Raw genomic sequence first — 54148 nt, 5'->3', positions numbered from 1 at the left:
CGCAAGTGGGCCCACCATGCGCGCGCGGGCGCTCCCGTGGTGCTGCGCGGTTCGGTGGGCCGCTTCGGGGAGAACGAAGCACTGCGGTTCGGTGACGACGAACTGGCCCGCCTGGTTCGTGCCGACCTCGCCGAGCTGACCGGCGTCACGGCCGAACCGGTGGCGACGCTGGTGACCCGCTGGGGCGGCGGGCTCCCGCAGTACGGCCCGGGGCACCTCGAACGCGTCGCTCGCGTCGAACGAGCCGTCGCCACGGTTCCGGGCCTGGCGGTCGCGGGCGCGGCACTGCACGGCGTGGGCGTCCCGGCCTGCATCGCGACCGCGGAGGCGGCCGCTCTCCGGCTGGTGGGACGATAGGGGCATGGCGCGCCTGAACTACCAAGAACTCAACGACACCATCCGCTACACCGCGTGGTCGGTGTTCCGGGTCGAGCCCGGCAGGCTCCCCGAGGACCGCGGCCCCGCCGGCAGGGAGACCGAGGAGTACCTGGACGCGCTGGAGGGCAAGGGCGTCGTCGTGCGCGGGGTGTACGACGTGGCCGGCCTGCGGGCCGACGCCGACTACCTGATCTGGTGGCACGCCGAGGAGGTCGAGCAGGTCCAGGCCGCCTACACCGGCTTCCGCCGCACCCCGCTCGGCCGCGTGTCCACGCCCGTGTGGAGCCAGTTCGCGCTGCACCGGCCCGCGGAGTTCAACAAGAGCCACGTGCCCGCCTTCCTCGCCGGTGAAGAGCCGCGCAAGTACGTGTGCGTGTACCCGTTCGTGCGTTCCTACGAGTGGTACCTGCTGCCGGACGACGAGCGCCGCAAGATGCTCGCCGACCACGGCAAGGAGGCCCGCGACTACCCGGACGTGCGGGCGAACACCGTGGCGTCGTTCGCGCTCGGCGACTACGAGTGGATCCTCGCGTTCGAGGCCGACGAGCTGCACCGGATCGTGGACCTGATGCGTCACCTGCGCGGCACCGAGGCGCGCAGGCACGTCCGCGAGGAGATCCCGTTCTACACCGGCACCCGGGTTCCGCCCGCCGAGCTGGTGCTGAACCTCCCGTGACGTGTGCGCAGCTCACGGCTCGTGAGTGCGCACACGAGTTAGAACTCGCGTGCGCACTCACGAGCGGGCAGGCGCTTACGAGTCGGCAGGCACCAGGTGCAGCGCGACCGAGTTGATGCAGTACCGCTGGTCGGTGGGCGTGTCATAGCCCTCACCCTCGAACACGTGCCCGAGGTGGCTGTGGCAGGCGGCGCACAGCACCTCGACCCGCACCATGCCCATCGTGCGGTCCTCGCGCAGCACCACCGCGTCGGAGTCCGCCGGATCGTAGAACGACGGCCAGCCGCAGTGGCTCTCGAACTTCGTGTCGCTGCGGAACAGTTCGGCACCGCAGGCCCGGCACTCGTACACGCCGGTGGTCCTGGTGTCGGTGTACTCGCCGGTGAAGGGGCGTTCCGTGCCCGCCTCACGGAGCACCGCGTACTCCTCGGGGGCGAGCTGTTCCCGCCATTCCTGCTCGGACTTCACGACGCGGGGGGTCGTTCCGGCCTGGGAATCCATGTCTCCAGGCTACCTCGCCAGCCAGGCCAGCACGTTGCCGAGCGTGTCCCAGGCCGTCACCAGAACGCCGATGAGGATCAGGCAGACCACGGCAGCCGCCACCCACCAGCGCAGCCCGCCCGCGCGGTTGCTGGACTCCGCGAACTCGCCCACCCTGCGGATCGACGCCTCGACGGTGAAGCCCGGCTCGCAGCGCTGCATGCGATCCAGGTGCGCGGCGAACTCCTGGGCCTCCGGATCGTGGGGGTCCAGCCCGACGAGGTCCTCGTCGAAGCGAGGGTTGTGTGGCGCGCCCGCGTTGTCGGCCATACCTCAACGGTAAGGCATGCGGCGCTCGGATGGGCCGCGCCGTACTGAGCCGGTCAGTGCCGGTCAGTGCGGTCAGCCGGGCAGCTTCGTGTCGGAGTCGATGAGGAGCTGACCGTCGGAGTCGATCACGCGGAGGGTGACCTGCTGGGAACCCACGGTGGCACGGATGTCGACCGAGCCGTCCTCGTTGTTCGCGTGCTTGTAGGCGACCGCGTTCTCCGCGTAGACGGGCTGCCGCGACTGCCAGTAGCTCGCGAACTCGTCCTGGGAGCCGTAGACCGACTTGGCGGCGTCCGTCAGCATGTTCCAGCCCTCGGGCGTGCCCGCGGCCGCGTAGAAGTCGATGACCCGGTTACCCGCGGGGCCCCACTGCACCGTGTCTCCGGAGCTTTCCGTCTGGCCTGGTTCACCGGCCGCCGAGGAGCTGGGCGGGTTCTGTGACGCCGAGATCGACGGCGAGTCGTCGCCCGCGGCGCCAGGGTCCGGGTCGTCGCCGCCCGAGTTGAGCGCGATCACCACTACCGCCGCGACGATGAGCACCACCGCGCCGATCGCGCCGAACACGAGCGGCTTGCGTCTCCCGGACGTGCCGCTGCCGCCGCCACCGTTGCCGCTGTTGCCGCCGCTGCCGACACTGCCGTTCGCCGCCGGAGGCGGGGTCGGCGGGAAGTTGGTGGTCGGTGTGCGTGGCGGGGGCTCGCTGCGCCGCCACGGAGCCACGGCTGCGGGCTGGGGGCCGCCGTGGGCCAGCGGGGGAGACACCCGGGTGGCGGCGGGTCCCTGCCCGTTGCCGTCACCGGCCGCGAGGGCGGCGAGCCGGTCGCGGGCCTCGCTCATCGTCGGCCGCTCGTCCGGGTCCACCCGCAGCAGGCTCATCAGCAGCGCGGTCGCCGATCCGGCCCGGGTCGGCGGGTTCACCTTGCCACTCGCCGCGGCGTAGAGCAGCGCGAGCTGGTTCGTGCTGTCGCCGTAGGGCGGCACGCCCTCGATCGCGTGGTACAGGGTGGCACCCAGGGCGAAGACGTCGGAGCTCGGTGCGGGGTCCGCACCCCTGGCGAGCTCGGGGGCCAGGTAGGCGGGGGTGCCGCCGATGAGGCCGGTCTGGGTGAGAGTGAGGTCACCGGTGGCGCGGGAGATCCCGAAGTCGGTGATCTTCGTGGTGCCGTTGTCGTCGATGAGGATGTTGCCGGGCTTGATGTCGCGGTGCACGATGCCCGCCCGGTGCGCGGCGACGAGCGCGGCCGCCGCCTGCTCGCCGATCCGCGCGATCTCGGGCACGGCGAGCGTGCCCCGTTCAGCGAGGATCGCCGAGAGGCTTCGCGAGGGCAGGTACTCCATGACCAGACACGGGTCGCCGGCGTGCTCGGCGATGTCGAACACGACGATCGCGTTGGGGTGCTGGAAACGCGCCGCGTTCTTCGCCTCGCGCATCGCCCGCTGGCGGACGTTGTCGCGCTCGGACTCGGACAGTCCCGGTTGCGCCAGGATCTGTTTCACCGCGACGGAACGTTCCAGACGTTCGTCGATGGCTCGCCAGACGATGCCCATCGCGCCACTGCCGATGTGCTCGACGAGGCGATAGTGCCCTGCGATCAACTGGCCGGTGTCGATGACGGCTACTCCTCGGCTGCTACCCGCGATCGTGGATTGACTCGGCGCGAACGACAGGCTCGCGCAACCCGGTCGAGTGTAGCGGTCCGCGCCGGGCGTTCCGCGCGAACCGCCGTGAGCAACCCGGCCACGCCGAGTATGGCGAAGCCCGCGTAGCAGACCAGCAGCGCGGGCGGGGTCGTGCCGGTGAGCGCGTCGCCGAGCAGCACGATGGCGACGGTCCCGGGCAGGCTGCCGAGGGCCGTTCCGGCGAGGTAGGGACGCAGCCGGACGGAGGAGATGCCGCAGCAGTAACTCAGTGGCGCGAACGGGATCACCGGGATGAGCCGCAGGGACAGCACGGCGGGCAGGCCGCCACTGGTGAGCCGTTCGTCGACCACGCGTACCGGCGTGCGGTGCAGGTGCCGGGCGACCACGTCGCGGCCGAGTGCGCGCGCCACCAGGAAACCCAGTGCCGCCGAGAGCACGGTGGCGGTGAGCGCGACGGCGATTCCGGCGGCCTCGCCGAGCAGCAGCCCGGCTGCCAGGTTGAACACCGTGCGCGGGATCGGCGCCGCGGTGAGCACGGAATAGGCGAGCAGGAACAGCAGTGGCGCGGCCGCGCCGGCGTCATCCGCCCAGGACCGCAGCGCGACGGGCGCGGGCAGCGGCAGGGTCAGCGCGGCGGCCGTGCACGTGGTGAGCAGGACCAGCCCGATGATCAGCTTCGTCCGTACCGCCACGTCGTCACCGTAGAGCACGGCCGGTCCGGCTACGGTGGGTGCGTGGCGAAGCGTGGCGAAGCGATCGAGTACCAGGTGGGACGGCGCACGGTACGGGTGTCCAATCCGGACAAGGTGTACTTCCCGGAGCGCGGGATCACCAAACGACAGGTGGTCGAGTACTACCTCGCTGTGGCCGATCCCCTGCTGCGGGTGATCGGCGAGCGCCCGACCACGCTGAAACGGTTCGTTGACGGCGTGACCGGTGAGGCCTTCTACGCCAAGCGGGTGCCCAAGGGCGCGCCCGAGTGGGTCGAGCGCGTGCGGATCACGTTCCCGTCGGGCCGGACCGCCGAGGAGGTGTGCCCCACCGAGCCGGCGGTGCTGGCCTGGGCCGCCAACCTGGGCACGTTCGACTTCCACCCGTGGCCGGTCCGGCGCGCTGATGTGGATCACCCCGACGAACTGCGGATCGACGTGGACCCGCCGGACACCGCGGGGTTCGCCGACGCCACCCGGGTGGCCGAGACCGTGCGCGAGGTGCTCTCCGACGCCGGCCTGGTGGGCTATCCGAAGACCTCCGGCGGGCGCGGGGTGCACGTGCTCGTCCGGATCCGCCCGGAGTGGGACTTCGTCGACGTGCGGCACGCGGTGATCGCGCTGGGCCGCGAGGTCGAGCGGCGTGCTCCCGGCCGGGCGACGATCGCGTGGTGGAAGGAGGAACGCGCCGGGCGGGTCTTCATCGACTACAACCAGGCGGCGCGGGACCGCACGGTCGCCTCGTCGTGGTCGGTGCGCGGTACGCCGCGGGCGACCGTGTCCATGCCGGTGACCTGGGAACGGCTGCGCGACGTCGACCCGGACGACTTCGACGTGCTGACCGTGCCCGGCCTGCTCGCCGAGCACGGTGACCCGCACGAGGCGCTGGACTCGCGCGCGTTCGGCATCGAGACGCTGCTGGAGTGGTACGCGCGGGACGAACGCGATCACGGCCTCGGTGAGATGCCCTACCCGCCCGACTACCCGAAGATGGCGGGGGAGCCGAAGCGGGTGCAGCCCAGCAGGGCCCGGGAGCAGCCGTGACCGGACCGCCCGGACGGCTCAGCCGACCCGCTCGAACACCGCGGCGAGCCCCTGGCCGCCGCCGATGCACATGGTCTCCAGCCCGTACCGGGCGTCGCGGCGCCGCATCTCACGCGCCAGGGTGGTGAGGATGCGCGCCCCGGTCGCGCCGACCGGGTGGCCCAGCGAGATGCCCGAGCCGTTCACGTTCAGCCGGTCGAAGTCGTCGTCGCTGAGCTTCCATTCGCGGGTGCAGGCCAGCACCTGCGCCGCGAACGCCTCGTTGAGCTCGATCAGGTCCATGTCCTTCAGCGCCAAGCCGGCCCGCGCCAGCGCCTTCGCGGTCGCCGGGACCGGCCCGATGCCCATCGTCCGTGGCGGTACTCCCGCCACGGACCAGGACACCAGCCGCACCAGCGGGCGCAGGCCCAGCTGCTCCGCCTTCTCCCGGCTGGCAACCACGCACACGGCGGCGCCGTCGTTCTGCCCGCTGGCGTTGCCCGCCGTCACCGTGGCCGCGGGGTCCTGCCTGCCGAGTACGGGCCGCAGGCCGGACAGCGACTCCAGCGTGGCGTCGGCGCGCGGATGCTCGTCCCGGTCCACCACGGTGTCCGGCTTGCCCCGTTTGCCGGGCACGGTGACCGGCACGATCTCCTCGGCGAACCGGCCGTCCTCGATGGCCGCCACTGCGCGCCGGTGCGACCGCAGCGCGAGCTCGTCCTGCTCTTCCCGGGCGATGCCGTACTCCTCGCGCAGGTTCTCCGCCGTCTCGAGCATGCCGCCCGGCACGGGGTAGTGGACGCCGCCCGCCGTGACCCGGCCTCGCGCGAGCCGGTCCTTCAGCTCGACACCGCCCTGCGCGCCCCAGCGGATGTCGTCGGTGTAGAACTCGACGCTGCTCATACTCTCGGCCCCACCGGCGAGCACCAGTTCGTGCACGCCGGTCTGCACGCGCATCGCCGCGTCCAGGACCGCCTGCAGGCCCGAGCCGCACCGCCGGTCGAGCTGCAGGCCCGGAACCTCCACCGGCAGCCCGGCGTCCAGTGCCGCGACGCGGCCGATGGCGGGGGCCTCGCCGTTCGGATAGCACTGGCCGAGCAGCACGTCCTCGACCTCGGCGGGCGGGATGCCGGTGCGGTCGAGCACCGCCCGGATCACGGTGGACGCGAGCTCGCTCGCGGGCACGCGGGTGAACACGCCGCCGTAGCGGCCCACCGCGGTGCGGACGGGCTCGCAGACGAACACCTCGGTGGTCACGGGCTCTCCCTTCCTGCTCGCGTGCCGTCCGGAACGCGGCCCGCGTACGTGAAGCCGCCGTCGTCGGCGGGCGTGCCGAGGTCGCCGCTGGCCAGCCAGCCGTCGGCCGTCCCCGGCACGGCGTGCGGCTCGCCGAGGTAGGCGTCCACCACGCCGGCGCCGCGGAACTGCAACTCGCCGCGCTCGCCCTCCGACACGGGCCGCTCCGTCACCGGGTCCACCACCCGCACCTCCAGCCGCGGCGAGACCGGGTGGCCGCCCGCCGACCAGCGCAGCGGCGCGGCCACCTCGGGTGGCCACAGCGCGGCAGGCGCGAGCACCGCCGGCGAGCGGTAACCGCAGGTGACGACAGTGCCGAGCTCCTTCTCGGCCCACGCCGCCGCCTCGGCCGCACCGCCCGGCACGTCGACGACCACCAGCCGCCGCCACGACGAAAGGTCCCGCCGCGTACCGGGCCGGGACCCGGCGAGCCGCAGGGCCGCCTCGTCGTCGGCGACGACATGGGTGACGTCGAACCGGGCGACATCGGTGAGCACGGTGTCCCCGGTGTCCGCGCCACCGGGCACCGGTTGCAGCAGGCAGGTGCCGCCACCGGCGATGGCCGCCGCCGCGGTGGCGAATCCCAGTGGCTCGGACAGCGGCCGGGTGCACGCCACGACATCGTCGGCGCGGATGCCGAGCGTTCCCGCGCAGGCCAGCGCGTGCCGGACAACCGCCGATTCGCGGAAGGCCACCGGGGCGGAGCCGGCGGCCGGGAACGCCACCGCGAGCTCGTCGCCCCCCGTCTTCGGCATCGGCATGCCGGCCGCCGCGGCGCTGGGCAGCCAGGCGCCGCCGCCGATGTCGTGCCCGGACGGGTCGATGGGCGGGTCCTCGTGTGGCCCTGCGACGACCGCCACCGCCGGTACCGGTGCCGCGGCCCCCGTGATCGCCTCGCGCAGTACGCCGGTGAGACCGGTGTCGCTGGGCAGCGCCACCACCTTCGGCCGGGCGCGTTCGACAACGGCGGCGGCGAAGGTGGAGTCGTGCGCCGGGGCGAGCCCGATCGCGTGGGCGCCGAGGGATGCGGTGGCGATGTGCCAGGTCAGCACGTCCGACCAGGCGGGCAGCCACAGGGCCACGGCGTCGCCGCGACCCACTCCCGCGGTGGCGAGGTCGGCCCGGAGTTGCAGGGTGCGCCGCCACAGCTCGGCACGGCTGACGTGGACGGGCTTGTCGGGGTGGGCATCGACCGCGATCGTGGCGTGCGGGTCGCGTCTGGTCAGCCCGGCGAGCAGCGACAGCAGGTTCATCCGGCCGTCAGCGAAGCATCTGCCCGTTGTCCGCGTCAAGTGGGCCGCGGGCGGGGGTGTCACTCGGGGCAGAGCGTCCCGTCGCGCGGCACCTTCCCTTCGACGAGGAACCCGCGCACCGCGTCGGTCACGCATCGCGACCGGAGCGCTCCGTGCCCCGCGCCCTGCCAGGCGACGCGGACCGCGGTGGGCATCCGCTCGACGGCGCGTGCGGTGCCCTTCTCCGGAGTGACCGGGTCGGCGGCGGTGCTGAGCACCAGCATCGGCGGCGTGCCGGGGGAGCCGGGGCCGGGCAGCGGTTCACTGCGGCCGGGCCAGGGGGAGCACCAGGCCAGCTCCTGCGCGAGAAGTGCGCCGAAGACCGGGTGATCGGCCGCCAGCTCCTCGGCGGTCTGCTCCAGCTGGTCGGCGGGCAGCCGGGTCACGGTGTCGTTGCACCGGGTCGCAAGGCTGCCGTCCAGCCGGGGCGGGAGGAGCCGGTTCTCGGCGATGAGCGGCTCGACGAAGGCGTACAGCTGATCGGCGTCGCCCGCCCTTGCGGCGGCGATGGCCCTGGCCAGCTCCGGCCAGCGGTCCCGCTGTGCGAGCCCGGCGAGCACGGCGCGCAGGGCCAGTCCCGGGCCCAGCCGGGGACCGGTGGCCGTGGCGAGCGGGCGTTCGCGCAGCTGGCCGGCGAGCCCGGTGACGGCCGCGGCGGCGTCCGCGCCGAGCGGGCATTCGCCGCTCGCGCAGTCCCGCCCGAACTCGGCCAGTGTCTTCTCGGCACCCTCCGCCACGCCGCCAAGTACGGTGGCCATGTCTCTGGCGGGATCGGGCGCGCCGTCGAAGACCATCCGGCCGACCCGGCCGGGATACCGGTTCGCGTAGACGCCAAGCACTTTCGAGCCCTCGCCGTGCCCGAGCGCGTTGAGGTGCGCGACGCGGAGCTGCCTGCGCAGTTCGTCGAGGTCGCCGGCCGTCCGCCAGCTGTCCAGCGCGGTCTGCTCGTCCTCGAGGTTGATCGCGCACTGCTGCCCGGCCGTGCGCGCCGCGTCCAGCACCGGTGTCAGGTCGGTGTCGTGCGGGTCGTGGCCGAGCAGCGTGGCGCGGACGTCGCCGGGGATGCAGCGGGCGGCATCGGACCGGCCCGTGCCACGGCGGTCTATCCCGATGAGGGAGAAGGTGTCGAGCAGCTCGGCGGGCAGGCTTTCGGCGAGGCGCGCGGCGTAGAGGGTGCCGGGCTCGCCGTCGACGTCGTTGACGACCGCGAGCGGGACCGGGCCGTTGCCGACCTTCAGCACCGCGATGCGCTTGATGCCGCGCTGGGGCAGGTCCGGCGCGTCCAGTGAGGTGGTGATCTTGGCGCAGGAGAAGCGCAGCGAGGCGGCGACAGCTGGCTCGCCGAGGCGCTCCCGGGTCTCCCGGTCGCAGTCGGACCAGTCGATACCGGTGCCCGGCGACTCGTCGAGTCCGGGCAGCGGAGCCGGTGCCGTGCCGGTGGTTTCGGGTTGCCGGGGCGGGGCGCCGTCGTTCTCCACCACCGGCGGCCGGGTGGACGGCCCGGCGGTGCAGCCGGCGAGCAACGCCGGTACCAGTGCGGCCAGGACGAGCCCGCGGGCCCGGCGTCGGTGGCTGCTTCCACGGCGCGGCACTGGTTCGGTCCTCGTCTCACGTTCGGGGTCGTACGCCGAGACCTTCGCACGGGCGCGGTGAGAGTGACGTGAGGGGTGGCCGAGCGCCCGCGCCTCACGAGGCGTCGGTGCGCTTCACCTCGCCGTGGAAGACCGCGTCCAGGTCGTATCGGACGGGCTCGTCGAGCTGGGCGTACCCGCAGGAAAGGGGTTCCCGGTCCGGCCGCCAGCGGACGAACTGCGCGGTGTGCCGGAAGCGCGCGGGGCGGCCGCCCTCGGTGTGCTCGTAGCCCACCTCGACGACCCGCTCCGGCCGCAGCGGCACCCACGGCTGCTCGGTGGGACGCCACCTGTTGACACCGCCGGGCAGCCGCTGGCCCTCGGACACCGCGTCACCCAGCCACGGGTGCTCGCCTTCGGTGATCAGCTCGGCCAGCTCGGCGGCCAGCTCCCGGCGCCGCTGCGCCGGGAACGCCCCCACCACGCCGACGTGGTGCAGCACCCGCGCCTCGTCGTAGAGGCCCAGCATGAGCGAGCCGACGGCCGTGCCCGGCTCCGTGTCGGCGTGCCAGCGCAGCCCGGCGACCACGCAGTCGGCCGTGCGGGAGTGCTTGTACTTGAACAGCACCCGCTTGCCGGGGGAGTAGGGCGCGTCCAGCGGCTTGCCGATCACGCCGTCGAGCCCGGCGCCCTCGAACAGCTCGAACCAGTGCCGCGCCGTCGCGGCGTCGGTGGTCGCCGGGGTGAGCCGGATCGTGCTCCCCGCCAGTTCGGCGAGGGCCTCCCGCCGGGTGCTCGTCGGATCGTCCACGAACGACCGGTCGCCGAGTGCCAGCAGGTCGAAGGCCACGAACCTGGCCGGGGTCTGCTCGGCGAGCAGGTTGATCCGGCTGGCCGCCGGGTGGATGCGCTCCGTCAGCGCGTCGAAGTCGAGACGGCCGCGCAGCCCGACGACCAGCTCGCCGTCCAGCACGACCCGCTCCGGCAGCGTCCCGGCCAGCTCCGCGAGCACCTCGGGAAAGTACCTGTTCAGCGGCTTGCCCGAACGCGACTGCAGGGTGATCTCGTCGCCGTCGCGGAAGACGAGGCAGCGAAAACCGTCCCACTTGGGCTCGAACAGCAGCTCCGGGACGCGCGCGGTGTCCGGGATCTTCTTGGCCGGCCGGGCGAGCATGGGCTTGACCGGCGGCGTCAGGGGCAGTGCCATGACGCTCATTGTGCCTGGTCATCGCACCCGCCGGCGTTGCGCCGCGCCCAGCTCCAGCCGGATGGCGGTCGGCAGGACCTCGCGCTCCAGCGACTCCCTGGCCCTGGCCAGCACATCCGCGTCGAGTTGCTGCCATATCCGGAGGAGATCGGCGCCCTCGCGCAGCCACAGCTCGATCCGCAGCGCCGGGCTGTCCGGGTCGCCGACCGCGCGGACGCGCGCCCTGCCGACCCCTTCGACGGACTCGGCGTCGGCCCGCACCGCGCTCGCGATAGCCCCTGCCGTCACGGTGAGCTCCCGCCCCACCGACGTGTCGAGGCGGATGTCCGGCCTGCCTTCCGGGCGCAGGCAACGGAGGAGGAACCACAGCCCGCCCGCGAACAGCAGCACTCCGGCGGCGACGGCCACGCTTCTGGCGAGCACCGGCTGCGCGCTCAGCCAGTCGACCGCGAGCGGGTCCACGACCGGCCTGCCCGCGCGGTACGTGCCCAGCCAGCCGAACCCGACGACGAGCGCGAGCACGCCCGCGGCCAGGCCGAGCAGGCCGATCCCGAACGCCAGCGACCGCTCCGCCCCGTACGGGCGGGAGAGCGCCCTCGCCGAAACGGTTCTGTCGCTCATCGGCGGTCCTTGGGAGAGTCGACGACAACGGATACCTTCGGGTGGCGTACCAGTGGCACGTCACCGAGCAATGTGGACACCGATTCGGTCAGCCGTGGCCGCAGCCCTTCCTCGTCCTCCAGCGCGCTCCGGGCCCGTACCCGGACCTTCTTCGCGTTCGCGGTCACCGTGGCACCGGAGACGTTGTCCTGCGCGCGTACGTGCTGTCCGACGGCACGGGCCAGCGAGCGGGGTGACATCGTGACGCTCACCTCGGTGGCCGGGTCGTGCAGCCGGACCGCGCGGCGGCGCGCGGCGGCGGCGACCAGCATGAGCACCAGCCCGGTGAGCGCGGTGAGCGCGGCCGTCAGGCGCACCACGGGCGCGTCCCAGCGCAGGCCGGCGAGCGCGTCGAGCCAGCGCGGCCACGGCAGCAGCAGCGGCGCGCCGTCCGGGCGCCACCACTGCCACGCGGTCTCCAGCGCCAGCAGACCACCCGCGGCGGCCACGGCAAGCGCGAGCAGTGTCGAGAGTAGACGGACCAGTATCCGCAACTGTGGCTCCTGAATCTCCGGGCCCGCCTGCGCGGACGCTGCCGCGCCGGCGGGCCGCTCCTTCTCAGCGCACCCGGGGCCGCGTCTCGGGCAGCAAAGCGGACACGGTCACCGCGCACCCACGTACGTGGTAGGACGTGAGGTGCTGCACCTCACCGGTCACCTGCTCCCGCACCCGGGCCACGACCTCGGGAACGGGGACGGGGTAGTGCAGGGCGAGGTCCAGCCTGAGGTCCACGTCGGCGCCGTGCCCGGACACGCGTACCCCCGCGCCCCGGCCGGGTCCACGCCGCACCGTGGCCGTGCCCGGCACCCGGCCTGCCGCGTGCTCGGCGACCTTGCGCACGACCGTGTGGGCGATCTCGAGGGTGCCCCGGTCCTCGGGTTCGGTCACCGGTCCTTGCCCCGGCCGAAGACATCGCCGAGATCGAGCTCGCCGTCGAGTACCCGGCCCGCGACCAGGCCGATCACGCCGACCGCGAAGGTGATGAGGAAGGCCCCGAAGCCCTGGGAGGCGGCGAGGCCGAGTACGAGACCGGCCAGAACCCCGGTCTGGGTGGCATTCATGGATTGCGCTCCTTGTGCTGTGTCCTCGGTGTCCCCGGTGCTCATCTGCCTGACCTCCGGTACGCGGGGCGGCCGCTCAGCTCACCCGCGGCGGACGCCGTCGCCGGCGCCGCCAGTTCCTGATCCGGGCCACGGCACCGGCGAGGCCGCCCCGGCGCGCCACGAAGACCACCGGCGCGTCGAACCGGTCGGGTTCCCCGGGCGGCTGCTCCGCAGGCCGCTCCCGGCCCGCGCGGTCGAACCGGGCCAGTCCGGCGGCGAACTCGTCCGGGTCGCCCCCCACATCGGGGTGGTGCCGCCGGACGTAGGCCCGGAACTCGGCCCGCCTGCGCCGCTCGGCCTCCCGGTCCGGCTCCGGCGCCGTTCCCGTCACCTGGTGGCCCTCGCGGTGACGGGGACGACATCGGTGACCTCGATGTCGACCGGCACCTCGCCCGCGATCGCGCGCACCCTGGCTCGCAGCTCCCCGGTCACCCGAGGCAGGCTCCTGTCCAGCCGCAGCACCACACCGAGGGCGATCGGCTCGCCCGGAGCCCCCACCCGCACACCGCGTACCCTGCGACCGGGCAGGTGCGTGGCGAGAGTGCCGAGCCCGCCCTCGTCCAGCCGGATCACGGCGGCGTGCGCGCTCACCTCACGCGCGATCGCGTCCGCAAGCTCCTCGTCCGTCATCGCCTCACTCCACGCGGGAGGTGGGCTCCACGGCCTCGTCCTCTTCCGGCAGGTGGATGTCGTTCACCGCGATGTTCACCTCGATCACGTCGAGCCCGGTGATCTGCTCGACGGTGGAGATCACGTTGCGGCGCACGGCCCTGGCGACGTCGACGATCCGCGCGCCGTACTCGACGACGAGGTCGAGATCGACGGCGGCCTGCTTCTCGCCGACCTCGACGGAGACCCCCGAGGTCGTCACGGTGCCGGAGCCCGGGATGCGCTCACGGATCGCGCCGAACGCGCGGGAGACGCCACCGCCGATCGCGTGCACACCGGACACCTCGCGGGCGGCGATACCGGCCACCTTCTGCACGACCGAGGAGGCGATCGTCGTCTTGCCCGCGGTGCCCTCCTCGTTGAGTGCCGCGGTCGCCGCCGCGCGGGCGGCGGGCACGGTCTCGGTGTCGGTCCTGGCCGCACTGTTCTGCGCCATGCACTGCTCCTTTCCAAGTGGTGAAGGGAGATCGAAGTCCCAACTCCGGCTACGATGCCGTTTCGCCACGCGGTCTTCCGGTGGCTCGCCCGATCGGGCTATGACTCATACACGTCCGCGATGTGCACGTTGACCGCGAGCGCCGTCGTGCCGAGCTGCGCGGCCAGCGCGGCCTGCAGCCGCGACCGCAGCAGCTCCGCCGCCGCATCCGCGCCACCGCGGTACTCGACCGTGACGACAACGTCCAGCACAGCCCTGTTCCCGGCTCCGGTGCCGCCGGTGCCATCGGTGTCCAGCGCGACCGCGGAGACGTGCAGCCCGCCGATCTCCGCGCCGAGCTCGGCCCCGAGCCTGCGGGCCAGCAGGACCACCGCGCCTTCCCCGATCCTGAGGAGACCGCCGTCCTGCCGGATGTCGAGCGGGCGGGAGAGCAGCGTGCCCCGCACGCCGTGCACCGACCGCAGCACCCGCTCGATCAGCCCGGCCGGCGTGGGGACCGGGGCACGCGCCGTCGCACGCACCCATTCCCACTGGGGATCGTCGAGGGGGTCCCCGCCGGCACTCATGACCGCTCCTTGAGTCTCGCGAGCAACGCAACCCTGGCCCGGTGCAGCCGGGAACGCAAGGCCGGGACGCTGACCTCCAGCACCTCGGCGACCTCCTCGTAGCTGAGCCCCTCCAGCTCGCGCAGCACCAGGGGAACCCGCTGCGAGACGTCGAGCCCGGCGATGGCCCACAGCACCGCCTCGACCTGTTCGGTGCGCAGCACCTGCCCCTCGGGATCGGCCCGGAAGTCGGCGAACACGCCCGCGCCGATCAGCGGTGATCCGTCGCCAGACCCGGGCGTGAGGGCGGCGTCGAGGGACACGGTCGGCCTGCGCCTGCGCACGTAGGCGAGCGCGGCATTGGTGACCACGCGGTACAGCCAGGTGGAGACGGCCGAGTCGCCGCGGAACTCCGGCAGCCCCCGCCATGCGGAGATCCAGGCCTCCTGGACCACGTCCTCGGCCTCGGCGGCGGTGCCGGTGATGCGCAGCGCCACCCGGTACATCCGCGGGGTGTGCCTGCGCACCAGGTGGTCGAAGGCCCCGGCCTCGCCGCGGAGCGAGCGGGCGAGCAGCGTCGGGTCGGAGGCGCTCATCCGTCCGTTTCGCGGTGCCGCCTGCGGTACCGGAACATCGTGAACCCGTCCTCGTGCAGCAGCGAGACCAGCCGCAGCCCGCGGGGCACGTCGGTTGCGCGGCCCGCGACGATGCGGTCGGCGCCCGCACCGGCCAGCAGCGGTGCGATCGTGAGGCAGAGCTGATCGACCAGGTCCTCCGCCACCAGCGTGGCGAACAGGTGCGGGCCGCCCTCGCAGTTGACGCGGCGGAGCCCCATCTCGCCCAGCGCGCCCAGCGCGGCGCGCAGGTCGACGCTGTGCTCACCCGCGGTGAGCACCTCCGCCCCCGCGGCGGCGAGGTCGGCGCGCCGGTGCGCCGGTGCGCTCTCCGTGGTGAGCACGATCGGCGGCACGACCGTGTCGGCGACGATCGGGTCGTCGGGGGTGATCGTGCAGCGGCCGCTCACCACGGCGATGGGCGGCACGTCGGAGAGGCCGAGCCGCCGCCTGCGCTCGACCCGCAGCTCACCCGCCCTGGCGCCCCGGTACTTCTCGGCCTTCACCGTGCCCGCGCCGACCAGCACCACGTCGGCGAGGTCGCGGCCCAGCGCGAAGATGCGCTTGTCCGCCGGGTGGGAGAGCCCCGCCGAGCGATCGCCGACCGAGACCGCGCCGTCGGCGGAGGACACGAAGTTGGCCTGCACCCACGGCCCGGACAGCCCGGCGGGGTAGCCGTAGATCTCTTCCAGGTCGGCGTCGGTGAGCGGGCCGGACGAGTCGTCCGGCGGTAAGGGCCACAGGCGATGCACGGGCTCATCCCAACATGGCCCTTCTCCGGTGGCCATTCGGGTGCGCGGGCGGCGGGGTGGGCTGCGTCTCGATTCGACCCGGACCCGGCCGGTGCGCCGCACCGCGGTGGCTACGCTGACCGGCATGCCCGCTGCGCAGCTGGCCGCGCGCCGGCCCGAGATCGAGGCGGACGAGCTGATCACGACGCTGGTTCCGCCGCCGCGTTTCGACGCCGTCCGGTTCTCGACCTACGTGCCCAACCCGGAGGAGCCCAGTCAGGCCGAGGCGGTCGCGGCGTGCTCCGCCTTCGCGGAACGGGTCCGTGAAGGGCGGAAACCGCGTTCGGGCTGGCGGGCGCTGTTCGGCAGGGGCGAGGCCGGCGAGCCGGAGAGCCCGGGCCTCTACCTCGACGGCGGTTTCGGCGTGGGCAAGACCCACCTGCTCGCCTCCATCTGGCACGAGGTGCCGGAGCCCAAGGCGTACGGCACGTTCGTCGAGCTCACGCACGTCGTTGGCGTGCTGGGCTTCGCCGAGGCGGTGCGCAGGCTCTCCGGGCACCGGCTGCTCGCGATCGACGAGTTCGAGCTGGACGACCCCGGCGACACGATGCTCGTCACCCGGCTGCTGCGGGAGCTCACGTCGGCGGGCGTGTTCGTCGCGGCGACGTCGAACACGCTGCCCGGCAGGCTCGGCGAGGGCCGCTTCGCCGCCGAGGACTTCCTGCGGGAGATCCAGTCGCTCTCCGCGCGGTTCGCCGTGGTGCGCGTGGACGGTCCCGACTACCGGCACCGGGGACTGCCGGAGGCACCCGAGCCGGTGAGCGACGAGCAGGTCACCGCGTCGGCCCAGGCCCGTCCGGGCGCCACGCTGGACGACTTCGACGCCCTGTGCGAGCACCTGGCGCAGCTGCATCCGTCGCGCTACGGCAGGCTCGTCGACGGCGTGTCGGTGGTGCACCTGCGCGGTGTGCGTCCCGCGCCCGACCAGACGGTGGCGCTGCGGCTCGTCGCTCTCGCCGACCGCCTGTACGACCGCGCCGTGCCGGTGGTGGCGTCCGGCCGGTCGCTCGGCGAGCTGTTCACCGAGGAGATGCTGGCGGGGGGCTACCGGAAGAAGTACCTACGCGCGGTCAGCAGGCTCACCGCGCTCGCCCGCGACGCCGCCGCCCTGCCCGCCGCCACCGGGTAGGAACCTGCCGGCGAGCGCGGCGAGGCCGATGGTCGCCGCCACTGCGAACGCCGCACCACCGGCGACGTCGGTGGCGTAGTGGTACTCCAGCCCGACCATCCCGGTCCCGGCGAGCACGACGAGCACGGCGCTCGCGGCCACCACGGCACGGGTGCGCGGGCCCGCGGCGGTGAGCAGGGCGAGCACGGTGAGCACCGTGACGAGGCTGACCGTGTGCCCGCTGGGATAGGCGAGATGGTCGTCGTAGTAGCGGCCGGTCAGCGGCTTGAGCACCCAGGTGTTGAGCGGCACGGTCAGCGCGGGCGCGGCGAGCGCGAGCACCGCCGCCCGGCGGCGCCCCCGTAGCAGTGACGTGACCACGATCGCGGCGGTCGCCGCGAGCACGACAGCGGGATGTGTCGGCAGCACCAGTACCCGGAGCAGACCCTCCCGCCCGGAGAACGCCGCGTCGATCGCGTCGGCGGCCGCCCGATCCACGGTGCCCGGCAGCCGCTCGCCGGAGTGAATCAGGCCCAGTAGCAGCGCGACGAACGCCGTGGTGGCGGCGGTGAACCCGCCGAGCCGGGGGGTCAGGGGAGCGTCGGGCACGGGCTCATGCTGCATCGCGGCGAAACCATGATCTTCGGCCGGGTGTCACCCTAAGGTGTCACCATGGGGTCGTTCCGTGAGCTGCCGGTGTTCGCGGGTACGTCGCATCCTCCCCGGCACGGTGCCGTGGCGCGCGTGCGGGTCGAGTACGACGCCGGGGAGAGCCACCCGGACGAGACGAGGCCGTTCGAACGATCCGGGGCGACGACGTATCGGGTCGTGCCGTTCCTACGGCTCCTCGGCGAGCACGGGGCGCGCACGCTCGTGGTCGGCAGGCTGCGCATCGCGGCGGCCGGCGCCGGGCTGCCCGCCCTCACGCTGGTGCTGTGCGCGGCCTGGTCCGAGCGCCACGCGTGGACACAGGTCCCGGAGATCGGGCCGCGGGCGGAGGAGTTGCTCGCCGCATCCCTGGCCGAGCCCGCGCACCCGGTTTCCGGCGACGAGCGCAGCGTGGTGGCGGTACTGGCCAAGGCTGCCGCGGAATCCTCACACAACGAGGTCAGCCGCGTCCGCGGGCTGTGCTACGAGCTGGAGCGGCGGTTCGCGGACCAGCTGGCGAGCCGCCGGCGCGAGGCGATGCGCCCCCTGCTCGCCGAGATCGTCGAGCTCTCGATCGCGCTGAACCGAGCCCGGGACCAGGCCCGCGCGGCACGGCGCGACGGGCTGTGGCTGTGGCTGGGGGACGAGGAGGCCTACCGGCGTAGCCGCGCGGAGAGCGCGCCAGGCCCTGAGGCACCGGTGCCCGCGCGGATGCATCACCTCGCGCTCCGCCACGTCGACTCGCTGGACGTGCTGCTGGACGAGGAGGTCGCGCGGCTGCAGCGGTTGCTGCAGAGCATGTCGACGATCGCGGTTGCCCAGGACGCCGAGGCGCAGCAGAACTTCAACGTCGCCGCGGCCGCGACCGCCGCCGGACTCGGGCTGCCCGCGCTGATCCTGTCGTTCTACGGCGCGCAGGCCTTCCTGCCCCTGGACACGCTCGACCGCGCGTGGCGCGCCCTGTTGCCGATCGGCGCGACGGCCCTGCTCGCGATCTTCGTCGCGTTGCGGCGGCTGCCGTGGCGGGCGCGGCCGATGCACTACCTGGCGGGTGCCCTGCTCGTCGCCCTCCTGGTAGGCATGCTCTGGGTCGCAGGCGCACTCGTCCCTACCGCACCCCGCTGAGCGCCCCCGCCGTCGTGAGTGCGTAGACGAGTTAGAACGCGGGTTGCCACTCACGAGTCGGCGGGCAGCCTGCCGGTCCTCACCGCCGCGACCAGGTCGGCGTGATCGGCCTCCGTCAGGTCGGCGTAGCGCACCGCCCAGCGGCCGACGGCCTCGTCCATCTCGGTGTCCTCGGCGAAGTAGCCGGCCAGCAGCCGCGGGTCGACCGAGCGGGTGTGCGCACGCGCCAGCAGCGCCCCCGCGAGCCTGCCGTAGTCGTCGAGGTGGTCGCCGTCCAGGCCGGTGGGATCGATGTCGCCTTTCATGTTCCGGAACTGGCGCACGACGTAGGGCCGCCCGTCGACCGTCGTCCAGCCGAGCAGGATGTCGGTCTCGGCCTGCACCAGCCGGGTACCGTGCACGACCCGCCTGCCCTCGTGCTCGTGCGGTGCGGCGCCGAGGAACGGCTGCAGCGCCGACGGCGCCGCCTCCTTGAGCTGCAGCACCAGGGCCTCGTCCTCGTTGCCGTGCAACAGTGCGATGTAGCAGCGGCGGCCGACGCTGCCGGTCCCGACCACGCGGAACGCCACATCGGACACCGCATACCTGCCGATGAGGTTGCGCCGGGACTCGCGCAGGGTGTCCACATAGGCTTCGAGCCCGTCGATCACCCGCTGCTCGGTCGCGTCGTCCACGTGCGTGCGCACCGGCGGATCCTCGATGAAGTGCAGGCGCCGCAGACCGGTCTCGTCGTCCTCGTACTCCTGCGTGCGCTTGGCGACGATCTTGGCGCTGGTGTTCTTCCTGGCCTTCTTCGCCGCCTTCTCGAAGTCGTCGATGAGCTCGTCGGCCTTGACCTTGCTCAGCACCGATGCGTCCGGCAGCGCGTTCCACGAGCGCAGGAACGGCAGTTCGGCCAGTTCGCGTACGGTCCGGCGGTAGGACTTGACCACGTCCTCGGCGGCCTCGCGGCAGTTGTCCTCGGCCAGCCCGCCCTCGCGGCCGGCCAGCACCAGGCTCGCGGCGAGCCGTTTGAGGTCCCACTCCCAGGGGCCCGGCACCGTCTCGTCGAAATCGTTGATGTCCATCACGATCTCGCCCTCCGGAGTGCCGTACAGCCCGAAGTTCGCCGCGTGCGCGTCCCCGCAGAGCTGGGCCGCAGGCCCGCTGGCCGGGGTGCCGGCGAGGTCGGCGGCCATCAGCCCCGCGGCGCCGCGGAAGAAGGCGAACGGGGAGTCGGCCATCCGGGCCACGCGCAGGCCGAGCAGCTCCGGCAGCCTGTCCTCGTGGCTGCGGCGGACGAACTCGGCGGCCCCCGGCCGGTCCGGGCCCGCCGGTTCGTGGTCGTGCACGGCCGGGGGTGTCAGGTCCCGCAGGGCCTTGCCGCGGGCACGCACCTCCGCGGAGCCGACCAGGGTACGGAGATCGATGTCGTCGTCGCCTGCCATGCGCACCATCGTGCCGCAGACCGCTCACGCCACGCCGGTGTGCCGCCCCACCACCTCGGCGATCGCGTCGAGCCCGCGGTCCAGCTCCGCCTCGGTGATGACCAGCGGGGGAGCGATCCGCAGCGTGCTGCCGTGGGTCTCCTTGCACAGCACGCCGCGGCTCATCAGCGCCTCGGAGGCCTGCCGGCCGCTGAGCCCGCCCGGCGCGATGTCCACGCCCGCCCACAGGCCGCGCCCGCGCACCTCCGTCAGGCCGTGCCCGACCAGCTCGCCGAGCCGTGCGTGCAGGTGGGCGCCGAGCGCGGTGGAGCGCTGCTGGAACTCACCGGTGGCCAGCAGCCGGACCACCGCGCGGCCGACCGCGCAGGCCAGCGGGTTGCCGCCGAAGGTCGAGCCGTGCTCGCCGGGGCGCAGCACGCCGAGCACGTCGGCGCGCCCGGCCACCGCCGACACCGGCAGGATGCCGCCGCCGAGTGCCTTGCCGAGCGTGTAGAGATCGGCCCGCACCCGCTCGTGGTCGAGCGCGAACACGGTTCCCGTGCGCGCCAGCCCGGACTGGATCTCGTCGGCGATCAGCAGCGTGCCCCGCTCGTCGCAGAGCCGCCGCACCTCGGCGAGATAGCCGTCCGGCGGCACCACCACGCCGGCCTCGCCCTGGATCGGCTCCAGCAGCACCGCGGCCGTGCGATCGGTGATCGCGTCGGCGATCGCACGGGCATCGCCGTACTCCACGGTGACGAAGCCGGGCGTGAACGGGCCGAAGTCGGCACGCGCGTCCTCGTCGGTGGAGAAGGACACGATCGTCGTCGTGCGGCCGTGGAAGTTGGATCCGGCCACCACGATCTCGGCGGTACCGTCCGGCACGCCCTTGACCCGGTAGGCCCACTTGCGGGCGACCTTGAGCGCGGACTCCACCGCCTCGGCGCCGGAGTTCATCGGCAGCACCATCTCGGTGCCGGTCAGCTCCGCGAGCTCGTGGCAGAAGCGGCCGAGCTGGTCATGATGGAACGCCCGCGACGTGAGCGTGACCCGGTCGAGCTGCTCGACCGCCGCCGCCACCAGGTCGGGGTGGCGATGCCCGAAGTTCAGTGCCGAGTAGCCGGACAGGAAGTCGAGATAGCGCTCGCCGTCCACATCGGTGACCCAGGCGCCCTCCGCCTCGGCGATCACCACCGGCAGCGGGTGGTAGTTGTGCGTGCTCCACTGCTCGTCGAGCGCGATGAAGTCGGCGGGCGTGGTCGTCGTGGGACCGTCGGCGAACGTTGTCATGCGTTCAGGTTAGAGGCAGTCGGCAGGGTGCTTCAGCTGGAGTACGTTGCTCAGGGGCGCGATTCGTTGCGCACTTTGCCTGTTCGAGCACGGATTCGTTGTGCGGGGAAATGCCCGATGCCTCGTTGGCGCCACGGCCGGGCGGTCTGCAAGAGTGGTGCGCTGTGACGGACGATCTTTCCTTCCTCCGCAGACAGGCGCGCACGCAACGCTTCACGCTGGGGGCGCCGAAGGAGTTCCGCGTCTCGCCGGACGGCTCCCGGCTGCTCTTCCTGCGCGCCGAGTCGGGCACCGACCGCAGGCACAGCCTCTGGTCGCTCGACCTCGGCTCGGGAGCCGAGTCGAAGGTGGTGGACGCGGCGGAACTGCTGCCGGGCGAGGAGGAGCTGCCGCCCGAGGAGCGGGCGCGGCGCGAGCGGGCCCGGGAGACGTCGGGCGGCGTCGTGGCCTACGCGGTCGACCGCGAGTTCACCGTCGCCGCATTCTCCCTCTCCGGCAGGCTCTACACGGCCGACCTGGCGAGCGGCGCGGTGCGGCCGCTGGCCGACGAGGCCGTGATCGATCCGCGGCCGGACCCCACCGGCAGCCATGTCGCCTATGTCAGCCGGCGCAGGCTGCGCGTGGTCGAGGTCGCCTCCGGCACGGATCGCGCGCTCGTCGACGAGAGTGACGAGGACATCGCCTGGGGGCTGGCCGAGTTCATCGCCGCGGAGGAACTGGGCCGGGCGCGGGGATACTGGTGGGCGCCGGACGGGCAGGGCCTGCTGGTCGAGCGCAGCGACCGTTCCGCGGTGCCGCGCTGGCACATCGCCGACCCCGCGCAGCCGCAGGCGCCGGTGAACACGGTGGCCTACCCGGCGGCGGGCACCACCAACGTCTCCGTGTCACTTTCCTTTCTCGGCCTCGACGGCAGCAGGGTCGATGTGCGCGCGGGCGACTGGGAGTACCTGGTCGCCGTGCACTGGTCGGCGGGCGGCCCGCCGCTGATCGCGGTGCAGCCACGCGACCAGCGACGGCTGGAGGTGCACGCGGTCGACTCGGCGGACGGGTCGACGACCCTGCTGCACACCGATACCGATCCGGACTGGGTGGAGATCGTCCGCGGGGTGCCCGCCTGGACCTCGGACGGCAGGCTGGTGCGGGTGAGCGCGCAGGACGGCGCCTACCGGCTCGTCGTGGACGGCGAGCCCGTCACGGGTCCGCGGACGCAGGTGCGCGCGGTGCTCGACGTCGGCGACGAGGTGTTGTTCAGCGCGTCGGAGGACGACCCCACCCAGATCCATGTGTACCGCACGGAGCGGGGATCGGTGCGTCGACTGTCCACTGCGGACGGTGTGCACGTCGGCGCGGGCACGGCGGCCGTCACCGTGCTGTCGTCGTGGAGCATGGAGTACAGCGGGGCCGAGGTGTCGGTGCTGCGCGACGGCGATCCGGTCGCCAAGGTGGCATCGTCGACTGTGGATCCGGGCATCGAACCCAACCTCACCTGGCTGACCGTGGGGGAGCGCGGCCTGCGCGCGGCGTTGCTGCTGCCGACCGGCCACCGGCCCGGCAGCGGCAGGCTGCCCGTGCTGCTCGACCCGTACGGCGGCCCGCACGCCCAGCGTGTGCTGCAGAGCCGCAACGCGTTCCTCACCCCGCAGTGGCTGGCCGACCAGGGGTTCGCCGTGCTGGTGGCCGACGGCCGCGGCACACCGGGACGTGGTCCGGCCTGGGAGAAGGAGATCGCGGGCAGGCTCGCCGAGGTCAGCCTCGCCGACCAGGTCGACGCACTGCACGCCGTCGCCGCCGAGCATCCCGATCTCGACCTCGGCCGGGTCGCCATCCGGGGCTGGTCCTACGGCGGCTACCTCTCGGCGCTGGCCGTACTGCGCAGGCCGGACGTCTTCCACGCCGCGGTCGCCGGGGCGCCGGTCACCGACTGGTCGCTGTACGACACGCACTACACGGAGCGCTATCTCGGCCACCCGGAGGACAACCGGGACGTCTACGAGTGCAACTCGGTGCTCGCCGACGCCGCGAACCTGCGCCGCGCGCTGCTGATCGTGCACGGTCTCGCCGACGACAACGTGTTCGTCGCGCACGCGCTGCGGCTGTCCTCGGCGCTGCTGGCGGCGGGCCGGGCGCACACGTTCCTGCCGCTGGCCGGCGCGACGCACATGACGCCGCAGGCCGAGGAGGTCGCGGAGAACCTGATGGCGACGCAGGTCGAGTGGATCAAGCGAGAATTGGAGGCGTCATGAGCGACGATGGCGGAGCTTGCGGAGCTGCGCTCGTGAAAGCCGACCGGGTGCGGGTGTCCCGCAAGAGTCTGGAGGCTTATTCATGAACCGCTGGGGTATCACGATCCCGCTCACCGGGGTCCCGCTGACCGCGCACCGGGAGCTCGTCGAGCGGCTGCCCGACCTCGGCTACACCGACGCGTGGTCGGCCGAGACGGCGGGCACCGATGCGTTCTCGCCGTTGCTGCTCGCCTCGCAGTGGGCACCTTCGCTGCGGCTCGGCACGGCGATCGTTCCCATCTACACTCGCGGCCCCGGGCTGCTCGCGATGAACGCGGCGACGCTCGCGGAATGCGCGCCGGGCAGGTTCGTGCTCGGCATCGGCACCTCCTCGCCGGTCATCGTCGAGGGCTGGAACGCGGCCGAGTTCACCGAACCGTTCCAGCGCAGCAGGGACACGCTGCGCTTCCTGCGCTCGGCGCTGGCGGGGGAGAAGGTCACCGAGAACTACCCGACGTTCTCGGTCAGCAAGTTCCGGCTGGAGCGGCCGCCGGACCCGGCGCCGCCGATCATGCTCGCGGCACTGCGCCCTGGGATGCTCCGGCTGGCCGCGCGGGAGGCCGACGGTGCCATCACCAACTGGCTCGCGCCGGCCGACGTGCCGAAGGTGCGCGCCGAGATCGGGCCGGACACCGAGCTGGCGGCACGGATCTTCGTGTGCCCCACCGAGGACGCCGATGCGGCCAGGGGCCTTGGCCGCATGCTGATCAGCAGCTACCTGACCGTGCCGGTGTACCGGGCGTTCCACGAGTGGCTGGGCCGGGGTGACGTGCTTGCGCCGATGCACGAGGCATGGGCCGAGGGCGACCGCAAACGGGCCAACGAGGTGATTCCGGACGAGGTAGTGGACGAGCTCGTCGTGCACGGCAGCACCGACGAATGCCGCGAGCGTATTCAGTCCTATGTAGACAACGGTCTGGACACGCCGGTGATCGCGCTGCTGCCGACCGGCGGCGACCCGCTGGAGCAGGTGCAGGCCCTCGCGCCACGGTAGATCGTCGGCAGTGCGCGCTACGATCCCGGCCATGGCAACCGCACCGTTCTCCGGAATCGGCCGGATCGTGCTGCTCGTCGAGAACCTCGACGAGGCGCTGGCGTTCTATCGTGACGTCCTCGGCTTCACCGTGCTCTACGACGACACCGTGGACGGCTACCGGTACCTGCATATCGGGGTGCCCGGCCAGGACGGTGTCGGGCTGTGGCTCATGCCCGCGGGCTCGGAGCGGGAGCGGGTCCTGGTCGGGCGGCAGAGCGGCGACCAGCCACTGCTCGTGCTCTACACGGCCGACCTGGACGCCGCCGGCGCGCGGCTGCGCGAGCACGGTGTGCGGGTGTGGGCCGAGAGCGAGGAGCCGGGCAGCCGGTCGCTGCACTGCGCGGACCTGTACGGCAACGTGCTCGTGGTCGCGCAGCTGACGCCCGCCTGAGCACGCCCTCGTGAGTGCGTAACAGTGTTCTGACTCGTGTGTGCACTCACGAGCGGTGACCAGGCCGTTAGCCCAGCACCCGACCGAGAAAACCGCGCAGGTAACCCGCGACGACGCCCAGGTGGCTTTCCAGCAGGAAGTGGCCGCCGTTGATCAGGTGCACCTCCGCGTCCTTGGCGTCGCGGGCGAAGGCCCGCGCGCCCGCCGGGCCGAAGATCTCGTCGTTGCGGCCCCACACGGCGAGCACCGGGACCTCGCTGGTGCGCAGGAATTCGTGCAGCAGCGGGTAGAGCGGGCGGTTGTTCGCGTAGTCGCGGAACAGCGCCAGCTGTACCTCGTCGTTGCCCTCGCGGGAGACGTGGGCGAAGTCGTGCTCCCAGGTGTCCGGGCTGACCAGGCTCGGGTCGGGCACGCCGTGCACGTACTGCCAGCGGATGGCGTCGACGCTCAGCGCGGTGCGGACGGCGGGTTCGGTGTCGGGGCCGGGGTTGGCCGCGTACGCCCAGACGTCGGTCCAGAACGACTCGACGAAACCGTCCTCGTAGCCGTTGCCGTTCTGGGTGACGAGGGCGGAGATCCGTTCGGGGTGCTTGAGCGCGAGGCGCCATCCGATGGGGGCGCCGTAGTCCTGGACGTAGAGAGCGTAGCGGTCCAGGCCCAGTTGGCCGAGCAGTCCGGAGGTGACTTCGGCGAGGGCGTCGAAGGTGTAGGCGAACTCCCCGGCGAGGGGGGCGTCGGAGCGGCCGAAGCCGAGGTGGTCGGGCGCGATGACATGGTAATCCCCGGCCAGCAGTGGGATGAGGTCGCGGAACATGAACGAGCTGGTTGGGTAGCCGTGCAGCAGGACGATCGCGGGCGCGTCGGCGGGGCCGGCTTCGCGGTAGAAGATCTCGTGGCCGTCGACGGTGGCGGTCCGGTGGTGCACCGAGCTCATTTTCTAACCCCTTTGAATCTTTAATCTGGTTAGTTCCTCGTCATGCAAGCACGGGATGGTCTAACCTGTCAAAGGATTCGATCTGGTTAGAGGGAGAGTGTCACCCCATGGACGCGCTGCTGGACCTGCTCAACAGCAGGCCACTGGTCAACGGCGAGGAACAAGACGCGCTCGGCGATCCGGCCGGAGGCAGACGCTGGGCGCGGGAGCATGGTGGCGAAGGCAGCCTCGCGGAACTGGCGTTGCTGCGCGAGGCGCGGGACGCCCTGCAGGACGTAGTGAGGGGAGAAAGCTCGCCCGCCGCGTTGAGCCCGCTGCTCGAAGGGGTCCACCAGGTCCCCGAGTTCACTTCGGATGGTCTTCAGTGGACAGTCAAGGCGCCCCCGCACGCCCGGCTGGCCGTCGAGGTGGTCCTCGCCTGGGCCGCCACCGAGAAGCAGCTACCCGGCCGACTGCGCCCCTGCGCCAACGACGAGTGCCGGCTGTTCCTGCTCGATCGCAGCCGCGCCAACCGCGCCCGCTGGTGCTCGATGGCTGTCTGCGGCAACCGCGAAAAAGCACGTCGTCACCACGAACGCACCCGCTGATCCGTTTCCGCAGGTCACCGGTCGTGAGTGCGTAACAGTGTTCTAACTCGTGTGCGCACTCACGAGAGAGGTGACCAGGCACAACGCCGCACATCCCTGGGATCAAGGACAGGCTCTTACAGACACGGCCTAGCCCCAGATGGCGCGCGCGCTGACCAGGCCGGCCGCCGCCGCGCCGAACCCGGCGAGCACGGTGATCACCACGTTGAGGACGGCGTAGAGACGGGCCCGCTCGGTGAGCAGGCGGACGGTCTCGTAGCCGAACGTGGAGAAGGTGGTCAGCGAGCCGCAGAGCCCCACGCCCACCAGTGCGTGGACGGCTCCCGGTTCGCCGCCGGTCAGCGCCCAGCCGGCGAGCAGGCCGAGCAGTGCGGAGCCGGTCACGTTGACGGTCAGCGTCCCCCAGGGGAAGACGGAGTCGTGGCGGCGCTGCACCCGCTGGTCGACGAGGTATCGCAGCACCGCCCCGGCCGCACCGCCGAGCATCACCAGCAGTGTGGTCACGGCCGCCGCCTGCCCGCGTAGCGAACCACCTCGACCTCGTCGAGCGTCACCAGGCCGCCGTCGATCAGCTCGTCGAGCTGCGGCAGGAAGTCGCGTACCCGCTGCTCCTCGTCGATGATCACGACCGCGACCGGGAGGTCCTCCGACAGCGACAGCAGCCTGCTGGTGTGGATCAGCGAGCCCGCGCCGTAGCCCTCGATGCCGCGCAGTACGGAAGCACCGGCGAGCCCGGCGTCCCTCGCCCGGCGCACCACCTCGTGGTACAGCGGCCTGTGCTGCCAGCTGTCGTCCTCGCCGAGGTAGACCGTGAGCCGCAGCGCATGTCCCGACAGTCGCATCACGCGCCCCCCGCTCGTCGTCCCACGTTCCGGCGCAGCAGCGCCCGAGCGCCCAGCATCCCGAGAATCACGGCCGCGAGCGAGGCGAGCACCGAACCGGCCGTGTACAGCAGGGCCACGCCGAACCGTCCCGCCAGCGCGGACTCCACGCCGTCGAGGACGTAGGTGGAGAAGGTGGTGAACCCGCCGAGAACGCCGATCCCCAGAAACGGGCGGAGCAGCCGGTGTGGCTGAGCGGCCTGGGTGATCGCCACCATGAGGACGCCGATCAGCAGGCACCCCGAGACGTTCGCGAGCAGGGTGGAGACTGCGAACCCGCCGCGGGGATGGGGCAGCGCTTCGGCGACGCCGTGGCGGGCGAGACTGCCGAGCGCGCCACCGGCGGCGATCACCGCCAGGACGTCCCACCGCAGCGCAGCCATACGGCCGGAACCTACACCTGATCGTCCCGCCGAGGATTGGCCGATCGCCCGAGTGGGTAGGGCTTGGACCATGGCACAGACCGTCACCGAACGCCTGATCGCCGATCACCTGGTCGGCGGCGAGATGAAGCCGGGCAGCGAGATCGCCCTGCGTATCGACCAGACCCTGACGCAGGACGCCACCGGGACGCTGGTCATGCAGGAGCTGGAGGCGATGGACCTCGACCGGGCGCGGACCGAGGTCAGTGTGCAGTACGTGGACCACAACCTGCTGCAGGCGGACGAGAAGAACGCCGAGGACCACGAGTTCCTGCGCACGGCCTGCCGGCGGTACGGGCTGTGGTTCTCCAAGGCCGGTAACGGGGTGTCGCATCCGACGCACATGCAGCGCTTCGGTGTGCCGGGTAAGACGATGGTCGGCTCCGACTCGCACACCTGCGCGGCGGGCTCGCTCGGCATGCTGGCCATCGGCGTCGGCGGGTTGGAGGCGGCGATGGCGATCGCCGGCAGCCCGATCTATCTCCAGATGCCCGAGGTCTGGGGTGTGCGGCTGACCGGTGAGCTGCCGCCGTGGGTCTCGGCGAAGGACGTCGTGCTGGAGATGCTGCGCCGGCACGGTGTCAAGGGCGGGCTGAACCGGATCATCGAGTACCACGGTCCGGGCCTGGAGAGCCTCTCGGCGATGGACCGGCACGTGATCGCGAACATGGGTGCCGAGCTGGGCGCGACGACCACCGTGTTCCCCTCGGACGGCGCGGTGCGGGACTTCCTGCGTGCCGAGGACCGGGCGGACGACTTCGTCGAGGTCGTGGCCGATCCGGGCGCGCAGTACGACATCACCGACGAGATCGACCTGTCCACGCTGGAGCCGCTCATCGCGAAGCCGTCCTCGCCGGGCAACGTGGTGCCGGTGCGCGAGGTCGCGGGTACGGAGGTCGGCCAGGTGGTGATCGGCTCCTCGGCCAACCCCGGCCTGCGGGACTTCGCCGTCGCGGCGTACATGGTGCGCGGAAGACAGACCAACGATGCCGTGAGCTTCGACGTGAACCCGTCCTCGAGGGAGATCTTCGCCGACCTGACGAAGATGGGCGCCACGTTCGACCTGATCTCCGCGGGTGCCCGGATTCACCAGGCCGGTTGCATGGGCTGCATCGGCATGGGGCAGGCACCCGCCGTCGGGCACAACTCGCTGCGGACGTTCCCGCGGAACTTCCCGGGCCGCTCCGGTACGAAGGAGGACCGGGTGTGGCTGTGCTCGCCGGAGACGGCGACGGCCGCGGCGATGACCGGGGTGATCACCGATCCGCGGGACCTGGCCGACAAGCTGGGCCTCGGCGTGCCCGAGCTGAAGCTGCCCGAGCGCGCGTCGGTGAACACGGACATGCTGGTGGCGCCACCCGATCCGGAGCAGGCCCGGCAGGAGGAGATCGTCAAGGGCCCGAACATCTCGGCGCTGCCGGAGTTCCCGCCGCTGCCCGACCGCGTCGAGGCGCCGGTGCTGCTCAAGGTGGGGGACAACGTGTCCACCGACGAGATCTCACCCGCAGGCGCGCGCGCTCTGCCGTACCGGTCCAACATCCCCATGCTCGCGGAGTTCACCTTCGACCCGATCGACGAGCACTATCCCGAGCGGGCGCACGAGGTGGCCGACACCGGGCACTTCGTCGTGGGCGGTGACAACTACGGGCAGGGCTCCTCGCGCGAGCACGCCGCCATCACCCCGCGGCATCTCGGGCTGAAGGCGGTGATCGCCAAGTCGTTCGCGCGCATCCACTGGCAGAACCTCGCCAACTTCGGGATTCTGGCGCTCGAGTTCACCGATCCGGCGGACTACGACCGGATCGACGACGGGGACACCCTCCTGCTGGACGGCCTGCGGGAGGGCTTGCCCGGAGGGCCGGAGCTGACCCTGCACAACGTGACCAGGAGCGAGGACTACCGGCTGTGCCACCGGTTGTCCGAGCGTCAGGTGGAGGCCGTGCTCGCCGGTGGGCGGATCCCGCTGCTGGCGCGCTCCTGACGATGATGCGCGCGCCGGTAGCTGGACGGCGGCGCGTCGTAGAGGTCGAGGAAGGCCTGCCGCAACGTCTCGGTGGAGCGGAAACCGCAGCGGCGGGCGACCGCGGAGAGCGGGAGCTCACTGGCCACGAGAAGCGTGGCGGCGGCCTCGGTGCGGACCGTGCGCACGTAACGGCTCGGTGAGGTGCCGAGGTGTTCCTGGAACAGCCGGGACAGCTGCCGGACGCTGAGCCCGGCCTTCGCCGCGAGCGCGGGCGAGCTCAGGTCCCCGGCGGGCTGTGCGGCGATGTGCCCGGTCAGGTCGCGCAGCACGCGGTGCTCGGGTGCGGTGGTGGCCAGGAACATGCTGACCTGGGCCTGGTTACCGGGTCGTTGCAGGTAGGTGACCAGGTGGCGGGCGATGTCGCGGGCGAGTGACGGCCCGTGGTCCTCCTCGACCAGGGCGAGGCTGAGGTCGAGGGCGCTGGTCACACCGGCGGAGGTGTAGACGTTGCCGTCCCTGACGAACAGCGGTGCCGGGTCGACCGTGACACCGGGGTGGCGGGCGGCGAGCCGCTCGGCCCAGCGCCAGTGTGTGGTGACACGCCTGCCTTCGAGCAGGTTGGTGGCGGCCAGCACCGTGGCGCCGGTGCAGACGGATGCGACGCGGCGCGAGTGGCCGGCGAGCCTGCGCAGGTGGGTGGTCAGCCGGACGTCCGCGGCCGCGTGCTCGTGACCGAGCCCGCCCGCGACGATCAGGGTGTCCACGGGCCCGGCGAGGCGATCGAGACGCTGCTGGCTCAGCAGGGTCAGCCCGGAGCCGCAGCGCACCGGCCGTCCGTCGAGGGTCGCCAGCCGGATGTCGTAGTCCGGTGTGCCGCGGAGCCGGTTGGCCGCGTCGAAGACGTCCGACGGGCAGGCGATGTCGAGCAGCTCGGCGTCGTCGTAACCGACGAGCACGACCCGGCGCATGGGCCGACGGTAGCACCGGCACCGGCACACAGACATGGTTCGCAGGATTTCGGCCAGGACGGCCACACGTCGGCCGGTGGACCGCGACGGTGAGACCATGACGAGAGACAACAGAACGATCGCGTTCGTGCTCTACCCCGGGGTCACGCCGTTGGACCTGGTGGGACCGCTGCAGGTGCTCTCCATGCTGGCGGCCCTGCGGCCCGGTTACGCGGTGACCGTCGTGGCCGAGCGGCTGGAGCCGATGGAAACGGACACCCCCGTGCGCCTGTCCGCCGATCACACGTTCGCCGACGTCCCGGACCCCGCGGTGCTGATCGTGCCGGGCGGGCTGGTGCCGACGATCCGGGCGATGACCGACGAGAACCTGCTCGGGTACGTGCGGCGCGCGGCCGCGGGAGCCGAGGTGGTGGCGTCGGTCTGCACGGGCTCGCTGGTTCTCGGTGCGGCCGGGTTGCTGACCGGGCGGCGCGCCACCACGCACTGGGCGTTCCTCGGCACGCTGGCCGGACTGGGCGCCGAGCCGGTCGCGCGGCGGTGGGTGGAGGACGGCAAACTGGTCACCGCGGCGGGCGTGTCCGCCGGCATCGACATGGCGCTGCACCTCGTCGGCCGGCTGGAGGGGGCCGACGCTGAGCGCGCGGTGCAGTTCGGCGTCGAGTACGACCCGCGGCCCCCGCTGGGCGGGCTCGACTGGGACCAGGCGCCGAGAGAGCTGTGGGCCCCCGTACGCGAGTACGCGCTGCGGGAGGGCCTGGCGGACCGGCCGGACCTGCGAGATCGCCTGGTCAGCGCCACGGTCGAGACTGAGGGGAACCTGCCTGCATAGGCGGCTCCGGGGCACGATAAGCTCTCTGCCATCACCCTCTGCCGAGGGTGGTGGCCGGGCTGTGGCGCAGTTTGGTAGCGCACTTGACTGGGGGTCAAGGGGTCGCAGGTTCAAATCCTGTCAGCCCGACCGGCAAGAGGCCGTCTACGCAGGTAGACGGCCTCTTTTTTCTTTGCCCTAACGGCCTCAGCCCCGGAGCATGACACATTTATGTCACCCGCTCCGGGCATTGCGGAGACCGCTCACGCTGCTACTCGCAACTGCCGGTCGACGTTTGCTGCGGGCAGGGGAGCAGCTTCGTGTGACCTGACCAGCTGTAACGACACCTGCGCGATGGCGATATTGAAGTATCAATCTCCTCGCGAGAGGGTTCCATGAAACGCGTCTTTGCGACCGGCCTGTTGTCGCTTTCCCTGCTCATCGTCGGCTGCACCACGGACGTCGGCCGTAGCACGTCTGCGACCACGACGCAGCGCCCGACGTCGAGCCCGGCGACCACGGAGAAGACCACCGAGCGGCCGTCGACCACTGCTACGACCCCGGAGCCAGCAGCTGCCGAAACCGCCGTGGCGTCGGAGCCGAAGCGTCCGACCCCGACAGCGGGTTACCAATGCATTGAGGGCGACGAGGATATCTACGAGGTGTGTGCTGCACACGAAGCCTGGGTGGCCGGACAGGTCGAGTTCGCGGAGTGCACGAACAGTGGCGGCGACTGGAACATACCCCTACAAGAGTGCACCTATCCGCCACGTACGGAAGCGCCAAGCAAAGACGACGTGCACTCCTCCGACCCCGAGTTCCGCGACGCAAATGGCGAGACTTACGAGGAGTACTGCGCACGCACTGGTCAGACTCTGGACAACTGCGCCGCCGGATAGCTCAGGCCGCGGCCAGGTTGAGGAGGGCATCAGCTCGGCGGGCGTCTAGCACGTCGGCGACCTCGTCCAGTCGATCGGGGAACAGGTGTCCGTAGATGTTGAGGGTCATCGCGGCGTCGGCGTGCCCGAGCATCTGCTGAACCACCTTCACGTCCGCCCCGGCTGAGATCGCCAGCGAGGCGGCCGTGTGTCGGAGCTTGTGCGGCGTTAGCCCGTCGACCTTGAGCTTGGCCGCTGTCACCGCGGGGACGAACTCCCGAGTGCGCCAGTTGTGACTACGCAGCGACTGTCCCCGGGCCGTCGTGAACACGAGCTCGTTCGGCTCCCGGGCGTCGAGCAAGGGACGAAGCACCGGGACGAGCGAGGCAGGGAAGGAGACCGTCCGCCGCTTCCCGGTCTTGGGCAGTCCCTCATGTTGCACCCCACCGACCTCGTAGAACGTCGTGGCGACTCGGATGCGCCGCTTGTCGAGGTCGACTCTGCCCACGCGTAACGCCGCGGCTTCACCCCAGCGCAGGCCAGTGTAGGCAAGCACCAGGATGAAGGCCTTGTTGATCGCCGCCGAGGCTGTCGGTCGGTCGTACTTCGTCCGGAGTGCCGCTGCCGCCGCTGCCAGCCTTTCGACCTGCTCGTAGGTCAGGTACACCTGCTCCGCATCGGGCTGTACTGGTAGTTTGATCCCGCGAGCCGGATTAACGGGTATCCGGGAGGGTGTGCACCACTCAAGCACCATTGCGAGCACACGGTAGGCGTGGCGAGCCTGCGATGGACCGAGCCCGCTCCCGCCGTCTTTTTTGTCCTTGAGCAGCTTTGCGACCCACACGGCCAGGTCTTCACTGATGATGGCGTTCAGCGATAGGTCTCCCCATTTCGGATTGACATGGTTGTCGAGAAGGCCGCGATACTTCCACCACGTCGACTGTTTGAGGTCGTGCCTGGTGTCCAGCCACTTCTCAGCGATCTCCGCGAAGGTCACTTTGGCCAACCCGGGATCGACGTACGTGCCTGCCGACAGCGACGCCTCCAGTTCGGTGCGCCGACTCTCGGCTCGTTCCTTGTTCGGCGAGACTTCGGACTTGAGCTTTCCTGCCCTGTCGTAGTACCGCACGAGCCAGCGTGCCGGAGGCTTACGCCCATTGGACTTCGCCCTGCTCACTGCAGCCCGGTAGTCCTGCGTCTTGTTCCGGTCGTAGATCCAAGCACGAGCCATCAGGCACCGTCCTGTTCGGTGATCCAGGTGTCGATGTCTTCGGGGCGGTAGCGGATGTGTTTGCCGATGCGGCGGCCGGTGGGTCCGTAGCCTTTGGTGCGCCATTGGTAGAGGGCGTTGATGGGGATGCCGAGGTGTTCGGAGACGTCGGTGACGGTCCAGAGTTTTGCGCTCATGGTTGGTTCTCCTGGTGGTATTTGTGTTTGCGGTCGTCGCGGATGCGGGTGGCGATGGCGGCGGCGAGTTCGCGTTCGGCGGCGTCGGCGTATCCGGCGCCGTTGAAGGTCCAGTCGTTGACGACGAGGACGGTGTCGGGTTCGAGGCCGAGGCGGTCGAGGGTTTCGGCCAGGCGGAACGCGCGCCGGTCACCCCGGATCGCTTTGAACGTGGTGGAGTAGTGCCGGGATTTGGTGAGGAAGTGGCCGCGGAAGGCGAGCATGTGTGCCCAGCGCCGCAGGTTGAGGTCCTCGTATTCGGGCAGCGCTCCGAGGTTCCAGGCGGTTTGGATGATGCGGCGGTGGTGCGGGGAGACCTTGAGGAAGTCGATGTCGAGTTGCGAGCGGATCGGCTTGTCGGCGGCTTCGGTCTTGCCGGTGCCCTTGGTCGCGTACTTCGCGATGTAGGCGGCGAGGCGGGGCTCGCTGATCTGCCCCTGTTCGTCCTCGAGCTCGGCCGAGGTGGCGGGTTGCACGTGCCGGACGTCGACCTGATCGCCCCACGTCAACGCGAGGGAGCCGCCGCCGGGGCGGGTGGTGGTGACGGTGACCGCCCCAGCAGCGGCCAATACGGCGTCATCAAGCAGGTCGGGATGTGCCCACGACGGTGCGGGGTCGGCGGGTCCTTCGGGGCCGTCGAGGCGGACGATCGCGTGGAAGTGGACCAGGCCCCGGCGTTGGTATTCGGCGACCTTGCCGTAGGACAGGCGGGCTTGGTCTTTGAAGTCGCGGACGCGGATTCCGGCGCGTTTGGCGATCTCGCGGCGTAGCCGGGTGGTGAAGCGTTGCCAGAGGACCCCTGCGTGGGCCTGCCAGAGCACGGAGCCGACGTAGTCGTAGGTGTCGGGGTCCAGTGGTGCGCCGAGGCGGGGGTCGTCGTCGTGGTGGTGCTGGCCGCAGCGGCACGGGATGGACCGGCCCCGGCGTGAGGTGGCGCGGGAGTGCACCGGCCCGAAGGAGGGGGCGGTGAGGGTGACGAACGCGCGCGGCTTGGCGGTGACCGTGTCGGGGATGCCTTTGGTGCCGCCGAGGAGTCCGGCGCGGACGAGGTGGAAGGCGTCGGCGGCGTAGCGGTCGGAGCAGGTGGGGCAGATCGCGGCGCGACGGTTGCCGCAGGGCACGAAGATGTCGCCGCCGTGGTGGTGCAGGACTTTGCCGGTGTCGGCGTGTTGGAGTTGGTGGGCTCCGGAGAGGCGGATGGGTTTGGCGCAGCCGTTGACAGCGTGCACTTTGCCGCGCCAGTCGCGGTAGTCGGCAGCCCGGATGCGGGCGGTGATGCGGTCATCGAGGGTGAACACCAGCAGACCCCTTCTTGGTGCGGGAGCAGGCAAACGAGAGGGGCGGGACACGGGCCGGTGTGGCAGATGTCCCGCCCCTCGATGGGCGGTGCGGGTGGATGCGCGGGTCAGGTGATGGGGTGGCCGTTGCGGGGGGTGAGCTGGTCGAGAATCCGGGCGGCCATCGCGTCCGGGACCTTCACGACGCGGCGGATGTCGGCGGTGGTCGGCTCGTTCCCGGCAGCGCGGATCTCGTCCACGGTCACGGTGATCTGATCGGCTACGTGCGCGGGCAGCTTCACCCCCGGCAGCCGCGACGGTGGAGACGTCGGCTTAGGTCGGATCGGTTCTGGGGCCGGGACGGGTGACGGGGTCGGTGGTGCGGGTGTCGGACGGGATTCGGCCGGCACCGGGGCCGGGGCTCGTCGCATGAGGAGTTTGACGACGACGAGGAACCCGAGGGCGGGGATCGCGGCGAGCAGCCACCCGGCCGGGGTCCGCGGGGCGAGGGCGACTTGCGCGGCCATCTGGATGCCGAACCCGGCGACCAGGACGACGACGGGAAAGGTGACCCGGCGCTTCGGTCCGTTGGGTCGGTGGCGGTCGGCGTGGATCTCGAACCCGGCGACGACGACCATGCCCTCGATGACGACGGCGACGGCCCAGGCGATCCAGCCGTGTTGTCCGTTGGCGACGGCCCAGTCGTGGGAGTGGGTGAACCCCGCCGCCCCGCCGATCCCGCCGAGGGTCACCGCGACCGCGACCCGTACGCGGTTGACCAGGGTCTCAGCGTTGATCATCGCAAGGTCCTTTCCGGGATCGGTTAGTCGTGGTTGACGTACTCGATGAGCTGGTAGTGATAGGCCCCGGCCCCGTTCTGCTCGGCCCGCCACTCCCGGAACAGCAGCAGCGTCACGCCGAGGAAGGCCAGGACGGTGGCGATGGCGGCGGCGAGGAGCCAGCCGGGGTGGGTGATGGCGCCGCGTTCGATCACCAGCGCCAGCACCGTGACAGCCAGGTATTTGAGCCAGGTCTTAACGAATTGAAGACTGATCATCAGTCAGTCCCTTCCAGATCAGGCGACGAGGGCGAGCCCGGTGTCGGTGTCGGGGTAGTGGTGGGGGGTGCAGGTGCGGACGAGTTCGGTGATGTCGTCGTCGGTGGTGTGCCCGGCGCGGACGCGGATGGGGGTGCGGGATTTTTCGGTGGTGCGGTAGCCGATTCCGGCGTAGTCCTCGGTTTCCGGGATCTGATCGGCGAGGGCTCCTTTGGCGCGGGCGCCGTCGCCGAGGACGATGTCGACGTAGTAGTCCGACCCCACTCGCAGGCAGATGCGGCGGGTGAACAAGTCCCGCACGGGCACGATGTCCTTGGTGGGTTCTTGGACGTAGGCGACGACGGCGAACCCGCACGCCCGGCCCTGAGTCAGGATCTCCGCCAAGATCTTGTTCAACTCGCGGGCGGAGTGGCCGAATGCCGTGAGCATCGCGAGTTCATCGATCATCAGCACCTCGAACGGGGTGTCCGGGCCGAGGGTGAACTTGCGCTGCTGGCGGTCCCGCAACAACGCTTGCCGGGTGGTCATGCGGTCGCGGAACGCGCAGATTTTGGTGAGCATGGCGTCGAACTCGTCGCCCTCGTCGTCGACGATGTCGGGGTCGGCGGAGGTGGCGTAGTCGTAGAACAGCTCGCGGCCTTGTTCGGTTTCCATGCCGCCCTTGGGGTCGATCATCGTGACCCGCACCAGCTGGTCGCGGATCAGTGGACCCATCGCGCGCAGCGGGTTCCACAGCAGCGACGACTTGCCCGACCCGGTGGCCCCGCACACCAGCCAGTGCTGTCCGGTGAGGGGTTCGGTCCAGGGGCGGCCGTATTCGGTGTCGCCGACCTCGAGCGCGGCCAAGTCCACGTCGGCGGGGTCTTCGGGGATGTCGACTGCGGGGACGATCGCGTCGAAGGGGTTGCCGTGCACGGCCGTCAGGGTCAGGACGCGGGGTTTGGTCTTCTCGATCCCGAGCACGTCAGCCCCGAGCGCGGAGGCGAGTTCTTCTTGCGCGTCCTGGAAGGTGCGTAGCGACTGGCCCTTGACGATTTTGACCGTGATGACGTCGATCGAGGGTGTCGGGGACTGGACCTTGAGGACGCGGGGGACGAGGGTGCGCCCGGTGCGGCGATCGTCCTTGACCAGGTCGCATTGGGTCAACGTGTGGCGCCAGCGGGGACCGAGGTAGCGGCCCCAACGGTGGGTGAAGGAGCGCAGGCGGGGTGCGCCGTAGCGGTGGTAGGAGTCCGGATCAGCCCTCCACCAGCCGATTCCGGCGGCGACGGTCCCGGCGAGAACACCGCCGGTGGTCATCGGCCCGAACTGGGTGACCGAGGCGGTCAGCGCGGCGGGGGTGGCGGTGATGCCGGGGTGGCGGGCCAGCCACAGCGCGGCCTTGGCTTCGGCGTGACGGCGGCGCTCGCTGCGGGTCTTCTTCTGCGTGTTGGTGGTGCTCATGGCGGGTGTGTCCTCCGTGATCACAAGGGGGTGTGGGATACGGGCAGGCCGTGCCCCAGCAGCCCCGGTGATCAGCACCAGGTGAGGGACACGGCCCGACCGGAACGTGCTGCTGTGGTGCTCACCAGGTGGCGTGCAGAGTGGTTAGCGCGCGGGTTTGCCTGGCTGCTTGTTCTTCGGCTCGAACAGCGGGTGCGCGTCGGCGAGGGTGGTCAACACCGTCCCGACAGCCCCGGCGGTGCGGTCGTGGTCCTTTTTGAACCCGGCCCGCCGGATCTGAATCCCCAGCATCGACCGGCGAAGCTGCTTCATCGCCTTGTCCAGGTCATCAACCCGGCGATCCAACTGCGTGCTCCGTGCCATCACGAATGTCCCTTCTGTGGGTTGTCAGCGGTCGTGCAAGCGGCCGGGTTAGACGCGCCAGCCGCGGGCGAGGAGTTCGGCCTGGTAGTGCAGAGCGGCTTTGCGCAGCGCGTCCAGCTCGGTGGAGGCGGTGCGGATGGTGCCCCGCACCTCGTCGCGGGAGGGGACCTGCCAGCCGTGGAAGCGGCCCTTGCCCTTCCCGCTGTCGGCGGCCTTGGTGAACTTGTCCAGCTCGTCCAGCGCCAGGCGGACGGTGTTGATCGCGGCGTCGAATTCGGCGTACTTGCGTTTCGCGTGGTTGTTCACCGTCTGCGACTGCATCGCTTTAACTCCCTTGCCGGTTGCGGGTCACGATCGCCAGCCCTCCGGCCACGGTCAGCACCCCGAGGACGGGCACCGCCAACACCAGAGCGGCCGCGGCCACCAGCCACAGCAGGTAAAACGTTGCCGCGTTCACCATTCCCACTCACTCCTTTTCGTTGATTCCGAGTCACATCGGCCACTGGTTGCCGCACACCGTGCACGTCGCAATCCGTGCCGGGGACAACCAGAAACTCGCGGTACAGGCGTGCCCAGCCATCAGGCCCGCCGGGGTCCGTGCGGGTCGAACGAGGACAGCCCGTCCGCAGGTAGATGCAGCCACGGCCACTGATTCAGCACCCCAGCCGCGTAGTCGATCTCATCCATCACACACACTCCTTCACAATTCGGATCGGATTACTTCACGTTTCTGGTAAAGCGCCAAGACCCCCGGAAATGAGCCGGGAATCAAGGCGCGCCACCACAAATAGGCGCGGTTTTAGACATAGATCGGCTCACTCTGGAATTGTCAATGAACAAAGAAGTGCGCTGGCCCGACTCGAAACGGGACCGCCTGCCTGGCCATTCAGGGCAGCGCGCCACGGTGGTGTTGCGGCGGGAGCGGGGGCGATCCCGCCGACCGGGCACCGACCGGTCTCATGCCGGGTCAGGCAGCGGAGGACACCACACCCGCCCCGGCAGGCTTCAAACCAGCGGCCTTGAACCAGACACCGGCGTTCGAGATCTTCTTCGGGTCCGCCTTGTCCGGAATCGCATAGGTGTTCAGCACCGGGTTCACCAACTCCACATACGAGCCCTCCTCGAACCCGTCACCCGGATCGACCGGAAGGTTCACCGTGATCTCCTCACCCTTCGGCGTCTTCTCCCCGGCCACCCGGCGTGGCTTGGCGAACAGAGACACCACGAACTGCAGTTCCCCGTCGCGGTTGGTGACCGGCTCGTCCTCCCCGTGCTCGTTGCGGCGCATCTTGGTCGTCGGCTCTTCGGTGACCATGAGCTTGTAGTTGCTGAGGTTGATCGAGATGTCCTGCATGGTGTCCTCCGCTGGTTGCCACGTCTTAGAACTATCTCTATTGAACACTGGCCCTCATCGTTCGTCAATAGAAATATTTCTATAAGCCGTCTGCGCAGCTCAGGGCATGTAGAGATAGACTTATTGGCAACCCTGAGAGAGGAGGGCGAGCCATGGCCACGGGCTACCGCGAGCTCGCAGCGGTCCTACGGGACGACATCCACAACGGCAAGTACCCACCCGGCGAGACGCTGCCGAAGCAAGACGAGATCGCGGATACCTACGGCGTCAACGTCAACACTGTGCGCAAGGCTGTGGGGGTCCTCGAAGCGGAGGGGTTGGTCACGCCTGTTCGGCGCAAGGGGACTGTAGTCCGGGACCGGCCGCCGATGAAGCGTCTCGGCACGGACCGCTACGCGAAGAGCAAGTGGAAGTTCGGGCTCGTGGCGTTCGCAGCCGACCGGGAAGCATCCGGCCAAGCTTGGAAGCGCGACGATCAGACCAACCAAGTTCGTCAGGTCGTCGCAGACGCTGAGGTAGCCGAGGGCCTGCAGATCGAACCGGGCGCGCGAGTCTACGAGCGGGCGCGTCTGGTCAAGCAAGGCGACAAACCGACGCACACGCTGATCAGCTATTACCGGCCCGAGCACGTTGAAAACACGCCCATCGTCGATCCGAAGCCAGGTACCGCCACTCCCGGCGGTGGGTTTGCCGTCCTCACGCTCCAGGGCTTGGAGCCGGATCACATGACCGAGACCTTCCATGCTCGGATGCCCACACCAGACGAGATCAAAGAACTCGACCTTCCAGCCGGTGAGCCGGTGGTGGTGCTGCACCGAACGACGTATACCGACGATGGGGTAGCAGTCGAATTTGCCCGTGGTGTCCACTCGGCGTCACGCTTTTCCTGGTCTTACAGTTTTGAGATTCCCGAGTAGATCGAGAGGTATTCGTGCCGAGCACCTACCCCGACTCGATTCAATGCGATGTGGAAACCCTCTGGCGTTATCACCGGGTGGACGACGAGCTACGGGAGGTTGATGTCGCGGTCGGGCTGGGCAGCCACGATCCTGGCGTCCCGGTCTACGCCGCGCAGCTTTACCACCGAGGGCTGTTCCCGCTGGTGGTGTTCACCGGAGCTAACGCGCCGACGACCGTGGAGCGGTTTCCAGAGGGCGAGGCTGTGCACTTCCGCAGGATCGCGATGGACAACGGCGTGCCCGACGACGCGATCTTGATGGAGCCGCGGGCCACGAACACCGTCGAGAACATCCATTTCACTCGGGACGTCCTGTCAGCGCATGGTATGAAGCCGAGGTCGGTGTTGCTGATCTCCAGGCCGTATCAGCAACGGCGAGCCCGCGAGATTGCCAAGCGGCACTGGCCCGAGGTCGACATCGTCTGCACTGGCGCTCAGCAGGATCTCGATACCTACGTAGCGAGTATCAATGACCCGCGCCGCGTGGTGGACATGCTCGTAGGAGATACCCAGCGCCTTGACTTACAGGGAAAGTCCGGCGAGATTGCCCCGCAGGAGATCCCCCAGGACGTCCGCGACGCCTTCGAACGCCTCGCGCAAGCGGGATACACCAGCCGCCTCATCCGCTGACCACACCCGATCCGAGCGGACAGATCAACGGAGGGACGTATGGGCGACACGCCGAAACACTCCGTCAGCGTGGCGGGTGTGGTCGTCGACGCGCACGAGCGAGTCCTCGCCATTCAGCGCCGGGACAACGGCCACTGGGAAGCGCCCGGGGGAGTGCTCGAACTGGACGAGTCCTTCGAGCAAGGCGTCCGCCGTGAAGTGCTGGAAGAAACCGGGCTCACCGTTCAGGTCGGGCCGTTGACCGGGATCTACAAGAACGTCAGCCGGGGGATCGTCGCCCTCGTGTTCCGCTGCACGCCAGAGCACGGGGAGCCATGCCCGACCGCAGAGGCGCACGACGTCCGCTGGCTCACCCAGGACGAGGTCCGAGAACTCATGGCCCCAGCGTTCGCGGTCCGTGTCCTCGATGCCTTCGGTCCCGCACCGGTCACCCGCTCCCACGACGGAGTCAACCTCATCGAGGTCTAGCCGCGACGCTCGCACCGACGCGCGGACCCGAGCCAGTCATTTTGAATCACCTCCGCGACAGCAGAGAGCACGGCGCGAGAGGTGGTCATCATCGGGGCTCCTTCGAACCACCTCCACGTCCGCGGAGAGCAACCCTACGTCATCGGCAGAGGCGAAACTCGGGCCTGACGTTGAGCATGTCCTGACGACAAACGGTCAACGATGTCCTCAGGTGCGGGCGCGGAGTTTAGTGCCCTGCACAGGGGGGAGTCCAGAAGGATAAGGAGCCCAGGTGTCAGGCGGTTAGGTTGACCACGCGAGCGGGAAGGGACTGACATGACTGCGAGTTCTTCTGCTGGCTCTGCTGCGACTCCCTCTCTGAGGGAGCGGCATGTCAGTAGCTACGCAGCCTTGTCGCAAAAGATTCAAGAGCAGGGCTTGCTGCGACGCTGTTACGGCTACTACTGGACACGGATGGTGGCGACGGTGGTTGCGTTCACCCTGGTGTGCATTGCGGTGGCAATGATCGGTAACTCGTGGTGGCAGCTCGTGCCTGCGGTGGCTTTCGCGGTGGTGAATGTGCAGTTCGGTTTCCTCGGCCATGATCTCGCACACCGGCAGGTCTTTTCCTCTGCGCGGTGGAACGCGTGGGCCGCTCGTGTTTACTCTGGTTTGTTCGCCGGGTTGAGCTACACCTGGTGGATGGGCAAGCACAACAAGCACCATCAGGCCCCGAATCAGGAAGGGAAGGATCCAGACATCGGCCCTGGTGTGCTCGCTTTCACTCCGGCCAACGCCGCCGCACGGTCGGGTTTCGCTCAGCGGTTCACTCGCATCCAAGGCTGGGCTTTCTTCCCGCTGCTCACGCTGGAGGGCGTGCAGTTGCATGTTGCGAGCGTGCAATCGTTGCTGCGGAAGACAACGTCGCGGTATCGCTGGGTGGAACTGTCGTTCATAACTGCCCGGCTGGGTGGGTACGTGGCTTTTCTGCTGCTGGTACTGCCATTCGGTAAGGCGGCTGCGTTCGCCGGACTGCAGCTGTCGGTGTTCGGCGTGCTGCTCGGCGGGGCGTTCGCACCTAACCACAAGGGCAGGCCGATCGTTCCCGCGACCATGAAGGTCGACTTCCTGCGCCGCCAGGTAGTGATGTCGCGCAACATTCGCGGTGGCACGATCACTGACTTCATGATGGGTGGACTGAACTACCAGATCGAGCATCATCTCTTTCCCAGCATGCCGCGACCGAACCTCAAGCGAGCGCAGCCGATCGTGCGGGCCCACTGCGCCGAACACCAGGTGCCCTACACCGAGACAAGCCTGTGGCACTCGTACGGCATCGTTGTGCGCTACTTGAATGCCGTGGGCCTACGAGCGCGAGATCCATTTCAGTGCCCGTTGATACGCCAGTTCAGAGGGTGAACGACGCAGCGAGGCGCTCAAGCCCTGCAGTGGAGCATGTGACAGGCGGTGTTGTGTGGCGTTGCCTGTGGACGGTGTCGAACCGTTGCCTTTCCTTGCAGCCGGTCTGTGCAGTAAGAGTAGCGGGAGGAGTTCTCGAGTACTACTTCCGTGACATCCTTTTTGAGATCATGTGTCGTCTGACGCCCGCACTGGGTCGGACCGCGTGTACGGGTGTTGCTTACACCCAGTGCGAGGAGGTCAGCGGGGCTAGGCCTGCACAGGCCGCAGAGCTGGTGTGTTCAGAGTTTCTTTTCTTGTTCAAGGCGGCGCCTGCGGCGCCGCTGATCCGGCCCTCATCGACTCGAACCGCCAAGCGCGGGCGTGCGGCTGCCGCCGGTCCCGCGCGGCGGTTCGAGGAAGGCCGGGCAGCGCCACAGGCACCGCAAACGAAGAGATGTCCTCGCCGGACGGGCAGGCTCCGGGATGGCCAGGGGAGCAGCCGAGGGCAGTTGGCAGGGGCGGTTGCTTGGTTGTCATCCCGTCGCCTGATCTGATGGCTATCACGCCGCGACGGGGCCGCAAGCTTGGCGAGTTCGGCCGGCGGCTGCGGGGAGAGGTTGCGGCCCCGTCGCGGCGTGATCGAGACGCCATCAGGCGACGGGATGACCACCAAGCTCTTCTCAAGGCAGAACTACTCGGGGAAATGGCCCAGGTCTCGCCAGGTAAGCATGGTTCTCATGGCAGAGCTTGCAGATCTAAGGCCATTGCGGAGGGGTCTCAATGCCCTACGAACCGGAACATTTAAGACCTCAATAGACTTGAATTGGTCTAATGCGTGCTCGGCAGCTGAGTCGGCTTGCTCAATACTCTGCATGAATTCGACAGTACTCTCGACTTCTTCGGAAAAGGCATTCCTCAATTCGCGGGTTCCGTACTGCGCAAGCAGCTTGCTTACGGCGCGTAGATTCTGGTCGGCGGATGCCACCTTTTCTTCGAGCGTCCGGCCTAGTTCTTCAGCTTCGTGAGCTTTCGGGCCGAATTCTTTAGCAAAAGTGATCAGCCTTGCTTGTGCAACGCTGCTCGGTTTACCTGCAATGTCTCTGGTGAGTCTGGTCTCGTGTTCTTTGAAGTCGTTCAAAACTTCAGCGAACGATGACAGTATTGGCCCAAACTCTTCTACGTCTCGCACAGCCGCCTGGTAGTGGTCTTGCAAGCTGGGAGCGTCGTCCGGCCTATCCTCAGGTAGCTCAAGGTCGCTGGCCGGAGCAATGTCGGCAAGTCGTTCGGCGTTGTTGGCGAGATGTTCCTCTGCGCGCTCGATGGCGTTGACCAGTTTGTTGGCGAGAGCAACTAACTGCCTCCGCCAGGTGGCGGAATCGGTGCCAGCCAAGACCGCCTCGCGGAGATTTATGTACTGTCGCGTGGCGACATGGCGGGTAGCGGCATTATCGCTATCGTCGCGTATTAGACCTTGCCCAAGGACGACCACTGGTAAGAATAAATCGACAACCCCCAGTTTTTCTGCCGAGTCCACGAAGAGGACCAGTTCTTCGCGGCACATCGGCCTATCAAGGTACCTTATTGTGACAAGTGGAACAAATGCGGATGCGCCTCTAACGTTTTCATAGATTTTATCGCGCCAGTCCTCGCCCCATTCGATCTCATAATCCCAGAATACTTTGATATTTCGGCCTCGATCTGCGTATGAGTAGTACGTAAGATCATCGGCAAACTTTTTAACGAAAGATAGCACATTATCGTCATCATGTGCATAGCTGAGGAAGACCTGCGTTGGTGATTGTTCGCCTTGGAGAACCGACATACTTTCCCTCTCGCTCGTTGGCTCGGTTATCATGTCGCCTGCGAGGGTGAGACCGTTACGGAAGGGTCGGCCCGTCTGGGCGGGCACGTGTCACATTCATGCCACATGGCATGTGCAGAGCACGACAGACGTCGGTAGCCGTCGATGCCTATACCAGCAGGTCAGCCATCATGTTGACCGTGGGGGCGCAGGCTGGGGCGCGTGCGAATAAGGTCAAGGGGTCGCAGGTTCAAATCCTGTCAGCCCGACGGCCGGAACAGAGCCCCTGATCTCGTTGTCTTTCGAGGTCAGGGGCTCTTCGCAGGTCCGGCCGATGATCAGCTGGTCGTCAGTTGGCTCGCCTCGGTGATCGACTCACCAGTGGCGAAGGTGGTGCTGAACCGCTTGTCAGCCTTCTTCGGGGTCGTGACGTTGCAGCTATTCCGCACGGTCGCGAGAGACGCGGAAGAGCTTGCCAGCGGTAGTGATCAATGTGTGGGCAGCGAGCCGTTCGGCAAGCTGGCACTCACCGAGGTGCCGATGGGGGCGTTGGACTTCACCGGAGTGCGGGTGTGTCCGCCGAGCGGATGGTCGGCGAGCTCGGCTCCGGCCTCGCCCTGCTGGCGGCCACCACCGCGGGGAGCGGGCGCTGCTGCTGGGCTACGCGCTCGGCCCCATGCAGCGGGTGCTCGATCACACCGTCGAATGGGCGCGCCGCCGCGAGCACAGCCTTGGCGATGCGTACCGCGGCCTTCGAGCCGGCCTTGGTCTGCGGGTCCGCCGGCACACAGGTACGGATGGTCAGCCCGTCGTGCCGGGCGACCTCCACCAGCTCAGGGTTGCGCACCGCGATCCCCGCAACATGGTCGACGGAGACGGTCAACGCATACGTGGGCACCCCACCGATCCTCCGCAGCGTCGTATCCAAACAGGACACGATCGTGGGCAAGGTCTTGTCCCACACCGGGATCACCACCCTAAACCGTGACCACGCCAGCTACGCCACCACAACTGGGTCCGCCGGTCACGGATGCTCGGGCCTTTGCCCCAGTCCCACTGCAGCCACAGCCCCGGCTCGCTGATCCAGGGCCGAAACACTCGCCGATGCCCGGCCTGAAACGCCTACTTGACCTGCGCAGCCGCCCGCGGCCACCACCAGTTCGTCGATCTTGTCCAAGTACTCATCGATCGACCGCGCCCGGTGCTCCCGCTCGACCGGCGACTGCCCAGCCTCCGGCAATTGGGCATATCGGGCGACCGTGTGGTGGTCACAGCCAGCCAACTCGACTGCCGCACGGTAACTGCCCGTGAGGTCGAATGCCTCCAAGATCTCCATGATCTCCCTGCCCGTCTTCACCGATCGACCCTTGCCAACCGGCATCCCGACGAACTACCGGGGAGGTATCTGACCACCAGCGGGGAGATCGCTGGCCACCAGCGGGGCGGTAAATGGCCGCCTATGGGGATTCTTCACTGACCGCCGACAGCGATCCGGCAGAGTCTCGATCACGCTCGGGTCCGACACATCGCCGACGGTAGTCGATGTCGTGGATTTCGTATCGTACTCAACACGACGGTCCCGGTTCGTCATGGATGGTCCCTGTCATTCGGCATAGGCCTTGCGACAGTGCCGGAGTCCATGGCACAAACCAGACAACACCGGCGCTCGGTCATCGACCGCCAGGTTGTGGCCAGTTCGACGGCCGGGGCGTTCAGGTGGGTGCGCGGGTCACGCTGCTGTTCTGGGTGGTGAGGACATCGTCGGGGTGCAGTTTCCCGGTGACCAACTGGTGGGCGACCTCGGTGAACCGGCTGTTGTGGCCCCGCGCGTAGGCGCGCAGCGCGTGGAAGGCCTGGTCCATGTCGAGGTGACCGGCGTGAGCGAGCAGGCCCTTGCCTTGTTCGATGACGACCCGGCTGTTCAGCGCGGTCTGCAGCTGTTCGGTGAGAACTTCACCGCGACGAATCGCGCGTTCCTGCAGGACACCGATCGTGGCCATGTCCGCCAGCGCGCGGGCGACCCGTGCGTCCTGACGGGTCAACGAACCAGGCTGGTGGTTGAACAGGTTCAACGTGCCGATGGTCTCGCCGCGCAGCTGGAGCGGAACGGCGTGCACGGCGGCGAAACCTTCCTCCTGGGCTCGAGGGGCGAAGTGTGGCCAGCGAGTGGTGGCCTTGGTCAGGTCGGCGACAGCGACCGGCTCACCGGTACGAAAGCAGTCCAGGCAGGGACCCTCGTTGGTTTGGAGCTGGAACAGCTCCAGCAACCGGGTGTGCTCGGTGGAGGAGGCCAGCAACTGCAAGCTGCCGCGCTGGTCAGCCAGCAGCAACCCGGCTGCGGCCGCGTCGAGCAGGTCGACGCAGTGCTCGGTGAGTTGGTGCAGGATGTCCGGGATGTCGTAGTCATCGACCAGGGTGTCGGCCCACTGCAGGAAGGCGTTCAGCAACCGGGACTCCCGCTGCGCGCTCGACGGTGTGGTGCTGGTCATGGTGCCTCCCCGTTTCTATCTCTCCCAATGTTGTACGTAGTGAGTTCGGTGATCAGATCTCGCCGCATGGCGGTGTCTCCCTCCATTTTCGCGCCGTCAGGTGTCCAGATCTTCGGGTGAGAGACGGCGGGTGACGATGTCATCGGCGAGGTCCTCGACCATCCGGCCGGTGGCGAACGCGTATGCCCGCAGCCGGGCCAGTGCCTGCTCGGGCGATATCCCGAAGGCACCGATCAGCATGCCCGTCGCCTGATGTACCTGCTCGCGGTCTCGCGGCAGCGAGAGCACCCATTCTCCCTCCGCCGGATCGACCTGCAGCCCCAGCAGCGCGAGCATCGCGATGTCGACGACCTGCAAGGCGGTACTCACCTCGACCCGGGTGAGCCAGCCGGGCCTGTGCCGGTACAGGTCCAGCGCGCCGATCCTGATCGCACCACTCTGCATGGGGAACGCGAAAATCGCCCCGACCAGCTGACCGGCGATCTCGGTGGCGAACACCGGCCACGACACGGCCGTCGCGGCGCCGAGATCCGGAACCAGGACCGGCCTGCGAGTGTGGAAAGCCTCGAAGCAGGGGCCTTCGCCGAGGCTGAACTGCAGGGTTTCGATGTGGGCACTGATCTCGTCGCTGGCATAAAGCGTTTCCCGGTGCTGAGTGCCGCTGATCATCGAGATCGAGACACCGTCCACCGGCAGCAGGTCGATACACGCCTGTCCTACCCGCCCCAGTGGATCTCCTGCCGTGCCTTGACGGAGGTCCGACATGACCGCAGCCCGGACCCGGCTTATCGACTCCACCGGGTTCTCGGCATTGCTCATGGCGCGGTCACTGCGATCCCTCCGCGGCGGGGCCGGTGCCGGGCAAGCAAGTCGTGGCCCTGATTTTCGCCCGCTGTGCTGCGCCGGCGTCGCCCTTCGGCTGCGGAGATGGTCGAGCCTTTCATCAGGAGGTGGAACGAGGATGCAAATCCACCGGGGTCAATCAGCCCGGCCTGCTCGGCACGAGTCTGCCCGATGTCGCGGATGTTGGCCAGATATCCGACGCTCGCGTGCCCGGCCGGGTGAGCAGGGCCCATCTCCAGCAACACGTGGATGAACGAGCGTCCCTCGAAGTCGTTCTGGTCACGAAACCAGTCGCTGTACACGTCGAAGACGGCCCGTAGGTGTTTTGGCGCCGAGCAGCAGCGGCGCCTCGGTGGTCGGCGGTCCTTCGATGGCTGCGATTGATCCTGGTCTCGAAAACGTGCGTCAATGGGAACGCATGGCGGTGACCGGGCGACTGACTGCTTAACCGACCGACGACCAACTTCACTGGTACCCCCTTGGCAGCGCTGGCACAACCCGCGCGGCGTCGACCGTTCAGTAGTCGCCCGTCGGTGCGGTTACAGTTCGTGGCGGTGCTCGGTGAGCCAGGTGGCGACCTGGTGCAGTTTCATGTTGGTGGTCTGGGAGAGCTCGACGAGCATCCGGAACGCCTGGGCAGGGTCGAGGTCGTGGCGGTGCATGAGGATGCCCTTGGCCATGCCGATGGTGTCGCGGTGCTCGAGCGCACTGTGCAGCTGGGCTTCGGTCTGGGCTCCGACGAGCGCGATCGCGGCGTGGGCGGCGAACACGCCGCCGTCCTGCTCGGTCTGGTCGCTGAACGCGTCAAGCTGAGTGGAGTAGAGGTTCAGCGACCCGAGAGTGGTGTCGCTGACGAAGAGCCGGTAGGCCAGCATGGAGCGCACCCCGGCCGCAACAGCCGCAGGGGCGAACGCCGACCAGCGGGCCTCGGTGGCGAGATCGCCGGTGCGGTAGACCTGGTGATCGGCGATCGCGTCGACGCACGGGCCTTGCCCGGTGCGGTACTGCACCTCGTCGATCGTGGTCACCACCTCGCCGGTGGGCGCGACGGTACGAATCTGGCGGCCTCGCTCGACCAGGGAGATCCCGGCCTGCTCAACGCCGCTCACGTGATCCACGGCGGCTTTGACGATCGCCCTCAGGGTCGAATCGACATCGGGTTCGGCCTGCAGAGTCCGCGCGATCGCACCGAGCGCGGCACTCAGGCTTTCGCTGGCAAGGTGCTCACGGTAGGGCACAGCTGTCTCTCCTTTGTCGCCATGACAATACCAGCGTAACGAGCAAATGGAAGATCAGCAGCCACGAGGCAGCCTCATCGACGGCTCGTGAGGAATCTGTACCTGATCCGCGACAACTACCGCCCACGCCGCAAACCGAAGGGTCGCCTGCCGGGGTACCGGCCACGGCATCGAACTGGTCGAACCCAGCAGCACATTGGTTGAACTGGACCGAGTTGGAATTCACCGCGCTGCGCTACGTAGCCGCGCCCACTGCTTATCGGTCAGGTCGAGCCGCCTCGTCACCCTGAGCAAACAGAACTCATTGCCTTCGGGTCCGGTTAGGACATGCCACTGCTCCTCCCCTGTCTGACCGATGACGGCTGGGCGCTCACCAAGCGCCAGAAGGCGTTCGAGATCGGCGTCCTGATCGATGCAGCACCCACTCGGCGCGGTTTCAGTCGCTCACGGACACGCGCCTCAGCCGTTTACCACCGCTGTGTATTCCCCGACTGGGATCGACAGGGCGGCCATGGCATCGGACAGGCAATCGTACGTCACCAGACCGGCGCAGACGGCGCCGGTTAGTTCCAACACCCGCCGAACCGGGCGGGTGGCCACCACGACCCCCAGCTGTCGGCCAGATACTCGCGCCTTGCTCGGCAGCCGCGGCCACAATCCGCACGCTGACCACGGACAGGAACCCCACCTCGGAAAGATCGAGAAATACCCGCGGCACCCGTCGCTGCTCGGTGTCCCGCAGCGCTTCACGGACCAGCGACACGGTGTACAGGTCGATCTCCCCGGACGCGATCACGACCTCCACATCGGCGCGGTGCCGAACGTGGCGCACGGTCAGGTACCGCTGCACGGGCGTCTCCTGGCGCATGGAGCGCGGTGAGACGGGAGCGGGCGCGGTAACGAGAGAATCCATTGACGGATGCCTCCTTGGCAGTCAATGGCGAGAAAACCGGCGGCACCAGGGCTGAACCAGTCGGGCATCTCGCGTAAGGGCAGATGCACTCCAGCTCAGGCTCAACCGGTCATTCCGACTCTACTCATCATGGCCGATTCTGGCCAGGATCAGCGACTGAGCACCCTCAGAGATGTGAGTGACCGACGTGGTCAGCATGGCGCAGTGGTGATCCAGTGCAAGCGGACTGTGGTGCCCTGCGGATCCGGCTCGACATGGGCGGTATCGGCCAGTTGCTGCATCAGGGGAAGGCCACGCCCGGAGAGCGGGCCGGGATCGGCAGGTGGCGGCTGCCAGTGACCGTGGTCGGTGACGGTGACCTCGACGCGGCGCGAGTGTGGGAGACAACGGGCGCGCAGATCGAGCGTGCCCTCGGCGTCAGGGTAGGCGTGCTCGACAACGTTAGCCAGGGCTTCGTAGGTGGCCAGCGTCATCGCGTCGATCTGCTCACCGGCTACCCCACGACGGTGGGCCCAGTCCGCCAGAGCGTGCCGCAGCGCGGACAACTGCTCGACGCGCGCGGGAACGTCGAAACACACCAGACGGTCCGCGTGCTTATGCTCCGCCCTGCACCCCTGGCCGCGATTGCCTCGTGCATTGCACTCTGTGCTCGCTCTGCCAGCTTCCATCATGATGACCTACCCCGCTGGTGGCAAATTGATTCCTCTTCGTGTCAATCCGCCACGCGACGGTCACTCAGTGGTGAGCTCGTCCCCAAGCAAGGGGTAAGCCGCGAGCTCGGTGTCCAGGCTGGTCAGCCGCAGTGGTCGGAGCGTGGCGGTGGTGATGATCACCACGCGCACGTCGGTGTGGTCCCAGCGTTGTGGTGAGCAGGTCGTGCTCACCGGCCACGGCGAGCACGGTGCGCTGCCCGTGTTCGGCCACCTCCACGATCATGGGCCGGCCGGGCACGGTGTATTCAGAACGTGCGGAAGGGCCGACCTGTGCCATCGCCCCATCTGTCCGCTGGCGCAGCCCCAGCGAGACGGCTTAGAGGCTCCGGCAGTAGAGGGCTATTTTGGGCCGTCGGACGGTGGGGCGAGTGTCCCATCGGTGGGTGTGGGGCTGTTTGGATAAGGCAATGGACAGTGACGAGAGTGGCGGCGAGGTGGAGGTAGAAGTCGACGATGACGCCGTTGCGGTCGGTGCAGCGGCGGAGTTTGCCGTAGTTGTTCATCCACGAGTTTGTGCGCTCCACGACCCACCGTTTGCCGACCTGAATGGGGCTGGGAATGCCTTTCTTCGCGATCTCGCCAACGATCTCGTGGGCGGTGAGAACGTCCCGGCTGGGTTTACCGTCGTAGCCGGAATCGAGGTGCATCACTGGCCTTTGGGGCAGTGTCCCGATTTGTTGTTTCATATTTTCGATCGTGGGTTCGAGCAGCGGCGAGTCGTGCCGGTTCGCGCCTGCGGAGACCAGGCCCCACGGGGACGCTTTCGGCGTCGGTGTTGGTGTTGGTGTTGGTGGAGCGTTTCAGGCCGCCTTTGCGACGGTCCACCGGTGAGGGGCCGGCCTTGTCCCCCGCTGCAGGGTGCTTGGGTGATGCACCATCGGTAGCTAGATCGTCCAGTTCCAGCCCGACGATCTTGTCGTAGGCGGCCAGCGCGAGTTGGTGTGGTTTCTGCCCCGATGCCTTTCTCCGCCTATTCGGCCAACTGGCGGTGAATCGTGCGATCCGAGCATCCCGCAGAGGCGATGAGCTCCTATCCCGACCCGTGCACCAGAGCGGCGACAATGTACTCGAACACCACCCGATGTACTCGAACACCACCCGATGCGGAACCCGCCGACGGTGACATTCCCACGGGGGCGGCGAGAACTCCGGCCCGGTGCCCAGCGGTGCCTCCAGTTCGGCGAGGAGGGGCTCGATGAGGCAGGATGGCACGGCAGGCACGGGACTCCAGGTGGTTACGTAGCGTTAGCAGCTTCATGATCACCTATGCCCGTGCCTGCCCTGTCTCCGGGAGAAGCAATATCGACTCGCTCGGGCACCAATCGCCGGAGCCTCTTAGTCGCTGGAACGAGTTCTCAGCCGCAAAGCGCCCGCCGCGTACGTGGCGTACTTGACGTACTTCGCCTGGTCGGGCACAATTGAAGATGTCTGACCGGGGAGGGTGCCATGTCCGCTGTCCACTACGACAGCTACACGGAGGCGCGCGCGCATTTCAAGGATCTGCTCGACGCTGCCGAGCATGGGCGTGTGGCCACGGTCCGGCGCGATTCGGCGACCACGGCGGTCGTCGAAGTGGAGCGGCTACGTGGTTTTCTCGCATCGATCGTGCCGTCGCGTGCGCAGGTTGTCGCCGAGGCGGGCGGCTGGTCGGTGTTCATCCCCGGCTTGCCGGTCGCCGCGGACGGCGCGTCGTTCGACGAGGCCATTAGTGAGATGATCGACGCTCTGCGTGAGTACGCGGAGGACTGGCAGGATCGTCTGCTGGATGCTCCGGGGCACCGGGACAACTGGGGCCTGGTGCAGCTGGTGAGCCTGAGCGATGATGATCAGCTTCGCGCCTGGTTGGTCGGTACCGGTCAGTGAGCTGGCCGCAGCCGACTCGGCAGGACCATGAGACGTTTTGTCACGTGGAGGGTTGGCGGCGGGTGCGAGATGCCCGGGGGCGGACAGGCACCCACCACGTCACCTACGAGCTCGACCTCGTCGACGGCAGGGTGCTGCGAACGCGGATCTCGCATCCCGTTGATCGCAGCACGTACGGGCCGAGCCTGTGGCGGCATATTCTGCGTGACCAGTTGGACGTCGATGATGCCCAGTTCTGGGCGTGCGTCCGGGATGGTGTCAAACCGGAGCGCGGCGTTCCCGAGCCACCGGCCCAGGCGTTGCCCGCCGAGCTGGTGTACCTGCTGATCTCCCGAGTCGGCCTGGAGGAGTCGGAGGTGGCGGCGATGAATAAGGACGAAGCTGTCGCCAGGTTGCAGCGGTACTGGACAGAAGGTAGCTGATCGGCGAGCGACGACCTGGTAATGGCGGCTCGCGCCCAAGTGGCAGCCGACCGCGAACTGTTGTCGTAGGCGCGAGAACGCCCCGGAACCGAGGACTCCTTTACTCGGCCGATTACACTGAACGCCGATCTGAGCGAACAAGCCAGAGCACGCCGCTCAGCGAATCCACTGCTGGGGGTCAAGGGGTCGCAGGTTCAAATTCTGTCAGCCCGACGGCAAAGAGGGTCTTCGCAGGTCAGAGTCTGCGGAGGCCCCTCTTTTTGTGATCTTGGCGAGTTCTTCGAGGCCGAGCATGCCGCTCATGGACACCTTGACTCGGAGGGTTTTCGCCGATGCCTCTGCTGTACCTGGACAAGATCACCTCTGGCCTGTCGAAGACCTGGGCCGGGTACCTGCGCGATCGGGATCGGACCCTGCGGTCCGCGAACCATCCGGAGACCACTCGCTACAACTGCCTCCTGGCCGCAGCCCAGCTCGCCCGCCTTCTCGAGTGCTCGCCCGATCCGGATACCGACGAGGCGGTGAAGGGTCCTTGCGCGGTGACACGAGCCCATGTGGAGGACTTCCAGGCCTGGATGATCGACACTCGGTCGGCGTCGACCCGCGCTGGACAAGCACAAAGGGCTGCAGCAGTTCTTCAAGTGGCTGCTGTTGGACCAGCGGGACATCGACCGCTCACCGATGGAGCGGCTGAAGCCACCCGCGATGCGGCAGAAGCTGATCCCGGTCATCCGCGACGACGACTCCAAGAAGGTGCCGGACGGGAGCACTGGCGCTCGGGTGTGTCCACCGGGGTACGAGGGACTGTCCGGGCGGAGCAGGGTGGCCAGGATGCGGATCGCCGTCGTGTTCCCGGCGCCATTGGGGCCAGCAGGTCGAGCACCCGGCCACGCGGAACAGCCAGGCTGACGCCGTCGAGGGCCGCGATCCTGCCGAACCGCTTGGCGAGGTCTGCGCCTGTTTGATCATCTCGGCGGCCAGTCGCTCTTCCGCCCGCCTCGGCCTTCTCGGCCGGCTTCTTCGATGCTCCGCCTGTCGTCACGGCATCAGCGCTCATCGCAGTCCGTGCCATCCCGCCGGACCTCAGCCCGGCGTGTCGGGCGAACCCACCGACTTGAAACAGCCCCCTCAGCGATTTGGGGGATCCTCAATGAGTTCGGCGGACAATCGGTGTGGTTACCGGCCTTCGGCGATCTGGTTGACGAGGCGCTGGAGGAAGCGTCCAACGCGAGCTCACCGTTCCCCTCAGGGTCGAGGTCGCCGTATGGGCATGGCGGACGGGCATCGTCCACCGGGTGATCCCGAGTCAGTCCTGCATGGCTTCGGTGATGAACTCCGGTG

Annotated in this window: 63 protein-coding genes, 1 tRNA gene and 3 pseudogenes (1 of these 67 cut by a window edge); 20 read left to right on the top strand and 47 right to left on the bottom strand. The window is 69.2% G+C overall.

What is annotated here, in order from left to right; translation table 11 throughout:
* Nucleotides 1-357, top strand: partial view of a protoporphyrinogen oxidase gene (hemG, locus tag JAP66_RS11685; RefSeq protein WP_199431703.1) — the final stretch only. The gene continues 1065 nt to the left of window position 1, outside the view; the window shows 357 of its 1422 coding nt (coding positions 1066-1422); its start codon lies off the left edge, out of view; the stop codon is at nt 355-357.
* Nucleotides 358-361: 4 nt separating this feature from the next.
* Nucleotides 362-1054, top strand: coding sequence for a hydrogen peroxide-dependent heme synthase (gene hemQ, locus JAP66_RS11680; RefSeq protein ID WP_199431702.1), 693 nt, complete (start codon nt 362-364; stop codon nt 1052-1054).
* Between the two features lie 75 nt (nt 1055-1129).
* On the opposite strand, the gene msrB is transcribed toward hemQ, so the two are convergent.
* The 4 genes from msrB to JAP66_RS11660 form a co-directional block, all read right to left on the bottom strand.
* Nucleotides 1130-1555, bottom strand: a complete 426-nt coding sequence (msrB, locus tag JAP66_RS11675) for a peptide-methionine (R)-S-oxide reductase MsrB (RefSeq protein ID WP_199431701.1) — start codon at nt 1553-1555, stop codon at nt 1130-1132.
* A 9-nt stretch (nt 1556-1564) separates the two neighbouring features.
* Nucleotides 1565-1864 carry a hypothetical protein gene (locus tag JAP66_RS11670; protein WP_199431700.1) on the bottom strand — a complete coding sequence of 100 codons (300 nt, stop codon included), beginning with the start codon at nt 1862-1864 and terminating at the stop codon, nt 1565-1567.
* Nucleotides 1865-1936: 72 nt separating this feature from the next.
* Nucleotides 1937-3460: a serine/threonine-protein kinase gene (locus JAP66_RS11665; protein WP_199431699.1), complete on the bottom strand. Its 1524-nt coding sequence runs from the start codon at nt 3458-3460 to the stop codon at nt 1937-1939.
* Nucleotides 3461-3480: 20 nt separating this feature from the next.
* Nucleotides 3481-4197, bottom strand: a complete 717-nt coding sequence (locus JAP66_RS11660; protein WP_199431698.1) for a TVP38/TMEM64 family protein — start codon at nt 4195-4197, stop codon at nt 3481-3483.
* A gap of 42 nt (nt 4198-4239) precedes the next feature.
* On the opposite strand from JAP66_RS11660, the gene ligD reads away from it, so the two are divergent.
* On the top strand, nt 4240-5259 hold the full coding sequence (ligD, locus tag JAP66_RS11655) for a non-homologous end-joining DNA ligase (protein WP_199431697.1): 1020 nt from the start codon (nt 4240-4242) through the stop codon (nt 5257-5259).
* Nucleotides 5260-5277: 18 nt separating this feature from the next.
* Here the strand turns inward: ligD and JAP66_RS11650 are convergent, their stop codons facing one another.
* The 14 genes from JAP66_RS11650 to JAP66_RS11585 all read right to left on the bottom strand — a co-directional run bounded on the left by JAP66_RS11650 (nt 5278) and on the right by JAP66_RS11585 (nt 15419).
* Entirely contained in the window at nt 5278-6495 is a 1218-nt protein-coding gene (locus tag JAP66_RS11650; RefSeq protein WP_199431696.1) for an acetyl-CoA C-acetyltransferase, read from the bottom strand.
* Entirely contained in the window at nt 6492-7787 is a 1296-nt protein-coding gene (locus JAP66_RS11645) for an AMP-binding protein (protein WP_199431695.1), read from the bottom strand. Before JAP66_RS11645 ends, JAP66_RS11650 begins: the two co-directional genes overlap by 4 nt.
* Before the next feature lie 59 nt (nt 7788-7846).
* The gene (locus JAP66_RS11640; protein WP_199431694.1) at nt 7847-9418 is read right to left on the bottom strand and encodes an alpha/beta hydrolase; all 1572 of its coding nucleotides are present in this window, start codon (nt 9416-9418) and stop codon (nt 7847-7849) included.
* A gap of 94 nt (nt 9419-9512) precedes the next feature.
* The gene (locus JAP66_RS11635) at nt 9513-10604 is read right to left on the bottom strand and encodes an ATP-dependent DNA ligase (RefSeq protein ID WP_199431693.1); all 1092 of its coding nucleotides are present in this window, start codon (nt 10602-10604) and stop codon (nt 9513-9515) included.
* Nucleotides 10605-10622: 18 nt separating this feature from the next.
* The gene (locus tag JAP66_RS11630; RefSeq protein ID WP_199431692.1) at nt 10623-11225 is read right to left on the bottom strand and encodes an Asp23/Gls24 family envelope stress response protein; all 603 of its coding nucleotides are present in this window, start codon (nt 11223-11225) and stop codon (nt 10623-10625) included.
* Nucleotides 11222-11758 carry a DUF6286 domain-containing protein gene (locus tag JAP66_RS11625; protein ID WP_199431691.1) on the bottom strand — a complete coding sequence of 179 codons (537 nt, stop codon included), beginning with the start codon at nt 11756-11758 and terminating at the stop codon, nt 11222-11224. The genes JAP66_RS11630 and JAP66_RS11625 overlap by 4 nt, the downstream gene beginning before the upstream one ends.
* Before the next feature lie 64 nt (nt 11759-11822).
* Nucleotides 11823-12152, bottom strand: a complete 330-nt coding sequence (locus tag JAP66_RS11620; RefSeq protein WP_199431690.1) for an Asp23/Gls24 family envelope stress response protein — start codon at nt 12150-12152, stop codon at nt 11823-11825.
* A complete protein-coding gene (locus JAP66_RS11615; RefSeq protein WP_199431689.1) occupies nt 12149-12325 on the bottom strand; it encodes a hypothetical protein in 177 nt (58 codons plus the stop codon). Before JAP66_RS11615 ends, JAP66_RS11620 begins: the two co-directional genes overlap by 4 nt.
* A 76-nt stretch (nt 12326-12401) precedes the next feature.
* Nucleotides 12402-12698, bottom strand: coding sequence for a hypothetical protein (locus JAP66_RS11610; protein ID WP_199431688.1), 297 nt, complete (start codon nt 12696-12698; stop codon nt 12402-12404).
* Complete coding sequence (locus JAP66_RS11605) at nt 12695-12997, bottom strand: hypothetical protein (protein WP_199431687.1); 303 nt, start codon at nt 12995-12997, stop codon at nt 12695-12697. Before JAP66_RS11605 ends, JAP66_RS11610 begins: the two co-directional genes overlap by 4 nt.
* Nucleotides 12998-13001: 4 nt before the next feature.
* Entirely contained in the window at nt 13002-13472 is a 471-nt protein-coding gene (locus tag JAP66_RS11600; RefSeq protein WP_199431686.1) for an Asp23/Gls24 family envelope stress response protein, read from the bottom strand.
* Nucleotides 13473-13570: 98 nt separating this feature from the next.
* Nucleotides 13571-14038 (bottom strand): hypothetical protein, encoded by a 468-nt coding sequence (locus JAP66_RS11595; RefSeq protein ID WP_199431685.1) that lies wholly within the window; start codon nt 14036-14038, stop codon nt 13571-13573.
* Nucleotides 14035-14613, bottom strand: coding sequence for an RNA polymerase sigma factor (locus JAP66_RS11590; protein WP_199431684.1), 579 nt, complete (start codon nt 14611-14613; stop codon nt 14035-14037). Before JAP66_RS11590 ends, JAP66_RS11595 begins: the two co-directional genes overlap by 4 nt.
* Nucleotides 14610-15419 carry a pyrimidine reductase family protein gene (locus JAP66_RS11585; RefSeq protein ID WP_199432010.1) on the bottom strand — a complete coding sequence of 270 codons (810 nt, stop codon included), beginning with the start codon at nt 15417-15419 and terminating at the stop codon, nt 14610-14612. Before JAP66_RS11585 ends, JAP66_RS11590 begins: the two co-directional genes overlap by 4 nt.
* Before the next feature lie 88 nt (nt 15420-15507).
* Between JAP66_RS11585 and zapE the strand changes: the two genes are divergently transcribed.
* Nucleotides 15508-16551, top strand: a complete 1044-nt coding sequence (gene zapE / locus JAP66_RS11580; RefSeq protein WP_199431683.1) for a cell division protein ZapE — start codon at nt 15508-15510, stop codon at nt 16549-16551.
* On the opposite strand, the gene JAP66_RS11575 is transcribed toward zapE, so the two are convergent.
* Nucleotides 16483-17139, bottom strand: a complete 657-nt coding sequence (locus JAP66_RS11575) for a phosphatase PAP2 family protein (RefSeq protein ID WP_199431682.1) — start codon at nt 17137-17139, stop codon at nt 16483-16485. The genes zapE and JAP66_RS11575 overlap by 69 nt on opposite strands.
* Before the next feature lie 63 nt (nt 17140-17202).
* Here JAP66_RS11575 and JAP66_RS11570 point away from each other — a divergent pair, with 63 nt between their 5' ends.
* On the top strand, nt 17203-18303 hold the full coding sequence (locus tag JAP66_RS11570) for a hypothetical protein (protein WP_199431681.1): 1101 nt from the start codon (nt 17203-17205) through the stop codon (nt 18301-18303).
* A gap of 50 nt (nt 18304-18353) precedes the next feature.
* Here the strand turns inward: JAP66_RS11570 and JAP66_RS11565 are convergent, their stop codons facing one another.
* A complete protein-coding gene (locus JAP66_RS11565) occupies nt 18354-19730 on the bottom strand; it encodes a DUF2252 domain-containing protein (protein WP_235998950.1) in 1377 nt (458 codons plus the stop codon).
* A 24-nt stretch (nt 19731-19754) separates the two neighbouring features.
* Nucleotides 19755-20999: an ornithine--oxo-acid transaminase gene (gene rocD / locus JAP66_RS11560; protein WP_199431679.1), complete on the bottom strand. Its 1245-nt coding sequence runs from the start codon at nt 20997-20999 to the stop codon at nt 19755-19757.
* Nucleotides 21000-21109: 110 nt separating this feature from the next.
* On the opposite strand from rocD, the gene JAP66_RS11555 reads away from it, so the two are divergent.
* From JAP66_RS11555 to JAP66_RS11545, 3 genes are all read left to right on the top strand, one after another.
* Nucleotides 21110-23242 carry a S9 family peptidase gene (locus JAP66_RS11555; protein WP_199431678.1) on the top strand — a complete coding sequence of 711 codons (2133 nt, stop codon included), beginning with the start codon at nt 21110-21112 and terminating at the stop codon, nt 23240-23242.
* Between the two features lie 82 nt (nt 23243-23324).
* Nucleotides 23325-24275 carry an LLM class F420-dependent oxidoreductase gene (locus JAP66_RS11550; protein ID WP_199431677.1) on the top strand — a complete coding sequence of 317 codons (951 nt, stop codon included), beginning with the start codon at nt 23325-23327 and terminating at the stop codon, nt 24273-24275.
* A 31-nt stretch (nt 24276-24306) separates the two neighbouring features.
* Nucleotides 24307-24708 (top strand): VOC family protein, encoded by a 402-nt coding sequence (locus tag JAP66_RS11545; protein WP_199431676.1) that lies wholly within the window; start codon nt 24307-24309, stop codon nt 24706-24708.
* Between the two features lie 67 nt (nt 24709-24775).
* Here JAP66_RS11545 and JAP66_RS11540 read toward each other — a convergent pair whose 3' ends face one another.
* Nucleotides 24776-25642 carry an alpha/beta fold hydrolase gene (locus JAP66_RS11540; protein ID WP_199431675.1) on the bottom strand — a complete coding sequence of 289 codons (867 nt, stop codon included), beginning with the start codon at nt 25640-25642 and terminating at the stop codon, nt 24776-24778.
* A 107-nt stretch (nt 25643-25749) separates the two neighbouring features.
* On the opposite strand from JAP66_RS11540, the gene JAP66_RS11535 reads away from it, so the two are divergent.
* The gene (locus tag JAP66_RS11535; RefSeq protein ID WP_199431674.1) at nt 25750-26229 is read left to right on the top strand and encodes a CGNR zinc finger domain-containing protein; all 480 of its coding nucleotides are present in this window, start codon (nt 25750-25752) and stop codon (nt 26227-26229) included.
* Nucleotides 26230-26358: 129 nt separating this feature from the next.
* Here the strand turns inward: JAP66_RS11535 and crcB are convergent, their stop codons facing one another.
* From crcB to JAP66_RS11520, 3 genes are read right to left on the bottom strand one after another with little or no spacing between them, the layout of a single operon-like run.
* Entirely contained in the window at nt 26359-26733 is a 375-nt protein-coding gene (gene crcB / locus JAP66_RS11530) for a fluoride efflux transporter CrcB (protein ID WP_199431673.1), read from the bottom strand.
* A complete protein-coding gene (locus JAP66_RS11525) occupies nt 26730-27071 on the bottom strand; it encodes a DUF190 domain-containing protein (protein WP_199431672.1) in 342 nt (113 codons plus the stop codon). The genes crcB and JAP66_RS11525 overlap by 4 nt, the downstream gene beginning before the upstream one ends.
* Nucleotides 27071-27493 carry a fluoride efflux transporter FluC gene (locus tag JAP66_RS11520; protein ID WP_199431671.1) on the bottom strand — a complete coding sequence of 141 codons (423 nt, stop codon included), beginning with the start codon at nt 27491-27493 and terminating at the stop codon, nt 27071-27073. The genes JAP66_RS11525 and JAP66_RS11520 overlap by 1 nt, the downstream gene beginning before the upstream one ends.
* A 70-nt stretch (nt 27494-27563) precedes the next feature.
* On the opposite strand from JAP66_RS11520, the gene JAP66_RS11515 reads away from it, so the two are divergent.
* Nucleotides 27564-29513: an aconitate hydratase gene (locus JAP66_RS11515; protein ID WP_199431670.1), complete on the top strand. Its 1950-nt coding sequence runs from the start codon at nt 27564-27566 to the stop codon at nt 29511-29513.
* On the opposite strand, the gene JAP66_RS11510 is transcribed toward JAP66_RS11515, so the two are convergent.
* On the bottom strand, nt 29459-30463 hold the full coding sequence (locus JAP66_RS11510; RefSeq protein ID WP_199431669.1) for a GlxA family transcriptional regulator: 1005 nt from the start codon (nt 30461-30463) through the stop codon (nt 29459-29461). The two genes, JAP66_RS11515 and JAP66_RS11510, sit on opposite strands and share 55 nt — an antisense overlap.
* A gap of 97 nt (nt 30464-30560) precedes the next feature.
* On the opposite strand from JAP66_RS11510, the gene JAP66_RS11505 reads away from it, so the two are divergent.
* The 3 genes from JAP66_RS11505 to JAP66_RS11495 all read left to right on the top strand — a co-directional run bounded on the left by JAP66_RS11505 (nt 30561) and on the right by JAP66_RS11495 (nt 32170).
* On the top strand, nt 30561-31292 hold the full coding sequence (locus JAP66_RS11505) for a DJ-1/PfpI family protein (RefSeq protein ID WP_199431668.1): 732 nt from the start codon (nt 30561-30563) through the stop codon (nt 31290-31292).
* Nucleotides 31293-31347: 55 nt separating this feature from the next.
* Nucleotides 31348-31421: transfer RNA gene (locus tag JAP66_RS11500), tRNA-Pro, on the top strand.
* 245 nt (nt 31422-31666) lie between these two features.
* Nucleotides 31667-32170: a hypothetical protein gene (locus tag JAP66_RS11495; protein ID WP_199431667.1), complete on the top strand. Its 504-nt coding sequence runs from the start codon at nt 31667-31669 to the stop codon at nt 32168-32170.
* A gap of 1 nt (nt 32171) precedes the next feature.
* Here the strand turns inward: JAP66_RS11495 and JAP66_RS11490 are convergent, their stop codons facing one another.
* From JAP66_RS11490 to JAP66_RS11450, 10 genes are all read right to left on the bottom strand, one after another.
* The gene (locus JAP66_RS11490; RefSeq protein WP_307849529.1) at nt 32172-33278 is read right to left on the bottom strand and encodes a tyrosine-type recombinase/integrase; all 1107 of its coding nucleotides are present in this window, start codon (nt 33276-33278) and stop codon (nt 32172-32174) included.
* 101 nt (nt 33279-33379) lie between these two features.
* Nucleotides 33380-33556: a helix-turn-helix domain-containing protein gene (locus JAP66_RS11485; protein WP_199431665.1), complete on the bottom strand. Its 177-nt coding sequence runs from the start codon at nt 33554-33556 to the stop codon at nt 33380-33382.
* Nucleotides 33553-34893 carry a replication initiator gene (locus JAP66_RS11480; protein WP_199431664.1) on the bottom strand — a complete coding sequence of 447 codons (1341 nt, stop codon included), beginning with the start codon at nt 34891-34893 and terminating at the stop codon, nt 33553-33555. The genes JAP66_RS11485 and JAP66_RS11480 overlap by 4 nt, the downstream gene beginning before the upstream one ends.
* Nucleotides 34894-35000: 107 nt before the next feature.
* Nucleotides 35001-35672 (bottom strand): DUF2637 domain-containing protein, encoded by a 672-nt coding sequence (locus JAP66_RS11475; protein WP_199431663.1) that lies wholly within the window; start codon nt 35670-35672, stop codon nt 35001-35003.
* A 23-nt stretch (nt 35673-35695) separates the two neighbouring features.
* The gene (locus JAP66_RS11470; protein WP_199431662.1) at nt 35696-35929 is read right to left on the bottom strand and encodes a hypothetical protein; all 234 of its coding nucleotides are present in this window, start codon (nt 35927-35929) and stop codon (nt 35696-35698) included.
* Between the two features lie 18 nt (nt 35930-35947).
* Nucleotides 35948-37372 carry a type IV secretory system conjugative DNA transfer family protein gene (locus JAP66_RS11465; RefSeq protein ID WP_199431661.1) on the bottom strand — a complete coding sequence of 475 codons (1425 nt, stop codon included), beginning with the start codon at nt 37370-37372 and terminating at the stop codon, nt 35948-35950.
* A gap of 144 nt (nt 37373-37516) precedes the next feature.
* The gene (locus JAP66_RS11460; protein ID WP_199431660.1) at nt 37517-37735 is read right to left on the bottom strand and encodes a hypothetical protein; all 219 of its coding nucleotides are present in this window, start codon (nt 37733-37735) and stop codon (nt 37517-37519) included.
* A 48-nt stretch (nt 37736-37783) separates the two neighbouring features.
* Nucleotides 37784-38056: a hypothetical protein gene (locus JAP66_RS11455; protein ID WP_199431659.1), complete on the bottom strand. Its 273-nt coding sequence runs from the start codon at nt 38054-38056 to the stop codon at nt 37784-37786.
* 4 nt (nt 38057-38060) lie between these two features.
* Nucleotides 38061-38195, bottom strand: coding sequence for a hypothetical protein (locus JAP66_RS32695; RefSeq protein WP_268963231.1), 135 nt, complete (start codon nt 38193-38195; stop codon nt 38061-38063).
* 507 nt (nt 38196-38702) lie between these two features.
* Nucleotides 38703-39089, bottom strand: a complete 387-nt coding sequence (locus JAP66_RS11450) for a hypothetical protein (protein ID WP_199431658.1) — start codon at nt 39087-39089, stop codon at nt 38703-38705.
* 152 nt (nt 39090-39241) lie between these two features.
* Between JAP66_RS11450 and JAP66_RS11445 the strand changes: the two genes are divergently transcribed.
* From JAP66_RS11445 to JAP66_RS11430, 4 genes are all read left to right on the top strand, one after another.
* A complete protein-coding gene (locus tag JAP66_RS11445; RefSeq protein WP_199431657.1) occupies nt 39242-40006 on the top strand; it encodes a GntR family transcriptional regulator in 765 nt (254 codons plus the stop codon).
* A gap of 14 nt (nt 40007-40020) precedes the next feature.
* Nucleotides 40021-40677 carry a YdcF family protein gene (locus JAP66_RS11440; protein WP_199431656.1) on the top strand — a complete coding sequence of 219 codons (657 nt, stop codon included), beginning with the start codon at nt 40021-40023 and terminating at the stop codon, nt 40675-40677.
* A gap of 39 nt (nt 40678-40716) precedes the next feature.
* A complete protein-coding gene (locus JAP66_RS11435; RefSeq protein WP_199431655.1) occupies nt 40717-41145 on the top strand; it encodes an NUDIX hydrolase in 429 nt (142 codons plus the stop codon).
* 453 nt (nt 41146-41598) lie between these two features.
* Nucleotides 41599-42543, top strand: coding sequence for a fatty acid desaturase family protein (locus JAP66_RS11430; protein ID WP_199431654.1), 945 nt, complete (start codon nt 41599-41601; stop codon nt 42541-42543).
* 673 nt (nt 42544-43216) lie between these two features.
* Here the strand turns inward: JAP66_RS11430 and JAP66_RS11425 are convergent.
* The 11 genes and pseudogenes from JAP66_RS11425 to JAP66_RS11380 form a co-directional block, all read right to left on the bottom strand.
* Nucleotides 43217-44434 (bottom strand): toll/interleukin-1 receptor domain-containing protein, encoded by a 1218-nt coding sequence (locus JAP66_RS11425; protein WP_199431653.1) that lies wholly within the window; start codon nt 44432-44434, stop codon nt 43217-43219.
* Nucleotides 44435-44918: 484 nt separating this feature from the next.
* A pseudogene (locus JAP66_RS11420) lies at nt 44919-45683 on the bottom strand (transposase); the annotation flags it as partial.
* A 355-nt stretch (nt 45684-46038) separates the two neighbouring features.
* A complete protein-coding gene (locus JAP66_RS11415; RefSeq protein ID WP_199431652.1) occupies nt 46039-46815 on the bottom strand; it encodes a GAF and ANTAR domain-containing protein in 777 nt (258 codons plus the stop codon).
* Between the two features lie 96 nt (nt 46816-46911).
* Entirely contained in the window at nt 46912-47634 is a 723-nt protein-coding gene (locus tag JAP66_RS11410; protein ID WP_235998949.1) for a GAF and ANTAR domain-containing protein, read from the bottom strand.
* A complete protein-coding gene (locus JAP66_RS11405; protein WP_199431651.1) occupies nt 47631-47960 on the bottom strand; it encodes a hypothetical protein in 330 nt (109 codons plus the stop codon). The genes JAP66_RS11410 and JAP66_RS11405 overlap by 4 nt, the downstream gene beginning before the upstream one ends.
* Before the next feature lie 237 nt (nt 47961-48197).
* A complete protein-coding gene (locus JAP66_RS11400) occupies nt 48198-48896 on the bottom strand; it encodes a GAF and ANTAR domain-containing protein (RefSeq protein WP_199431650.1) in 699 nt (232 codons plus the stop codon).
* 222 nt (nt 48897-49118) lie between these two features.
* Nucleotides 49119-49307, bottom strand: a pseudogene (locus JAP66_RS32090) (VOC family protein); the annotation flags it as partial.
* A gap of 25 nt (nt 49308-49332) precedes the next feature.
* Complete coding sequence (locus JAP66_RS11395; RefSeq protein WP_199431649.1) at nt 49333-49746, bottom strand: STAS domain-containing protein; 414 nt, start codon at nt 49744-49746, stop codon at nt 49333-49335.
* A gap of 254 nt (nt 49747-50000) precedes the next feature.
* Nucleotides 50001-50387 (bottom strand): ATP-binding protein, encoded by a 387-nt coding sequence (locus JAP66_RS11390; protein WP_307849528.1) that lies wholly within the window; start codon nt 50385-50387, stop codon nt 50001-50003.
* Nucleotides 50388-50540: 153 nt separating this feature from the next.
* The gene (locus JAP66_RS11385; RefSeq protein WP_199431648.1) at nt 50541-50693 is read right to left on the bottom strand and encodes a hypothetical protein; all 153 of its coding nucleotides are present in this window, start codon (nt 50691-50693) and stop codon (nt 50541-50543) included.
* Between the two features lie 145 nt (nt 50694-50838).
* Nucleotides 50839-51743, bottom strand: a pseudogene (locus tag JAP66_RS11380) (transposase).
* Between the two features lie 225 nt (nt 51744-51968).
* On the opposite strand from JAP66_RS11380, the gene JAP66_RS11375 reads away from it, so the two are divergent.
* The 3 genes from JAP66_RS11375 to JAP66_RS33185 all read left to right on the top strand — a co-directional run bounded on the left by JAP66_RS11375 (nt 51969) and on the right by JAP66_RS33185 (nt 53716).
* Entirely contained in the window at nt 51969-52385 is a 417-nt protein-coding gene (locus tag JAP66_RS11375; RefSeq protein ID WP_199431647.1) for a RelB antitoxin-like protein, read from the top strand.
* 62 nt (nt 52386-52447) lie between these two features.
* The gene (locus JAP66_RS11370) at nt 52448-52807 is read left to right on the top strand and encodes a cytotoxic translational repressor of toxin-antitoxin stability system (protein WP_307849527.1); all 360 of its coding nucleotides are present in this window, start codon (nt 52448-52450) and stop codon (nt 52805-52807) included.
* Nucleotides 52808-53458: 651 nt separating this feature from the next.
* On the top strand, nt 53459-53716 hold the full coding sequence (locus JAP66_RS33185) for a hypothetical protein (RefSeq protein ID WP_199431645.1): 258 nt from the start codon (nt 53459-53461) through the stop codon (nt 53714-53716).
* Nucleotides 53717-54148 lie beyond the last annotated feature (432 nt).

It is taken from the genome of Qaidamihabitans albus (assembly GCF_016464705.1).
In the GTDB taxonomy this organism is placed as follows: Bacteria; Actinomycetota; Actinomycetes; order Mycobacteriales; family Pseudonocardiaceae; genus Qaidamihabitans; species Qaidamihabitans albus.
Note: the sequence above shows the minus strand (reverse complement) of the source record. Positions and strands in the feature narration are given on the sequence as shown.

Excerpts from the sequence above, each read along its gene's own strand:
- hemQ (WP_199431702.1), top strand. The coding sequence starts at position 362 with ATGGCGCGCCTGAACTACCAAGAACTCAACGACACCATCCGCTACACC.
- msrB (WP_199431701.1), bottom strand. The coding sequence starts at position 1,555 with ATGGATTCCCAGGCCGGAACGACCCCCCGCGTCGTGAAGTCCGAGCAG.
- JAP66_RS11670 (WP_199431700.1), bottom strand. The coding sequence starts at position 1,864 with ATGGCCGACAACGCGGGCGCGCCACACAACCCTCGCTTCGACGAGGAC.
- JAP66_RS11645 (WP_199431695.1), bottom strand. The coding sequence starts at position 7,787 with ATGAACCTGCTGTCGCTGCTCGCCGGGCTGACCAGACGCGACCCGCAC.
- JAP66_RS11635 (WP_199431693.1), bottom strand. The coding sequence starts at position 10,604 with ATGGCACTGCCCCTGACGCCGCCGGTCAAGCCCATGCTCGCCCGGCCG.
- JAP66_RS11630 (WP_199431692.1), bottom strand. The coding sequence starts at position 11,225 with ATGAGCGACAGAACCGTTTCGGCGAGGGCGCTCTCCCGCCCGTACGGG.
- JAP66_RS11615 (WP_199431689.1), bottom strand. The coding sequence starts at position 12,325 with ATGAATGCCACCCAGACCGGGGTTCTGGCCGGTCTCGTACTCGGCCTC.
- JAP66_RS11605 (WP_199431687.1), bottom strand. The coding sequence starts at position 12,997 with ATGACGGACGAGGAGCTTGCGGACGCGATCGCGCGTGAGGTGAGCGCG.
- JAP66_RS11600 (WP_199431686.1), bottom strand. The coding sequence starts at position 13,472 with ATGGCGCAGAACAGTGCGGCCAGGACCGACACCGAGACCGTGCCCGCC.
- JAP66_RS11595 (WP_199431685.1), bottom strand. The coding sequence starts at position 14,038 with ATGAGTGCCGGCGGGGACCCCCTCGACGATCCCCAGTGGGAATGGGTG.
- JAP66_RS11590 (WP_199431684.1), bottom strand. The coding sequence starts at position 14,613 with ATGAGCGCCTCCGACCCGACGCTGCTCGCCCGCTCGCTCCGCGGCGAG.
- JAP66_RS11585 (WP_199432010.1), bottom strand. The coding sequence starts at position 15,419 with ATGGCCACCGGAGAAGGGCCATGTTGGGATGAGCCCGTGCATCGCCTG.
- zapE (WP_199431683.1), top strand. The coding sequence starts at position 15,508 with ATGCCCGCTGCGCAGCTGGCCGCGCGCCGGCCCGAGATCGAGGCGGAC.
- JAP66_RS11570 (WP_199431681.1), top strand. The coding sequence starts at position 17,203 with ATGGGGTCGTTCCGTGAGCTGCCGGTGTTCGCGGGTACGTCGCATCCT.
- JAP66_RS11565 (WP_235998950.1), bottom strand. The coding sequence starts at position 19,730 with ATGGCAGGCGACGACGACATCGATCTCCGTACCCTGGTCGGCTCCGCG.
- rocD (WP_199431679.1), bottom strand. The coding sequence starts at position 20,999 with ATGACAACGTTCGCCGACGGTCCCACGACGACCACGCCCGCCGACTTC.
- JAP66_RS11555 (WP_199431678.1), top strand. The coding sequence starts at position 21,110 with ATGCCCGATGCCTCGTTGGCGCCACGGCCGGGCGGTCTGCAAGAGTGG.
- JAP66_RS11550 (WP_199431677.1), top strand. The coding sequence starts at position 23,325 with ATGAACCGCTGGGGTATCACGATCCCGCTCACCGGGGTCCCGCTGACC.
- JAP66_RS11545 (WP_199431676.1), top strand. The coding sequence starts at position 24,307 with ATGGCAACCGCACCGTTCTCCGGAATCGGCCGGATCGTGCTGCTCGTC.
- JAP66_RS11540 (WP_199431675.1), bottom strand. The coding sequence starts at position 25,642 with ATGAGCTCGGTGCACCACCGGACCGCCACCGTCGACGGCCACGAGATC.
- JAP66_RS11535 (WP_199431674.1), top strand. The coding sequence starts at position 25,750 with ATGGACGCGCTGCTGGACCTGCTCAACAGCAGGCCACTGGTCAACGGC.
- JAP66_RS11525 (WP_199431672.1), bottom strand. The coding sequence starts at position 27,071 with ATGCGACTGTCGGGACATGCGCTGCGGCTCACGGTCTACCTCGGCGAG.
- JAP66_RS11520 (WP_199431671.1), bottom strand. The coding sequence starts at position 27,493 with ATGGCTGCGCTGCGGTGGGACGTCCTGGCGGTGATCGCCGCCGGTGGC.
- JAP66_RS11515 (WP_199431670.1), top strand. The coding sequence starts at position 27,564 with ATGGCACAGACCGTCACCGAACGCCTGATCGCCGATCACCTGGTCGGC.
- JAP66_RS11510 (WP_199431669.1), bottom strand. The coding sequence starts at position 30,463 with ATGCGCCGGGTCGTGCTCGTCGGTTACGACGACGCCGAGCTGCTCGAC.
- JAP66_RS11505 (WP_199431668.1), top strand. The coding sequence starts at position 30,561 with ATGACGAGAGACAACAGAACGATCGCGTTCGTGCTCTACCCCGGGGTC.
- JAP66_RS11495 (WP_199431667.1), top strand. The coding sequence starts at position 31,667 with ATGAAACGCGTCTTTGCGACCGGCCTGTTGTCGCTTTCCCTGCTCATC.
- JAP66_RS11485 (WP_199431665.1), bottom strand. The coding sequence starts at position 33,556 with ATGAGCGCAAAACTCTGGACCGTCACCGACGTCTCCGAACACCTCGGC.
- JAP66_RS11475 (WP_199431663.1), bottom strand. The coding sequence starts at position 35,672 with ATGATCAACGCTGAGACCCTGGTCAACCGCGTACGGGTCGCGGTCGCG.
- JAP66_RS11470 (WP_199431662.1), bottom strand. The coding sequence starts at position 35,929 with ATGATCAGTCTTCAATTCGTTAAGACCTGGCTCAAATACCTGGCTGTC.
- JAP66_RS11465 (WP_199431661.1), bottom strand. The coding sequence starts at position 37,372 with ATGAGCACCACCAACACGCAGAAGAAGACCCGCAGCGAGCGCCGCCGT.
- JAP66_RS11460 (WP_199431660.1), bottom strand. The coding sequence starts at position 37,735 with ATGGCACGGAGCACGCAGTTGGATCGCCGGGTTGATGACCTGGACAAG.
- JAP66_RS11455 (WP_199431659.1), bottom strand. The coding sequence starts at position 38,056 with ATGCAGTCGCAGACGGTGAACAACCACGCGAAACGCAAGTACGCCGAA.
- JAP66_RS32695 (WP_268963231.1), bottom strand. The coding sequence starts at position 38,195 with ATGGTGAACGCGGCAACGTTTTACCTGCTGTGGCTGGTGGCCGCGGCC.
- JAP66_RS11450 (WP_199431658.1), bottom strand. The coding sequence starts at position 39,089 with ATGCAGGACATCTCGATCAACCTCAGCAACTACAAGCTCATGGTCACC.
- JAP66_RS11445 (WP_199431657.1), top strand. The coding sequence starts at position 39,242 with ATGGCCACGGGCTACCGCGAGCTCGCAGCGGTCCTACGGGACGACATC.
- JAP66_RS11435 (WP_199431655.1), top strand. The coding sequence starts at position 40,717 with ATGGGCGACACGCCGAAACACTCCGTCAGCGTGGCGGGTGTGGTCGTC.
- JAP66_RS11430 (WP_199431654.1), top strand. The coding sequence starts at position 41,599 with ATGGTGGCGACGGTGGTTGCGTTCACCCTGGTGTGCATTGCGGTGGCA.
- JAP66_RS11415 (WP_199431652.1), bottom strand. The coding sequence starts at position 46,815 with ATGACCAGCACCACACCGTCGAGCGCGCAGCGGGAGTCCCGGTTGCTG.
- JAP66_RS11410 (WP_235998949.1), bottom strand. The coding sequence starts at position 47,634 with ATGAGCAATGCCGAGAACCCGGTGGAGTCGATAAGCCGGGTCCGGGCT.
- JAP66_RS11375 (WP_199431647.1), top strand. The coding sequence starts at position 51,969 with ATGTCCGCTGTCCACTACGACAGCTACACGGAGGCGCGCGCGCATTTC.